56 protein-coding genes (2 of these 56 cut by a window edge) are annotated in these 57050 nt (G+C 56.6%); 21 read left to right on the top strand and 35 right to left on the bottom strand.

The genetic code is table 11. From position 1 onward, the window contains the following. Positions 1–213, bottom strand: the 5' portion of a protein-coding gene (gene clpS, locus ACERY3_RS03355) for an ATP-dependent Clp protease adapter ClpS (protein ID WP_006174393.1). It extends 108 nt beyond the left edge of the window; only the first 213 of its 321 coding nucleotides appear in the window; the start codon lies at positions 211–213; the stop codon falls past the left edge of the window. Positions 214–480: 267 nt separating this feature from the next. Here clpS and cspD point away from each other — a divergent pair, with 267 nt between their 5' ends. Further along, the gene (cspD, locus tag ACERY3_RS03350; RefSeq protein WP_006809408.1) at positions 481–702 is read left to right on the top strand and encodes a cold shock-like protein CspD; all 222 of its coding nucleotides are present in this window, start codon (positions 481–483) and stop codon (positions 700–702) included. 70 nt (positions 703–772) lie between these two features. On the opposite strand, the gene macB is transcribed toward cspD, so the two are convergent. Both macB and macA read right to left on the bottom strand, forming a co-directional pair. Beyond that, positions 773–2713, bottom strand: a complete 1941-nt coding sequence (gene macB, locus ACERY3_RS03345) for a macrolide ABC transporter ATP-binding protein/permease MacB (protein WP_373225041.1) — start codon at positions 2711–2713, stop codon at positions 773–775. Continuing rightward, a complete protein-coding gene (gene macA, locus ACERY3_RS03340; RefSeq protein ID WP_096150398.1) occupies positions 2710–3825 on the bottom strand; it encodes a macrolide transporter subunit MacA in 1116 nt (371 codons plus the stop codon). The genes macB and macA overlap by 4 nt, the downstream gene beginning before the upstream one ends. A 159-nt stretch (positions 3826–3984) precedes the next feature. Between macA and ACERY3_RS03335 the strand changes: the two genes are divergently transcribed. Further along, entirely contained in the window at positions 3985–4941 is a 957-nt protein-coding gene (locus ACERY3_RS03335) for a VirK/YbjX family protein (protein ID WP_058842117.1), read from the top strand. On the opposite strand, the gene ACERY3_RS03330 is transcribed toward ACERY3_RS03335, so the two are convergent. Next, positions 4938–6596: an ATP-dependent endonuclease gene (locus tag ACERY3_RS03330; protein WP_032658229.1), complete on the bottom strand. Its 1659-nt coding sequence runs from the start codon at positions 6594–6596 to the stop codon at positions 4938–4940. The genes ACERY3_RS03335 and ACERY3_RS03330 overlap by 4 nt on opposite strands. A 372-nt stretch (positions 6597–6968) precedes the next feature. On the opposite strand from ACERY3_RS03330, the gene aqpZ reads away from it, so the two are divergent. The 4 genes from aqpZ to hcr all read left to right on the top strand — a co-directional run bounded on the left by aqpZ (position 6969) and on the right by hcr (position 11510). After that, complete coding sequence (gene aqpZ, locus ACERY3_RS03325; RefSeq protein ID WP_033145073.1) at positions 6969–7664, top strand: aquaporin Z; 696 nt, start codon at positions 6969–6971, stop codon at positions 7662–7664. A 170-nt stretch (positions 7665–7834) separates the two neighbouring features. Beyond that, positions 7835–8734 (top strand): lysine exporter LysO family protein, encoded by a 900-nt coding sequence (locus ACERY3_RS03320; protein WP_033145072.1) that lies wholly within the window; start codon positions 7835–7837, stop codon positions 8732–8734. 144 nt (positions 8735–8878) lie between these two features. Then, the gene (gene hcp, locus ACERY3_RS03315) at positions 8879–10531 is read left to right on the top strand and encodes a hydroxylamine reductase (RefSeq protein ID WP_373225040.1); all 1653 of its coding nucleotides are present in this window, start codon (positions 8879–8881) and stop codon (positions 10529–10531) included. Between the two features lie 10 nt (positions 10532–10541). Beyond that, positions 10542–11510, top strand: coding sequence for an NADH oxidoreductase (hcr, locus tag ACERY3_RS03310; RefSeq protein WP_058842119.1), 969 nt, complete (start codon positions 10542–10544; stop codon positions 11508–11510). Between the two features lie 90 nt (positions 11511–11600). Here the strand turns inward: hcr and ACERY3_RS03305 are convergent, their stop codons facing one another. Then, positions 11601–12035, bottom strand: coding sequence for a DoxX family protein (locus ACERY3_RS03305; RefSeq protein ID WP_033145069.1), 435 nt, complete (start codon positions 12033–12035; stop codon positions 11601–11603). A gap of 151 nt (positions 12036–12186) precedes the next feature. On the opposite strand from ACERY3_RS03305, the gene poxB reads away from it, so the two are divergent. From poxB to ACERY3_RS03285, 4 genes are all read left to right on the top strand, one after another. Then, positions 12187–13905 carry a ubiquinone-dependent pyruvate dehydrogenase gene (gene poxB, locus ACERY3_RS03300; RefSeq protein WP_373225039.1) on the top strand — a complete coding sequence of 573 codons (1719 nt, stop codon included), beginning with the start codon at positions 12187–12189 and terminating at the stop codon, positions 13903–13905. Between the two features lie 38 nt (positions 13906–13943). After that, positions 13944–14945, top strand: coding sequence for a low-specificity L-threonine aldolase (ltaE, locus tag ACERY3_RS03295; RefSeq protein ID WP_045887628.1), 1002 nt, complete (start codon positions 13944–13946; stop codon positions 14943–14945). Between the two features lie 10 nt (positions 14946–14955). Next, positions 14956–16392, top strand: a complete 1437-nt coding sequence (locus ACERY3_RS03290) for a DUF2867 domain-containing protein (RefSeq protein ID WP_373225037.1) — start codon at positions 14956–14958, stop codon at positions 16390–16392. Between the two features lie 92 nt (positions 16393–16484). Beyond that, positions 16485–17498 carry an NAD(P)-dependent oxidoreductase gene (locus ACERY3_RS03285; RefSeq protein ID WP_048979761.1) on the top strand — a complete coding sequence of 338 codons (1014 nt, stop codon included), beginning with the start codon at positions 16485–16487 and terminating at the stop codon, positions 17496–17498. A gap of 78 nt (positions 17499–17576) precedes the next feature. Here the strand turns inward: ACERY3_RS03285 and ACERY3_RS03280 are convergent, their stop codons facing one another. From ACERY3_RS03280 to gspC, 15 genes are all read right to left on the bottom strand, one after another. Next, complete coding sequence (locus ACERY3_RS03280; protein ID WP_029739472.1) at positions 17577–19406, bottom strand: chitinase; 1830 nt, start codon at positions 19404–19406, stop codon at positions 17577–17579. A gap of 142 nt (positions 19407–19548) precedes the next feature. Continuing rightward, the gene (gene iagB / locus ACERY3_RS03275) at positions 19549–20001 is read right to left on the bottom strand and encodes a type III secretion system invasion protein IagB (protein ID WP_029739471.1); all 453 of its coding nucleotides are present in this window, start codon (positions 19999–20001) and stop codon (positions 19549–19551) included. A gap of 133 nt (positions 20002–20134) precedes the next feature. Beyond that, on the bottom strand, positions 20135–22903 hold the full coding sequence (locus ACERY3_RS03270) for a glycosyl hydrolase family 18 protein (protein WP_048976836.1): 2769 nt from the start codon (positions 22901–22903) through the stop codon (positions 20135–20137). Positions 22904–23162: 259 nt separating this feature from the next. Beyond that, positions 23163–23960, bottom strand: a complete 798-nt coding sequence (locus ACERY3_RS03265) for an A24 family peptidase (RefSeq protein ID WP_373225036.1) — start codon at positions 23958–23960, stop codon at positions 23163–23165. Next, on the bottom strand, positions 23957–24442 hold the full coding sequence (gene gspM, locus ACERY3_RS03260; protein WP_058842127.1) for a type II secretion system protein GspM: 486 nt from the start codon (positions 24440–24442) through the stop codon (positions 23957–23959). The genes ACERY3_RS03265 and gspM overlap by 4 nt, the downstream gene beginning before the upstream one ends. Continuing rightward, positions 24439–25584 carry a type II secretion system protein GspL gene (gspL, locus tag ACERY3_RS03255; RefSeq protein ID WP_373225035.1) on the bottom strand — a complete coding sequence of 382 codons (1146 nt, stop codon included), beginning with the start codon at positions 25582–25584 and terminating at the stop codon, positions 24439–24441. The genes gspM and gspL overlap by 4 nt, the downstream gene beginning before the upstream one ends. Positions 25585–25594: 10 nt before the next feature. After that, entirely contained in the window at positions 25595–26614 is a 1020-nt protein-coding gene (gene gspK / locus ACERY3_RS03250) for a type II secretion system minor pseudopilin GspK (protein ID WP_373225034.1), read from the bottom strand. After that, a complete protein-coding gene (gene gspJ, locus ACERY3_RS03245) occupies positions 26611–27291 on the bottom strand; it encodes a type II secretion system minor pseudopilin GspJ (RefSeq protein WP_373225033.1) in 681 nt (226 codons plus the stop codon). Before gspJ ends, gspK begins: the two co-directional genes overlap by 4 nt. Then, complete coding sequence (gene gspI, locus ACERY3_RS03240) at positions 27284–27667, bottom strand: type II secretion system minor pseudopilin GspI (protein ID WP_023310955.1); 384 nt, start codon at positions 27665–27667, stop codon at positions 27284–27286. Before gspI ends, gspJ begins: the two co-directional genes overlap by 8 nt. After that, on the bottom strand, positions 27660–28145 hold the full coding sequence (gspH, locus tag ACERY3_RS03235) for a type II secretion system minor pseudopilin GspH (protein ID WP_023310954.1): 486 nt from the start codon (positions 28143–28145) through the stop codon (positions 27660–27662). The genes gspI and gspH overlap by 8 nt, the downstream gene beginning before the upstream one ends. Next, positions 28145–28594, bottom strand: a complete 450-nt coding sequence (gspG, locus tag ACERY3_RS03230; RefSeq protein ID WP_072210895.1) for a type II secretion system major pseudopilin GspG — start codon at positions 28592–28594, stop codon at positions 28145–28147. The genes gspH and gspG overlap by 1 nt, the downstream gene beginning before the upstream one ends. 2 nt (positions 28595–28596) lie before the next feature. Continuing rightward, positions 28597–29805 carry a type II secretion system inner membrane protein GspF gene (gene gspF, locus ACERY3_RS03225; RefSeq protein ID WP_373225032.1) on the bottom strand — a complete coding sequence of 403 codons (1209 nt, stop codon included), beginning with the start codon at positions 29803–29805 and terminating at the stop codon, positions 28597–28599. Next, entirely contained in the window at positions 29805–31283 is a 1479-nt protein-coding gene (gspE, locus tag ACERY3_RS03220) for a type II secretion system ATPase GspE (protein ID WP_373225031.1), read from the bottom strand. The genes gspF and gspE overlap by 1 nt, the downstream gene beginning before the upstream one ends. Before the next feature lie 12 nt (positions 31284–31295). After that, positions 31296–33221, bottom strand: coding sequence for a type II secretion system secretin GspD (gspD, locus tag ACERY3_RS03215; RefSeq protein ID WP_319875592.1), 1926 nt, complete (start codon positions 33219–33221; stop codon positions 31296–31298). Positions 33222–33234: 13 nt separating this feature from the next. Beyond that, positions 33235–33966 carry a type II secretion system protein GspC gene (gene gspC, locus ACERY3_RS03210; RefSeq protein WP_101744458.1) on the bottom strand — a complete coding sequence of 244 codons (732 nt, stop codon included), beginning with the start codon at positions 33964–33966 and terminating at the stop codon, positions 33235–33237. A gap of 300 nt (positions 33967–34266) precedes the next feature. Here gspC and ACERY3_RS03205 point away from each other — a divergent pair, with 300 nt between their 5' ends. Both ACERY3_RS03205 and ACERY3_RS03200 read left to right on the top strand, forming a co-directional pair. Further along, positions 34267–35841: a peptidoglycan-binding protein gene (locus ACERY3_RS03205; protein WP_373225030.1), complete on the top strand. Its 1575-nt coding sequence runs from the start codon at positions 34267–34269 to the stop codon at positions 35839–35841. Further along, entirely contained in the window at positions 35841–36455 is a 615-nt protein-coding gene (locus ACERY3_RS03200; RefSeq protein WP_373225029.1) for a hypothetical protein, read from the top strand. Before ACERY3_RS03205 ends, ACERY3_RS03200 begins: the two co-directional genes overlap by 1 nt. An 18-nt stretch (positions 36456–36473) precedes the next feature. Here the strand turns inward: ACERY3_RS03200 and ACERY3_RS03195 are convergent, their stop codons facing one another. The 3 genes from ACERY3_RS03195 to ACERY3_RS03185 all read right to left on the bottom strand — a co-directional run bounded on the left by ACERY3_RS03195 (position 36474) and on the right by ACERY3_RS03185 (position 38508). Continuing rightward, positions 36474–37097: a helix-turn-helix domain-containing protein gene (locus ACERY3_RS03195; RefSeq protein WP_373225028.1), complete on the bottom strand. Its 624-nt coding sequence runs from the start codon at positions 37095–37097 to the stop codon at positions 36474–36476. Positions 37098–37357: 260 nt separating this feature from the next. Continuing rightward, positions 37358–38188, bottom strand: coding sequence for an N-acetylmuramoyl-L-alanine amidase (locus ACERY3_RS03190; protein WP_373225027.1), 831 nt, complete (start codon positions 38186–38188; stop codon positions 37358–37360). Next, positions 38185–38508, bottom strand: coding sequence for a heavy metal-binding domain-containing protein (locus ACERY3_RS03185; RefSeq protein WP_023310944.1), 324 nt, complete (start codon positions 38506–38508; stop codon positions 38185–38187). The genes ACERY3_RS03190 and ACERY3_RS03185 overlap by 4 nt, the downstream gene beginning before the upstream one ends. A 97-nt stretch (positions 38509–38605) precedes the next feature. Between ACERY3_RS03185 and ACERY3_RS03180 the strand changes: the two genes are divergently transcribed. The 6 genes from ACERY3_RS03180 to artJ all read left to right on the top strand — a co-directional run bounded on the left by ACERY3_RS03180 (position 38606) and on the right by artJ (position 43148). Then, the gene (locus tag ACERY3_RS03180; protein ID WP_045403666.1) at positions 38606–39124 is read left to right on the top strand and encodes a lipoprotein; all 519 of its coding nucleotides are present in this window, start codon (positions 38606–38608) and stop codon (positions 39122–39124) included. A 226-nt stretch (positions 39125–39350) separates the two neighbouring features. After that, positions 39351–40079, top strand: a complete 729-nt coding sequence (artP, locus tag ACERY3_RS03175; RefSeq protein WP_047061479.1) for an arginine ABC transporter ATP-binding protein ArtP — start codon at positions 39351–39353, stop codon at positions 40077–40079. Between the two features lie 19 nt (positions 40080–40098). Next, positions 40099–40830 (top strand): arginine ABC transporter substrate-binding protein ArtI, encoded by a 732-nt coding sequence (gene artI / locus ACERY3_RS03170; protein ID WP_058842135.1) that lies wholly within the window; start codon positions 40099–40101, stop codon positions 40828–40830. Positions 40831–40836: 6 nt separating this feature from the next. Further along, entirely contained in the window at positions 40837–41553 is a 717-nt protein-coding gene (gene artQ, locus ACERY3_RS03165; RefSeq protein ID WP_023310941.1) for an arginine ABC transporter permease ArtQ, read from the top strand. Beyond that, complete coding sequence (gene artM, locus ACERY3_RS03160; protein ID WP_033145048.1) at positions 41553–42221, top strand: arginine ABC transporter permease ArtM; 669 nt, start codon at positions 41553–41555, stop codon at positions 42219–42221. Before artQ ends, artM begins: the two co-directional genes overlap by 1 nt. Before the next feature lie 195 nt (positions 42222–42416). Next, positions 42417–43148 carry an arginine ABC transporter substrate-binding protein ArtJ gene (artJ, locus tag ACERY3_RS03155; RefSeq protein ID WP_021240923.1) on the top strand — a complete coding sequence of 244 codons (732 nt, stop codon included), beginning with the start codon at positions 42417–42419 and terminating at the stop codon, positions 43146–43148. 80 nt (positions 43149–43228) lie between these two features. Here artJ and ACERY3_RS03150 read toward each other — a convergent pair whose 3' ends face one another. The 11 genes from ACERY3_RS03150 to nfsA all read right to left on the bottom strand — a co-directional run bounded on the left by ACERY3_RS03150 (position 43229) and on the right by nfsA (position 53950). Further along, positions 43229–44698: an ATP-binding protein gene (locus ACERY3_RS03150; protein WP_069303868.1), complete on the bottom strand. Its 1470-nt coding sequence runs from the start codon at positions 44696–44698 to the stop codon at positions 43229–43231. Then, positions 44682–45389: a response regulator transcription factor gene (locus tag ACERY3_RS03145; RefSeq protein ID WP_373225024.1), complete on the bottom strand. Its 708-nt coding sequence runs from the start codon at positions 45387–45389 to the stop codon at positions 44682–44684. The genes ACERY3_RS03150 and ACERY3_RS03145 overlap by 17 nt, the downstream gene beginning before the upstream one ends. A gap of 72 nt (positions 45390–45461) precedes the next feature. Next, positions 45462–46589 carry a 23S rRNA (uracil(747)-C(5))-methyltransferase RlmC gene (gene rlmC, locus ACERY3_RS03140; RefSeq protein ID WP_373225023.1) on the bottom strand — a complete coding sequence of 376 codons (1128 nt, stop codon included), beginning with the start codon at positions 46587–46589 and terminating at the stop codon, positions 45462–45464. 40 nt (positions 46590–46629) lie between these two features. Beyond that, entirely contained in the window at positions 46630–47103 is a 474-nt protein-coding gene (locus tag ACERY3_RS03135) for a YbjO family protein (protein ID WP_023310935.1), read from the bottom strand. A 65-nt stretch (positions 47104–47168) separates the two neighbouring features. Continuing rightward, positions 47169–48014, bottom strand: a complete 846-nt coding sequence (gene potI, locus ACERY3_RS03130; RefSeq protein WP_029739447.1) for a putrescine ABC transporter permease PotI — start codon at positions 48012–48014, stop codon at positions 47169–47171. Next, entirely contained in the window at positions 48011–48964 is a 954-nt protein-coding gene (gene potH / locus ACERY3_RS03125; protein ID WP_373225022.1) for a putrescine ABC transporter permease PotH, read from the bottom strand. The genes potI and potH overlap by 4 nt, the downstream gene beginning before the upstream one ends. A 10-nt stretch (positions 48965–48974) precedes the next feature. Then, positions 48975–50108 (bottom strand): putrescine ABC transporter ATP-binding subunit PotG, encoded by a 1134-nt coding sequence (gene potG / locus ACERY3_RS03120; protein ID WP_024907855.1) that lies wholly within the window; start codon positions 50106–50108, stop codon positions 48975–48977. Positions 50109–50251: 143 nt separating this feature from the next. After that, positions 50252–51364, bottom strand: a complete 1113-nt coding sequence (gene potF / locus ACERY3_RS03115; protein WP_023335062.1) for a spermidine/putrescine ABC transporter substrate-binding protein PotF — start codon at positions 51362–51364, stop codon at positions 50252–50254. Between the two features lie 351 nt (positions 51365–51715). Then, entirely contained in the window at positions 51716–52192 is a 477-nt protein-coding gene (locus ACERY3_RS03110) for a YbjN domain-containing protein (RefSeq protein ID WP_014169308.1), read from the bottom strand. A 63-nt stretch (positions 52193–52255) separates the two neighbouring features. Beyond that, positions 52256–53158 carry a 30S ribosomal protein S6--L-glutamate ligase gene (rimK, locus tag ACERY3_RS03105; RefSeq protein ID WP_033145042.1) on the bottom strand — a complete coding sequence of 301 codons (903 nt, stop codon included), beginning with the start codon at positions 53156–53158 and terminating at the stop codon, positions 52256–52258. A 69-nt stretch (positions 53159–53227) separates the two neighbouring features. After that, positions 53228–53950, bottom strand: a complete 723-nt coding sequence (gene nfsA / locus ACERY3_RS03100; protein WP_063439194.1) for a nitroreductase NfsA — start codon at positions 53948–53950, stop codon at positions 53228–53230. Between the two features lie 184 nt (positions 53951–54134). On the opposite strand from nfsA, the gene ACERY3_RS03095 reads away from it, so the two are divergent. Next, positions 54135–54404 carry a GrxA family glutaredoxin gene (locus tag ACERY3_RS03095; protein ID WP_006809455.1) on the top strand — a complete coding sequence of 90 codons (270 nt, stop codon included), beginning with the start codon at positions 54135–54137 and terminating at the stop codon, positions 54402–54404. Positions 54405–54434: 30 nt separating this feature from the next. Here the strand turns inward: ACERY3_RS03095 and ACERY3_RS03090 are convergent, their stop codons facing one another. Next, on the bottom strand, positions 54435–54809 hold the full coding sequence (locus ACERY3_RS03090) for an inner membrane protein YbjM (RefSeq protein WP_033145040.1): 375 nt from the start codon (positions 54807–54809) through the stop codon (positions 54435–54437). Positions 54810–55082: 273 nt separating this feature from the next. Here ACERY3_RS03090 and ACERY3_RS03085 point away from each other — a divergent pair, with 273 nt between their 5' ends. Continuing rightward, the gene (locus ACERY3_RS03085) at positions 55083–56768 is read left to right on the top strand and encodes an aspartate:alanine antiporter (RefSeq protein WP_014169303.1); all 1686 of its coding nucleotides are present in this window, start codon (positions 55083–55085) and stop codon (positions 56766–56768) included. A 254-nt stretch (positions 56769–57022) separates the two neighbouring features. Further along, positions 57023–57050, top strand: the 5' end (the start) of a protein-coding gene (locus ACERY3_RS03080; protein WP_033145039.1) for a metalloregulator ArsR/SmtB family transcription factor. The gene runs 293 nt beyond the window's last position; the window shows 28 of its 321 coding nt (coding positions 1–28); it begins with the start codon at positions 57023–57025; the stop codon falls past the right edge of the window.

The raw sequence follows: 57050 nt of genomic DNA, 5'->3' as shown, positions 1-57050 counted from the left end.
AGCTTTGCCACGATAATGAACGGTAAGCATCAGTTGCGTTGCACGTTCTACATCATAAGAAAAGAACTTTTGTAGCACGTCAATAACAAATTCCATCGGCGTGTAATCATCGTTCATTAACATAACTTTATACATAGATGGCGGTTTTAGCGCGTCGCGCACTTTGTCTTCCGCCAGCTGGTCGAAATCCAGCCAATCGTTGGTCTTACCCATTATGCATAACCACTTTGAATCTACCTCAGATGTTAGATAACAATCATCTATTACTGTCATCCGCGATGTCTGTCACAAACTGTTGCAATAGCGTTAACTGCTTCAAACTTTGGTTGATTATTGTCCCATCTCCAGCGCCAAACGCTTGACGACTTCTTTCGTTTCTCTAAATTGTACAAGCGTGAGATGGCGAGGTTTTGAACAGCCCCCACTCCACCACCGGTTCATTCCATCTTAACTTATAAGATTTACGAAGGATGTCGAAGCATGGAAATGGGTACTGTTAAGTGGTTCAACAACGCCAAAGGGTTTGGCTTCATCTGCCCCGAAGGCGGCGGCGAGGATATCTTCGCTCACTATTCCACCATTCAGATGGATGGTTACAGAACGCTCAAAGCCGGGCAGTCCGTCCGGTTCGATGTACATCAGGGACCAAAAGGCAATCATGCCAGCCTAATCGTACCCGTTGAAGCAGAGACGGTTGCATAGCTCTCTGTTTTATTGTGTACATCCCGCAGTCAAAATGCCAGCCCGATCGGCTGGCATTTTTATTTTCGGGTTATTCCCGAGCCAGCGCGTCCACCGGATCCAGCCGCGCCGCGTTGCGGGCGGGCAACCAGCCAAACAAAATGCCGGTAAAGGTCGAACACAAAAATGCGGTAATAATGGCAACCGGCGAGAAGCCAATCTCCCAGCCGGGTAAAAAGAGCTGAAGCGCAAACGCGATCATCATCGAGAGCGCAATGCCCATCGCCCCGCCAACCAGACACACCAGCACCGCTTCAATCAAAAACTGCTGCAGCACGTCGCTGGCCCGGGCGCCGACCGCCATGCGAATGCCGATCTCCCGGGTACGTTCGGTGACCGACACCAGCATGATATTCATCACCCCGATACCGCCGACGACCAGCGAGATCACCGCCACCAGCGTGAGGAACAGCTGAAGAGTACGTGTGGTCTTTTCCGCCGTTTTCAAGAGGCCGTCCATATTCCAGGTGAAGAAATCTTTCTTCCCGTGGCGCAGGGTTAACAGCCGTTCAAGCTGCTGTTCGGCCAGCGCGCTGTCGTAGCCCTCCTTCACGCGTACGGTGATGGAGTTGAGCCATGACTGCCCCATAATCCGCCCTGAGATGGTGGTGTAGGGCAGCCAGACGCGCAGGATCTTACTGCTGCCAAACATCGACTGCTTCTCTTCCGCCACGCCGATGACCGTGGCAGGCATGTTGCCGACCAGAATCACTTCGCCCACCACGTTGGCTTTGTTTGGGAAAAGCTGCCTGCGCGAGTTCGCGTCCAGCACCACCACCTGCGCCCTGCCCGCCAGCTGCTCGGCGTTGAAGGTGGCACCTTCGCTGAAGGTCATGCCGTAGACGTTGAAGTAGTCTCCGCTCACGCCGTTAGCGCTGGCGGCCACATCAACATTGCCCACGCGCAGACGCAGGTTCTGCGAAACCGCAGGCGTGGCGGAGTTCACCCACGGCTGCTTCTGAATCGCCGCCAGATCGTCGTATTTCAGCGCCTGCTGATACTGCGGCTCGTCGTCGCCAAAGTCTTTGCCGGGATAGACGTCAATGGTATTGGTGCCAATGGCGCGAATATCGGCCAGCACCAGCTGCTTCGCCGCGTCGCCCACCACCACAATCGACACCACCGAGGCGATACCGATAATGATGCCGAGCATCGTCAACAGGGTACGCATTTTATTGGCCGCCATCGCCAGCCAGGCCATGGTCAGCGCTTCGCGAAAGCCGCTGGAGAAGTGCCCCCAGCCGGTTGATGCCGGCAGCGCTTCTTTCGGCGCCGCAGCCCTGGACTCACGCGGCGGCGGGTTGCTGACCAGCTCGCCGTCGTGGATCTCAATAATGCGTTCCGCCTGCGCCGCCACCTGCGGATCGTGGGTAACAATGATGACAGTGTGGCCCTGATCGCGAAGCTGGTGAAGGATCGCCATCACCTCTTCGCCGGAATGGCTGTCAAGTGCCCCGGTCGGTTCATCCGCGAGGATCACCTGCCCGCCGTTCATCAGCGCACGGGCAATACTCACGCGCTGCTGCTGGCCGCCGGACAGCTGCGAGGGCTGGTACTCCACCCGCTCCGCCAGCCCCAGACGCGTCAGCAGCATCTGCGCGCGCTCAAGTCGCTTTTTCCGCTCGACGCCCGCATACACCGCAGGCACTTCCACGTTCTGCGCCGCATTCAGGTGAGAAAGCAAATGGTAACGCTGGAAGATAAAGCCGAAATGTTCCCGGCGCAGCTTCGCCAGCGCATCGCCGCCCAGCGTGGAGACATCCGTCCCGGCCACGCGATAGGTACCGCTGGTCGGTTTATCCAGACAGCCGAGAATGTTCATCAGCGTCGATTTACCGGAACCCGATGCCCCGACAATCGCCACCATCTCGCCCGCCTCGACGCGCAGGGAGATGCCCTTCAGCACCTCCACCGGACCGTCGCCTGACGGATAGCTGCGACGAATGTTATTCAGCTCAAGCAGCGCCGTCATTTAGCGGCTCCGGGCAGGCTTTCGCTGACAACAACCTCCTCGCCCTCTTCCAGACCTTTCACCACCACCACGTCGGTGTCGTTGCGCGCGCCGATCACGACCTCACGCTCGCGCGTTTCGCCGTTGCGCAGCACTTTCACTTTATAACGGCTATCCCCGGCGGACTCGCCGAGCGCAGAGAGCGGAATGGTCAGCACGTTCTTCACGCCGGTCAGCTGGATATGCACCTGTGCGGTCATGTCCAGACGCAGCACGCCCTGCGGGTTTGGCACCTCAAAGCGGGCATAGTAGAAGATAGCGTCGTTAACTTTTTCCGGCGTCGGCAGAATGTCTTTCAGCACGCCTTCGTAGCGCGTCTGCGGGTCGCCAAGCACCGTAAACCAGGCGTTTTGTCCGGGCTTAAGATGGATAACATCCGCCTCTGAGACCTGGGCTTTGACCAGCATGGTGCTCATGTCAGCCAGCGTCAGAATGTTTGGCGCCTGCTGCGCGGCAATCACCGTCTGGCCCTGCAGCGTGGTGATCTGGGTGACTTCGCCCGCCATCGGCGCGACGATTTTGGTGTAGTCGAGGTTGGTTTTTGCCGTATCCAGCGAGGCCTGATTGCGTTTGATTTGCGCGTCAATCGTGCCAATCTGCGCCTGTTTCACCGCCAGTTCTGTGGTGGCAGTATCTAAATCCTGTTTCGAAATAGCCTGGGTTTTGGCCAGCGCCTGCTGACGGGTCAGCGTTACCTGAGCCAGGTTACGTTCTGCCAGCGCCTGCGCACGCTGCGCGCGCAGCTCCATCAGCGTGGCTTCCACCTCGCGGATCTGGTTCTCAGCCTGCTCAGGATCGATAACGCCGAGCAGCTGGCCTTTTTTCACCTTGTCGCCAATCTCAACCGACAGCGTTTTCAGCTGGCCGCTGACCTGAGCGCCGACGTCAACCTTGCGCAGCGCGTCAAGCTTGCCCGTCGCGAGGACGTTTTGCTGCAGTTCGCCCGGGCGAACAATCAGCGTCTGATACTGCGGCACCGGCGCATTCAGCACCTGCCATAGCCAGTACCCACCGGCTAAAACCGCGACCGCCAGCAGCAGAAACAGCGTTCTGCGTTTTCCCTTGAGGTTCATAAATATTCCAAATAAATGTTCTGGCAATTATAAATGTTGATTCTATCTAAACGACTCCTCAACGAAACCCCTGTTCTCCGAAATCGCCCTAATTTGTTTACGAGACGTTGACATTTCCCCTGTTGAAATAGCGATATTCCAAAAGGATCAGGATCTACCATGTCTTCTATCGTCGATACATCACTTTCAAACCTGCCGCAGCCAAAAACCGGCTGGCAGCTTTTCAAAAACCTGGCTTTTGGTGAGATCGCACCCGGGCTGGCATGGGAAAAAACCGCCTACCGACGTAAGTTCATGCTGCGTTCACTGGCGACACCGCTCAGCACCGCTCGCCTGCTGTCTGATCTTGCGAAACATCCGCACCTGATGCAAATGCTCCAGGTTCAGCCGGGGCTGCCGTGTCGCCTTCATCGTCCGTGGCTGACGGTCAATATGGATCGACAGCGTGCGCTGGAATCGCTGTCCTGGCACTATCAGATGATGTGTCGCCAGCTGCCGGCGACGCTGACAAAGGGTTACCTTTCAAAGCAGGGCGTGACTCTGCTGACCTTAACCGGAAAAGATGAACAGCAATTTACCGTCCGCCTGTGTGCCGACGCGTTTATGGATAAAGAGGGAGAAGCTACCCTCGTTTTCTGTGACAGTCAAAATACGGCGCTGGCGGAGATGACCTTTACGCTATGCCAGTTTGAGGGAAAATCAACGCTGTTCATTGGCGGTTTGCAGGGCGCAAAAGCGCATGTTCCCCACGAGCTGATCCAGGGTGCGACGAAAGCCTGCCACGGTCTGTTCCCGAAACGTCTGCTGGTCGAGGCCGCAATGACGCTCGGCGCCGCGTTCCCGGTAGAGCAAATAGTCGCCGTCAGTAACGCTACCCACATTTATCGCAGCTGGCGCTACCGCAAGAAAAAAGAGGGCAAACTGCTGGCCGATTACGACAGTTTCTGGAGCTCCATCGGCGGTGAAAAGCAGGACAACGGTAACTTTATGCTGCCGCTCGTCATGCCGCGTAAACCGATGGAAGAGATTGCCAGCAAAAAACGTTCCGAATATCGCCGCCGCTACGAACTGCTGGATAGCCTGATTCAGCAGGTGAAACAGGCGACCCAGCGCTAATCCGCTTTCCCGCGTGCCAGCCACAGCACGCGGGAGAACATTTTCCGCAGCAGGGTCGGTACCGCCTCCACGCCGCGCCTTCCCGCTTCCGTCGCCACTTCAATGGCTAAATCCGGTTTTGACGAACGGTGAATGGCTTTGGCGATCACCCGCCGCATGTTCATTGGGACATCGACCGGCACCATGGCAATTCGGTGAAAGACGTCGTCGAACCCCTGGCGATACATAAAGTGTTCCATGTCCATCGCGGGCAGCATGGTTAAATGGTCGCGCTCTTCCTCGCGCTCGTTATTCAGCAGGCTCCGCACGGTCGAGGCATATTTTTTACCCGCCTCATCACCGTCTACCAGCACGTGCCACTCGATCCCCATCCGACGGGCAAATTTTATCAACGGCTTTAATCCCGACTGGGCGAATTCGATCACCTTAATGCCTTCCGCATCAAAATGGTGACCGCACTGGCGCGCCAGTTCGTTGATGACCCAGGTTTCCGTCTCCCCCTCCACCAGCAGCCAGCAGCGGGCAAAGAGCGACGACGCCCGGTTAAAGCGAATATGAAACGCGATGCGCCGCCCGTCTTCCGCGTTCAAACCGCCCGGCCCAAGCCGGAAAGCGCAGACGCGGGAGGATTCACGCACCAGGCGACAGACGTGTTCTACCGGCGTCAGGGATAATAACTCCCCGGAATTGGTGGTCGTAATGCGCTGGAGCGGCAGCAGATTCAGCAGATGCCATGCCACGGAGAGCATGATGGGATGCAGGCGCGTTTCCGGGTCTTCCACCAGCAGCAGCGGCCGGGCGTCCCGGTCCAGACGAACGGTGCCTTTGGCCTGCAGAAGCGTTGAAAACAGCCCCAGCAGAATCACCCGATGGGTGCGACCGCCGGGCCGGTCGATCATCCGGTTAATGATGTCGAGGTAACGCCAGCTTCGCTGCTCATCATGAGAGCGGCGGCGCATCAGACGATGGCGCGACTCAGAGGTTCCCTGCTCGGAAAAATAGTGCTCCAGGAGTTGCACCATTGCGGACAACCCCTGACGAATTTGGCCATCGGTCAGATTCTGCGGACGCGACACCAGCTCTCTGGCCAGAAAATCCAGCTCGCGGGCGGTGACTTCCACTTCCGGCATATTGGGTACGGTTCCGTTACGAATACGCCGCATAAAGCGCGCATCGCGCAGGCGTAACACCGGCGTCAGGCGGATCAGGTGGCGGGCCAGATCGTCGATATTGTCCAGCGGGATCGGGTTGGCTTTCTCATCGAGAAAATCACGCAGGGTGAGTACCCCCTCGTTCTCCGCCATCTCGCCTTCCAGCCGATAGAAAATCCGGTGGAAACCGTCATCGCACGGCACCCAGCAGGGTGACAGCGGGCGGAAGCGACGCACGCGGTGACGTCCGGGTTCGGATTCGCGGAACGTCAGGATGATATGCAGGTGCTTCTCGCGCCCCGTCACGTCGCCGGGCGGGAACCAGAAATCGTCGCGGACGAAGTGATACAGATCGTCCTCGGGCGAAAGCAGTAGCGTCAATGCATCCAGCAGGCTGGACTTACCCCACGCGTTCTCGCCGATCAGGACGTTGTTTTGCTCCAGCTGCAGCGACAGGCGGTTAATACCGCGAAACCCGACAATTTCCACACGTTCGAGAAGCATAAATCCCCCGCGATATGATCACTTTTTCCTTCAAGTTATCAGCAGTATAGCGGGATGCAGATGGGCTTGACACTGCAATCCGCCTCCATAACCTGGCGGAAGCACGAAAAATTCAGAATTTATCCATCAGGTTTCATTTGAAATAACCCACATCTCGCAAGATACTACCGCCCGCAAATTGGACTATGCTCTATTTACCTCCAGTTTGAACAAGGATTGACATCACATTGCCTTAAATCAAATTAATCGAATTTATTTAAGTGGCGAAGGGGTGTTGTTGGTTTTTAAAATACGGGCTCTTTGAGTCGTCATCCCTTTATGGCGATATATCCCGCGCGCGGGAATGCGTGCGGATAATTATTTGAGGTGGTTATGTTTAGAAAATTGGCAGCAGAATGCTTTGGTACATTCTGGCTGGTATTTGGTGGCTGCGGTAGCGCCGTTCTGGCAGCAGCATTCCCGGAATTAGGTATCGGTTTTGTCGGCGTTGCGCTGGCATTTGGTTTAACCGTATTAACCATGGCGTTTGCCGTGGGACATATTTCCGGCGGTCATTTTAACCCGGCAGTAACGTTAGGTTTATGGGCGGGCGGCCGTTTCCCGGCGAAAGACGTGATTGGCTATATTGTGGCGCAGGTGGTTGGCGGTATTATCGCGGCGGGCGTTCTGTACGTGATTGCCAGCGGTAAAGCCGGCTTCGACGCGGCGGCCAGCGGCTTTGCCTCTAACGGCTTTGGCGAACACTCTCCGGGCGGCTACTCCATGCTGTCTGCCATCGTGATTGAAATCGTGCTGACCGCAGGCTTCTTGCTGGTGATCCACGGCGCAACGGACAAACACGCCCCAGCCGGTTTTGCCCCGATTGCCATTGGTCTGGCGCTGACGCTTATCCACCTGATTTCTATTCCGGTCACCAACACCTCCGTTAACCCGGCACGCAGTACCGCCGTCGCCATCTTCCAGGGCGGCTGGGCGCTTGAGCAGCTGTGGCTGTTCTGGGTGATGCCAGTTATCGGCGGTATCCTGGGTGGCGTGCTGTATCGCACCCTGCTGGAAAAACGCGATTAATCTTTCCCTCCCTCTCCCCGTGGGAGAGGGCCACAGGCCGCACACCCCACATAGACACAAGCCGGGTAAGGCGTAGCCGCCGCCCGGCTTTCTTTTGCCGCTTTACTGAACAGCCTTTATTGGGTAGTGTCACTGGCGCTTAACCGATACTCAAAAAGGACCGGCTGTTCATGTTTTCAGGACTCCTCATCATTTTGCTGCCCTTGATCGTGGGCTATCTTATTCCGCTGCATCGTGAATCCGCATTAAGGCTCATTAATCGATTCCTGAGCTGGATTGTCTACGTTATTCTTTTCTTTATGGGGATTAGCCTGGCATTTCTGGACAACTTATCGGCGAATTTACTCTCCATCCTCCATTATTCTGTCGTCACCGTGGTGGTTATTTTGCTGTGCAATATTGCCGCGCTGCTGTGGCTGGAACGCACTATTCCATGGAAAAATCACCATCATCAGGAAAAACTCCCTTCACGAATTGCAATGGCGCTTGAATCATTAAAATTATGCGGCGTCGTGGTGCTCGGTTTTCTTCTTGGGCTGACCGGTTGGGCATTTTTACAGCACGCGACTGAGGCCAGTGAATATACGCTGATCTTCCTGCTGTTCCTGATTGGTATTCAATTACGAAATAATGGCATGACGCTGAAACAAATTGTCCTCAACCGTCGGGGGATGATGGTTGCCGTTATGGTTGTCGCCAGTTCAATGGTGGCGGGCGTCATCAACGCCTTTATTCTCGATCTGCCGCTGAAAACCGGCCTGGCGATGGCGTCCGGTTTTGGCTGGTACTCCCTCTCCGGTATTCTGCTGACCGAATCATTCGGCCCGGTGATCGGCAGCGCCGCCTTCTTTAACGATCTGGCGCGAGAGCTGATTGCCATCATGCTGATCCCGAGCCTGGTTCGCCGCAGTCGTTCTACCGCGCTGGGCCTGTGTGGTGCAACGTCGATGGACTTTACCCTGCCGGTACTACAACGCTCCGGAGGTCTGGAGATGGTTCCCGCGGCTATCGTGCACGGCTTTATTTTAAGCCTGCTGGTTCCGGTCCTGATGGCCTTCTTCTCTGCCTGATACTTCTTTGGCGGTAGGTTTCCTGCCGCCAAAATTGCGCTAAATCAATCTCCCTCTATTTTGTAGCAGAAAGCCCTTTTCTCCGTTCTGGCACAGGCATAACCTTAAACATGTATATCAAATATAACTTTAACAGGTGTGATTATGTTTTGTGTGCAATGTGAACAAACCATCCGTACCCCGGCAGGCAATGGCTGCTCTTACGCACAGGGTATGTGCGGCAAAACCGCAGAAACATCTGACCTGCAGGACCTGCTGATTGCGGCTCTGCAAGGCCTTTCCGCATGGGCGTTCAAAGCCCGCGAATACGGCATTGTCGACCACTACGTCGACAGCTTCGCCCCACGCGCGTTTTTCTCCACGCTGACCAACGTTAACTTCGACTCTCCGCGCATTGTCGGCTACGCCCGCGAAGCGATTGCCCTGCGTGATGCGCTGAAAGCCCAGTGCCTGAAGGCGGATGCCTCCGCTCGCGTGGAAAACCCGATGTCAGAACTTCAGCTGGTCAGCGACGATTTGGGCGACCTCCAGCGTCAGGCGGCAGAATTCACCCCGAATAAAGACAAAGCGGCGATTGGCGAGAACATTCTCGGCCTGCGCCTGCTGTGCCTGTACGGCCTGAAAGGCGCTGCGGCCTATATGGAACACGCGCATGTGCTCGGTCAGTACGACAACGACATCTACGCCCAGTACCACAAAATCATGGCGTGGCTAGGCACCTGGCCTGCCGATATGAACGCCCTGCTTGAGTGCTCAATGGAAATCGGCCAGATGAACTTCCGCGTGATGAGCATTCTGGATGCCGGTGAAACCAGCACCTACGGCCACCCGACGCCGACGCAGGTCAACGTCAAGGCAACCGAAGGCAAGTGCATTCTGATTTCCGGTCACGACCTGAAAGATCTCTACAACCTGCTGAAGCAAACCGAAGGCACCGGCGTTAACGTGTATACCCACGGCGAAATGCTGCCGGCGCACGGCTACCCGGAGCTGCGTAAATTTAAGCATCTGATCGGTAACTACGGCAGCGGCTGGCAGAACCAGCAGGTGGAGTTCGCCCGCTTCCCTGGCCCTATCGTGATGACCTCTAACTGCATCATCGACCCGACCGTCGGCGCGTACGATGACCGCATCTGGACCCGCAGCATCGTCGGCTGGCCGGGCGTGAGCCATCTTGAAGGTGACGATTTCGGTCCGGTTATCGCCCAGGCGCAGCAGATGGCAGGCTTCCCGTACAGCGAGATCCCGCACCTCATTACCGTCGGCTTCGGTCGTGAAACCCTGCTGGGTGCCGCTGATTCGCTGATCGATCTCGTCAGCCGTGAAAATCTGCGCCACATCTTCCTCGTCGGCGGCTGCGACGGCGCGCGCGGCGAGCGTAACTACTTCACCGATTTCGCCACCAGCGTGCCGGAAGACTGCCTGATCCTGACCCTGGCGTGCGGCAAATACCGTTTCAACAAGCTGGACTTCGGCGACATCGAAGGTCTGCCGCGCCTGATCGATGCGGGCCAGTGTAACGATGCTTACTCGGCCATCATTCTGGCGGTCACCCTGGCGGAGAAACTGGGCTGCGGCGTGAACGACCTGCCGCTGTCGCTGGTGCTGTCATGGTTCGAGCAGAAAGCGATTGTCATCCTCCTGACCCTGCTCTCTCTCGGCGTCACCAACATCGTGACCGGCCCGACCGCGCCTGGCTTCATGACGCCAGACCTGCTGGCGGTGCTGAACGAGAAATTCGGCCTGCGTTCCGTGACCAACGTTGAAGATGATATGAAGCAGCTGCTGAGCGCGTAAGGAGTTATTCATGACCATGCCAACCTCACAATGTCCGTGGCGGATGCAGGTTCATCACATCCATCAGGAGACGCCGGATGTGTGGACGCTGTCGCTGCTGTGCCATGACTACTATCCGTACCGTGCAGGCCAGTACGCGCTGGTCAGCGTTCGCAATTCGGCGGATACGCTGCGCGCCTACACGATCTCCTCAACGCCGGGCGTGAGCGAGTACATTACGCTCACCGTCCGCCGCATTGACGACGGCGCGGGCTCGCAGTGGCTGACGCGGAACGTCAAGCGCGGGGATTACATCTGGCTGTCTGACGCGCAGGGCGATTTCACCTGTGACGACAAAGCAGACGATAAATTCCTGTTGCTGGCGGCGGGCTGTGGCGTAACGCCAATTATGTCGATGCGCCGCTGGCTGGCAAAAAATCGCCCGCAGGCCGATGTGCAGTCGATCTTCAGCGTCCGTTCCCCGGAAGATGTGATTTTTGCCGGGGAATGGCGTGATTATCCGGTGACGCTGGTGGCGGAGCACAACGCGACCCACGGCTTTGTGCCCGGTCGCCTGAGCCGCGAGCTGCTGCAAAGCGTACCGGATATCGCGAACCGCACCGTGATGACCTGCGGCCCGGCGCCGTACATGGATATCGTGGAAAAAGAGGTGAAAGCGCTTGGCGTGACCCGCTTCTTCAAAGAGCAGTTCTTCACGCCGGTGGCGGAAGCGGCAACCAGCGGCATTACCTTCACCAAACTGCAGCCTGCGCAGACCTTCTTTGGCCGCGTGGGGACCACGCTGCTGGAGGCGCTGGAAAGCAACAAGGTGCCGGTAGTGGCTGCCTGTCGTGCGGGCGTGTGCGGCTGCTGTAAGACGAAGGTGGTTTCCGGGGAGTACACCGTCACCAGCACCATGACGCTGTCCGACGCGGAAATTGCCGAGGGTTACGTGCTGGCATGCTCATGCCATCCACAGGGCGATCTCGTCCTCGCATAAACGGTAAACGTTCGATCGTAGGCCCGGTAAGCGTCAGCGCCACCGGGCTTTTTGTCGGGTGACACTGCGTTTACCCGACCTACAACAACCCTACCGCCACGCGGGTGCTTTACCCAGCGCAAACCGCCCCGCCCCTAAAAACGCGACCGCCAGCGAGCCGATAAAGAAGTACACCAGGCTTTCAATCGCCCATGCGCCTACCTTATCGAGGGCGAGCGTTTCCCCCATTCCCACCATCAGCCACGCCACAATCATCGTAAAGGCCAGCACCAGCGCGGCCGGACGCGTAAAGAGCCCGACAATAATCAGAATCGGTGCCACCACTTCGCCAACTAACACCCCGTAGGCGATAAATCCCGGCAGCCCTTTTTCCACCAGCATGCCGCTGATAAAGCCCACGCCGCCAAAAAGCTTGTGCAAACCGTGAAAGAGCATCAGCCCGCCGACGGCAAGTCGTAACAAGAGTTTGCCAAGATCGTCGCACGATAGCTTTTCATTAACAGCGATTAACAATGATTTAACCATTTGAAATAATTCCTGTTTTTACCGAGGTAACACCAGATTATGCCGAATAATTGCGCATGAAAAGCACCTTTTAATTGGGGGGATGCGACGGGCAATACGGAGACTTTCTTCTAAGCTTGTAAGCGATATCACAAAAAGGAGACGGACAACCATGAAACAAACCGTGGCTGCATATATAGCGAAAACGCTCGACCAGGCTGGCGTGAAACGTATCTGGGGCGTAACCGGCGATTCCCTGAACGGACTTAGCGACAGCCTCAACAAGATGAAGACCATCGAATGGATGCCCACGCGCCATGAAGAGGTTGCCGCCTTCGCCGCAGGCGCTGAAGCACAGCTTACGGGGGAACTGGCCGTGTGTGCGGGCTCGTGCGGTCCCGGCAACCTGCATCTGATCAACGGGCTGTTCGACTGTCACCGCAACCACGTGCCGGTGCTGGCGATTGCCGCCCATATCCCCTCTTCCGAAATCGGCAGCGGCTATTTTCAGGAGACGCATCCGCAGGAGCTGTTCCGTGAATGCAGCCACTATTGCGAGCTGGTTTCATCCCCGGAGCAGATCCCGCAGGTGCTGGCGATCGCCATGCGCAAGGCCGTCCTGAACCGCGGTGTTTCTGTGGTCGTTATCCCGGGCGATGTGGCCCTCAAGGCCGCGCCGGAAGGGGCCAGCACCCACTGGTATCACGCCCCACAGCCGGTGGTGACGCCTGCCGAAGAGGAGCTGAAAAAGCTGGCGCAGCTGCTGCGTTACTCCAGCAATATCGCCCTGATGTGCGGCAGCGGCTGCGCGGGCGCGCACAAGGAGCTGCTTGAATTTTCCGGTAAGCTGAAATCGCCGATTGTCCACGCCCTGCGCGGCAAAGAGCACGTCGAGTACGACAACCCCTTTGATGTGGGGATGACCGGTCTGATCGGTTTTTCCAGCGGCTTCCACACCATGATGAACGCCGACACGCTGATCCTGCTCGGCACCCAGTTCCCGTATCGTCCGTTCTATCCGGCGGATGCCAAAATCATTCAGATTGATATCAACCCGGCCAGCATCGGCGCGCACAGCAAGGTCGATATGGCGCTGGTGGGCGACATTAAATCTACCCTTGCCGCCCTGCTGCCGCTGCTGGAAGAAAAAACGGACCGCAAGTTCCTTGATAAAGCCCTGAGCGACTATCGCGACGCCCGCAAGGGGCTGGACGACCTCGCCAAACCGAGCGACAAAGCGATTCACCCGCAGTATCTGGCGCAGCAGATCAGCCATTTCGCGGACGACGACGCCATCTTTACCTGCGACGTGGGCACGCCAACCGTCTGGGCGGCACGCTATCTGAAAATGAACGGCAAGCGTCGTCTGCTCGGCTCGTTCAACCACGGCTCGATGGCCAACGCCATGCCGCAGGCGCTGGGCGCAAAAGCGACGGCCCCGGAGCGTCAGGTGGTGGCGATGTGTGGCGACGGCGGGTTCAGCATGCTGATGGGGGATTTCCTGTCGGTGGTGCAGATGAAGCTCCCGCTGAAAATCGTGGTCTTTAACAACAGCGTGCTGGGCTTCGTGGCGATGGAGATGAAGGCCGGAGGCTATCTCACGGACGGCACCGAGCTGCACGACACCAACTTCGCGCGCATCGCCGAGGCCTGCGGCATCACCGGTATTCGCGTGGAGAAAGCCTCAGAGGTGGACGAAGCCCTGCAGCGCGCGTTTTCCATCGACGGCCCGGTGCTGGTGGATGTCGTCGTCGCCAAAGAAGAGCTGGCGATCCCGCCGCAGATCAAGCTGGAACAGGCCAAAGGCTTTAGCCTGTATATGCTGCGCGCCATCATCAGCGGGCGCGGTGACGAAGTGATCGAACTGGCAAAAACCAACTGGCTCAGGTAAAACATCTGGCATCGCCTTTTTAATAATAAGGACATGCCATGATCGATTTACGCAGTGATACCGTAACCCGCCCGAGCCGCGCCATGCTCGAAGAGATGATGGCCGCCCCGGTCGGGGACGACGTCTACGGCGATGACCCGACGGTCAACGAGCTGCAACGCTACGCGGCAGAGCTGAGCGGCAAGGAAGCGGCCCTGTTTCTGCCAACCGGCACGCAGGCGAACCTGGTGGCGCTGCTCAGCCACTGCGAGCGCGGGGAAGAGTATATCGTCGGCCAGGGCGCGCATAACTATCTCTACGAAGCCGGCGGCGCGGCGGTGCTCGGCAGCATTCAGCCGCAGCCCATTGACGCCGCGCCGGACGGCTCCCTGCCGCTCGATAAAGTCGCGGCGAAAATCAAAGCTGACGATATTCACTTCGCCCGCACCAGGCTGCTCAGCCTCGAAAACACCCACAACGGCAAAGTCCTGCCGCGCGAATACCTGAAAGCAGCGTGGGAATTCACCCGCGAGCGCCGGCTCGGCCTGCACGTGGACGGCGCGCGTATCTTTAACGCCGTCGTGGAGTATGGCTGCGAGCTGAAAGAGATTGCGCAATACTGCGACTCGTTCACCATCTGCCTCTCAAAAGGGCTGGGCACGCCGGTGGGCTCTCTGCTGGTGGGCAACGCGGACTACATCAAGCGCGCCAACCGCTGGCGTAAAATGACCGGCGGCGGCATGCGTCAGGCGGGTATTCTGGCGGCTGCCGGGCTGTATGCCCTGAAAAATAACGTGGCGCGCCTGAAGGACGATCACGACAACGCCGCGTGGATGGCGGCGCAGCTGCGCGAGATTGGCGCCGACGTGATGCGCCACGACACCAACATGCTGTTCGTACGCGTGGGCGATGACCGCGCCGCCGCGTTGGGTGAGTTTATGAAATCACGTGGCGTGCTGATCAACGCCTCACCCGTTGTGCGTCTGGTCATGCATCTCGACGTGAGCCGCGAACAGCTGGCGGACGTGGTGAAACACTGGCAGGCGTTTTTACAGCGATAAGGAGCATCACGTGCCGCAACGAATTCTGGTGCTCGGCGCCAGCGGGTACATCGGTCAGCATCTCACCGCGGCGTTAAGCCAGCAGGGACACCAGGTGCTGGCAGCGGCACGCAACACCGAACGCCTGCAAAAGCTCAGTTTGCCTGGCGTCACCTGCCACAGCGTTGACCTCAACTGGCCGAAGGAACTTCCCGCCCTGCTGGAAGGGATCGACACGCTTTACTACCTGGTGCACAGCATGGGCGAAGGCGGGGATTTCATCGCCCACGAGCGGCAGGTGGCGATGAACGTTCGCGACGCCCTGCTGCAAACCCCGGTGAAGCAGGTCATTTTTTTAAGCTCGCTCCAGGCGCCCGAACACGAGCAGTCCGATCACCTGCGCGCCCGCCAGCTGACGGCTGACACCCTGCGCGGGGCGAATATCCCCGTCACCGAACTGCGCGCCGGGATCATCGTCGGCGCAGGCTCCGCCGCCTTCGAAGTGATGCGCGATATGGTCTACAACCTGCCCGTACTCACGCCGCCGCGCTGGGTACGCTCGCGCACCACGCCGATTGCGCTGGAGAATTTACTGCATTATCTGGTGGCCCTGCTGGATCGCCCGGCGGAGCAACACCGCGTGCTGGAGGCGGCAGGCCCTGAAGTGCTGAGCTATCAGGAGCAGTTCGAACATTTCATGCGCGTCAGCGGCCGCCGCCGCTGGCTGATCCCCATCCCCTTCCCGACCCGCTGGATTTCGGTGTGGTTTTTGAATGTGATCACCTCGGTGCCGCCGACGATCGCCAAAGCGCTGATCCAGGGGCTCAAACACGATTTACTGGCGGACGATCGCGAACTGCGGGCACTCATTCCCCAGGATCTGATCCGCTTTGATGATGCCGTGCGCAATACGCTGAAAGAGGAAGAGCAGCTGGTGAACTCCAGCGACTGGGGCTACGACGCCCAGGCGTTTGCCCGCTGGCGGCCGGAGTACGGCTATTACCCGAAACAGGCGGGCTGCACGGTGAAAACTTCCGCCAGCCTTGCAGATCTGTGGGAAGTCGTGAACCAGATTGGCGGCAAAGACGGTTATTTCTTCGGTAATATCCTGTGGCAAACGCGCGGAGCAATGGATCTGCTGGTGGGGCACAGGCTGGCAAAAGGCCGCCCGGCACGCCCGTATCTTGAGGTGGGCGACGCGGTCGACAGCTGGAAGGTCATCATCGTCGAGCCGGAAAAACAGCTGGCGCTGCTGTTCGGTATGAAAGCCCCGGGGCTGGGCCGACTCTGCTTTACCCTGAAAGACAAAGGCGATTGTCGTGAACTGGACGTCCGCGCCTGGTGGCATCCGCACGGAATGCCGGGTCTGTTCTACTGGCTGTTGATGATCCCCGCCCACCTGTTTATCTTCCGCGGGATGGCAAAGCGGATTGCGCAACGGGCAGAACAAAAGACGGAAAAGATCTAAATAAAACTCTCTTTCTTTCACCTTTCCCATTGCATAGCGCCGTAATTCACGAAAGAATGCGCACGAAATTCTTTTCAACACAGTGGATTGATATGAAGGTACTGGTTACCGGGGCGACCAGCGGCTTAGGCCGAAATGCGGTCGAATTTCTGCGCAACAAGGGCATCAGCGTCAGGGCTACCGGTCGCAACGAAGCGATGGGAAAACTGCTGCAAAAAATGGGCGCGGAGTTCGTCCATGCTGACCTGACGGAGCTGGTCTCCTCTCAGGCGAAAGTGATGCTCGCCGGTATCGACACGCTGTGGCACTGCTCCAGCTTCACCTCCCCGTGGGGTACCCAGGAAGCCTTCGATCTCGCCAACGTGCGGGCAACCCGCCGTCTGGGCGAATGGGCCGTTGCCTGGGGCGTGCGTAACTTTATTCATATCTCGTCACCTTCACTCTATTTCGACTATCACCACCATCGTGAGGTGCAGGAAGATTTCCGTCCCGCTCGCTTTGCCTGCGAGTTTGCCCGCAGCAAGGCGGCCAGCGAAGAGGTGATTGACCTGCTGGCACAGTCGAACCCGCACACCCGTTTTACGGTCTTACGTCCGCAGAGCCTGTTCGGGCCGCACGACAAAGTGTTTATTCCGCGCCTGGCGCAGATGATGCACCACTACGGCAGCGTGCTGCTGCCGCGCGGCGGCGATGCGCTGGTGGATATGACCTATTACGAAAACGCCGTTCACGCCATGTGGCTGGCAAGCCAGCCGGACTGCGATAAGCTGATCTCCGGTCGCGCCTACAACATCACGAACGGCGAACCCTGCACGCTGCGCAGCATCGTGCAGCGTTTAATTGACGAGCTGCAGATCGACTGCCGCATCCGTTCAGTCCCTTACCCAATGCTGGATATGATTGCCCGCAGCATGGAGCGTTTTGGCAGTAAATCGGCCAAAGAGCCTGCGCTGACGCATTACGGCGTATCGAAGCTGAACTTTGATTTCACGCTGGATATTTCGCGGGCGGAGAACGAGCTTGGGTACAAACCGATCGTGACGCTGGATGAAGGGATTACGCGTACGGCGGCGTGGCTGCGGGATCACGGGAAGCTTCATCGGTAGATCGGGTCCTGCATTTTTACGATAAGAAAAAAAACGGCAACCCGAAGGTTGCCGTTTGTCATTTTGCTGTTTTGCTGATTACAGCGCAGTCCACGCGTCCTGCCATGCAATCCCTTTACCTGGCTCGTAGTAGGACGGCGCGTTATTGCACCAGCCGCTGTACGGATAAGGTTTGCACTGGAACAGCTGGCCGCGGTTGTTAACGATATCGCCTGCTTTCCATTTGGTTTTGGAGGTCCAGGTCGGGTAAGTCCCGGTCTGGCCGCCGTTGGTCTGCTTAGCCTGTACGTTCAGCGTATAGGTGGTAGTGCTGCTCAGCTCGCCGTCACTGACGGTAAGGTTGATCGGGTACTGCGTCGCCGCAGCCACTTCCGGTGCATTGAACGTAATAATCGCTTTATCATCACCGCTTACGGTCTGGCCGTTCGGAGCCGTCCAGGTATAAGTCAGGTGGTTACCGTCTTCGTCGGTCGAGCCAGACGCGTTCAGAGAAACAGATTTACCCGCTTCAACCGCCCCCACCGGACCGGCGATTTTTGCTACCGGCGCATGGTTTACCGGCGCTGGCGTATTATCTTCCGGAGCCGGGGTGTTATCGTCCGGCACCGGCGTGGTGTTGCCTTCGTCCGTTGGGTCGACAGGGGTCGGCGTCGGAGCTGGCGTGACGCTACCGCCGTCGGAAGTCCCGTCTTCACCCACCACGTTGACGTTGAAGTAATGCTTCACGCATTTGGTGTAGTCACCCTCTTTAAAAGCGCTGAATGGCGTCTGGTAACCCACCAGCTGGCAAGAGTAGGTCTGGCCTGACGGGGTATCCGCGCTCCATCCCCAGTCCTGTTCCCAGTAGATCTTCAGCGCGCCGGCACCGCCTTCGTCGAACTGCTTCATGTTGGCGCAGCCCAGCACTTCGTTAGACGGAACAGGCACCTTCAGGTAGTTGGCGAACTCTTTGTAGTATTTGATACGGTTTTGAGACTGGGCGATCTCAGTCGGGCCACCGCACTCCACGCCGCCGTTGATGATCTGCGTGGTCACGCCGAAGCCCGGAACCAGACCATTCGCCTTATCGTGATCGTTCGGCTGCCAGGTGCCGTCGATAACCTGCAGCATGCTCGGTTTTGGCGGCTGCGGGTAGGCGAAGAAGAAGATCGCGGAAGCAAGGTTCAGCCAGGTGTCCGCCACCAGCTCAGGTTTGTCCAGCAGTACGCGGACGTCGCCGTACATCGCTTCAGAGAACGGGCCGTAGTTGTAGTTATAGGAGAGCTGTTTCGCGCCGCGACCAAAGTAGCTAACGAAATCGCCATCTTTGTCTTTACCGCACGGCCAGGTCTGACCCTGCCAGACATCCGGGTTACATTCGCCGTTATAGCCGCCCTTCTGACCTTCGCTCCAGCCCATCTCACGCACGTAAACCAGCGCCTGACGCCACTCGGCTTCCGGACGCCATGACTCGTGACCGCCAGTTTCCTGGGCGAAGTGCGCGAACATGGTTGCCAGAGACTTACGGCAGATGGCATCGCTGTTACGACCATCGGTATAGGTCTGGCACAGTGCCGGGAATTTACCGACCGCTTTCAGGAAGTTGCTGTAGGTATATTCCGGCGCACGCAGTGGGAAGAGGTATTCCCAGTCGCTGGCCTTGATAATCCCTTCCACGCGCTTGACGTTTTCCGGGTTCGTCGATTTACCCGGCTCAATTTGTTCCACCAGGCTGTTGTCCAGCGTGCGGATGGTTGACTTCACTGAAGCCATCAGCGGGAAGTTGGTCAACTCCTGCTCTTTCTTCTGCAGATCGCTGGCCTTAACGGTGTAAGGTTCGCTGCTGGCCTGCAGCTGGGTTGCCTGAGCCATAAACGGTGCAACACATGCGCCCGCGATAAGAACACTGAGTAATGTTCTTTTGTTCATGTCAATGGTCCTCTTAATTATATTAAGGGTTTATAAAAGTTAATTTGTTTCGCGGTTTATTTATTAATCATTTAATAAATAAACCCGGGAGCAGTTTTCGTTTTATGAAGAACACCAGTCGGTACTCTTCAAAAAACAAAAATCAATAATAATAACGGTTACGGGTGCTACGTTTTAATTTCTGATATTTATTCCAGACCTTACGGGCATAGACCATGCGCTGCGGGTAATTCTCTTTTTTCAGACCCGCGTTATAGGCGCCGACCGCCTCCCAGTTATAGCCATAAACTTTAATCATTCCGGATAATATCGATGCGCCAACCATAATCGAGGTGCAGGGCTCGGTAATTAACCGGTACTCATTAATGCCTTTTCGCTCCAGCTCGGAAAAATGTGAACTGTTAATCTGCATCAGTCCGACATCACGCGTGCCATCATTATTCTGTCCAATCGCGTTGGGATTCATTCCCGATTCAACATTAGCAATGGCATACAACAGATAAGGATCCACATGATAATAACTGGCGGCTTTATCCCAGCAGTTGGCAAAGACGCTATGACTTATTATCAGCAACAATAAAAATAACGTTTTCATTTTCAGTCCGGCTCTTTTTCATTGTCTCCTTACGCGCTTATCACTCTGTTTCCTGATTTACGGTCCACGTCCGTCGCGGGACGTGGACCGTGATGGCGGGCAAGTTACTTACCCGCATCGTTATGGCTGTGACTTACTGGCAGTCAGCCGCAGGGCCTTTTTTCACCCAGACATCGCTGCTACCGGGTTTATCACCCTTCGTCCACCATTTCGCGGTGTAGGAGTAACCGTTGTAGGTAGTGGTGTCGCCGCCGTTATAGACCACGTCGGAGCGCCAGTTGAATTTCACCTGACTTACCAGCTCCCATGCATCCACACCGAAGCCCGGCTGGTTGCCCTGAGTCCAGTATTTTGCTTTCCAGACCAGGTTGTCGAAGCTGACGGTATTGCCCGCGTTGTAAACCTTGCTGGCGCTCCAGGCAGCGTATTTGCTGGCATTGGCGTCAACAGGCTTATCGCAGCTATTGGTGGCAGAACCTTCGTCAGACGGCGTATTGCCTTCATCGGATGGGGTGTTACCTTCGTCAGACGGCGTGTTGCCTTCATCGGAAGGAGTGTTACCTTCGTCAGACGGCGTGTTGCCTTCATCGGAAGGGGTATTGCCTTCGTCAGACGGCGTTTCAGCCGCTTTAGGCGTTACCGTTACCTGTACGTTAGTCTGTACGCTGGACTTGCCATCGCTTACCACCACGGTCAGCGTGTAAGTTGATTCCGCGTCCACGTCCGGCGCGGTGATGTTCAGGTTCGCGGTGTCTGCGCCTGTCGCCTGCATATTCGCAGGAACGCTCCAGGAGTAGGTCAGCGCGTCGCCATCAGGATCGTTAGCCTGAGCGTGCAGAGAGTAGCTCTGGCCCGCTTCCAGCGTCACGGCTTCCATCTGGTTCACGACCGGCGCCTGGTTTGCTTTCGGCGCTTTGTTCACGACCTGGACGTCAGCGGTGCTGCTCAACCCTTTCGCGTCAGTGACCGTCAGGCGGAACGCCAGAGTCTGGTTACTGGTGACTGCGGCAACGTTGAAGGTCGCTTTCGCTTTGGTGCTGTTGGTGAGGGTCACCGACGGGCCAGAGATCTGCGTCCACTTGTAGGTAATGGCATCGCCATCCGGATCGGTAGAAGCCGAACCATCCAGGGTCACCGTCGCCGGACCGGTTACGCTCTGGTCAGCGGAAGTCGCTACCGGCGCATGGTTGGTCACCACCGGATCAACCGGCGCAGCGCCGCCGCCTGTCAGGCTTTCATTCATCGCATTCAGAATGTCTCCGGTATCGGAGTCGATAGACCAGGCAAACAGACCGCCCAGGTTTTTCGCCAGCACATACTGACCTTTCGCCGTTGCGGAACGCGCATCCTCATAGGTGATCAGATCGCCGGTGGTTTTGTTAAACAGATACGGCGCTTCAGCGGTAGCATCATAGTTGTATTCCCAGCCCGCTTTGCCTTTGTACTCGTTAACGATCTGACGATAGTCAACCACGCCCGGTTCCCAGGTCCCTTTCACCATGCCCGTTGCCGTGCCGGTGAACGGGTTGTTATTGCTGTAACCGTGAACGCCGGTCCAGCCGCGACCATACATGGCCGTCCCCACGACAATTTTGCCGGGCTGTACACCCTGCGCCAGCAGCGCATTGACGCCGTTTTCGGTGGTGTAATTGGTATCCGGTTTGTTCGCCGGCGCACGCAGTGCCGCCTGATGACCCAGCTCGGTGTTGCTCCAGCCGCCGTAGAAGTCGTAGCTCATCAGGAAGATGTGATCCATGTACTGCTGGGCTGTGGTGTAATCAACGTCTTCAATTTTGTCGCTGCCTGAGCCGATTGCTGAGGTCAGTTCAAAGGTACGGCCGGTTTCGGCTGACAGTTCATTCATCATGGCGCGCAGTTCACGCATCAGTGCGGTATACGTCTCTTTATCCTGCTGCGGGTTGCCCAGCGTTTCGTTCTGACCGCCGCCGCCCGGGAATTCCCAGTCGATGTCCACGCCGTCGAAGAATTTCCAGGTTTTCAGGAAATCTTTCACGGAAGCCACGAAGCGATCGCGGATCGCTTTGTCATGCATTTTGAAGAACGGATCGGAGAGGGTCCAGCCACCGATAGACGGCAGCACTTTCAGGCCTGGATTGGCTTTCTTCATTGCCATCAGCTGGCCGAAGTTGCCTTTGTAGGGCTCGTCCCAGCTGTCGAGGCCAGGCCGAGATTCCTGCAGTGCGGCCCACGGGTCATGAATCGCCACCTGGAAGTCCTGACGGCCCGCACAGGCGCGTTTCAGCGCTTCGAAGCTGTTACCCCCTTCGATGGTTTTCAGGCTGTCGTTGATGCCATCGCCGCCGCAGATTGGAATGAAGCCATACAGAATGTGGTTAAGGTTAGCTGCCGGGATTTTATTCACCGGGAATTTACGGTCATAGACGCCCCACTCAGGGAAATAGGCACCTACCACTTTATCGGTGTGCTTAGAGAGGGTTTTATTATTTTCCAGCATGGTGGTGTTAAGTGGCAGCAGATGGCTACCGTCGGTATCCGCGACGATAATCAGTTTGCTGGCGCTGGTGCTGCACCCGCTGGCGTTGCAGAGTTCAACCGTTTCCTGATAGCGACCGCCTTTGGTCACTTTAAATGTTGCCGTGCCGGACATGCTGCCTGCACCGGTCCAGACGGTTTTGCCGTCGAGCAACACTTTCGCTGAAGTCGGCGCCGCGCCGCTCCAGACATCCCACTGCACTTTAACATCGGCGCCATCATGGACTTTGACGAGGTTGTTGTATGCAGTAGCAGACTGATCAACTTCGACAATGGCAAATTTATCATTACCACTGGCGATAGTTGCTTTACCTGGCACGGCTGCGAACACCGGGCTTGCAGCCGCTGCAACGAAGAGTGCCAGATATTTAGGCTTCAGAAATTTCATTATTTGATCCTGATAATACGATTTGTGAAATTAAATACCCATGCTTTTCCATTAAACATGGACAAACGTTATTTACTGATAAATTAATCGTGAACGTTTCTGGTTCGCGAAAGACCTGCTTATTATTGCGTTGTACCTTCCTCCACTCATAAAACCTTCGACAAATGTTTTATTGCGTAGAGAAGAATACAGCGGGTAATTTATTTTCGCCTTTCATTCCCCCGATGAAAAAATTTCAAAAAAAACTTGACAGCATTATTTAAAAGACGAGATATGAAATTTGCGAGATAAATACAACCAGCCCGGAAAAAGCAATATATGGACCAAAGGAAATAAGGTTATTTTTATTCTCAAAGGGCTTTAACAGGCAATGCATGATAATGCCCCCCAGCGCCGCGATCAGCACGATAGAGGGTAACGCTTGCCAGCCGCACCAGGCGCCCAGCGCCGCCAGCAGCTTAAAATCACCATAGCCTAATCCTTCCCGGCCGGTCAGCAGGCGGAAGGCCCAGTAAACCAGCCAGAGCGACAGATATCCCGCCACCGCGCCATAGATAGCATCGGTCAGCGGTAGCGTACGGAACAGGGCATGGAACATCAGCCCCGTCCACAGCAGCGGCTGGGTCAGGCAGTCCGGCAGCAGCATATGGCGCGCGTCGATCACCACCAGCGGCAGCAGCAGACTCCACATCACCCACAGCGCGATCAGCGCCAAAAACGACGGCGCCAGCGCGGCGCTGGCGGCAAAGAAGAGAGCGCTACAGACTTCCACCAGCAGCAGTCGCAGCGGAATCGCGCTATGGCAGTGGCGGCAGCGGCCGCGCAGCGCACACCAGCTAATGATGGGAATATTTTCCCACGCGCTCAGGGCGTGGTGGCATTCCGGGCAGTGAGAGGCAGGAAACAGTAGATTGCCTGCCCCCTCTTCTTCCATTACCAGCGGCGGAATACGCTCCGCCACGACGCCGAGGAAACTGCCGAGGATCGCGCCCAGCGCTCCGCTCATGACGCACAGACCCGGCAGATTCGCCTGCTGCAACAGCATTAGTGAGTTCATGCGCTTTTCGCCCAGCTCAGCGTAATGTGCGCTTTCACGTCACTCTGACGATCCACCGGCGTCAACGCGAGTTTCTCCAGATGGATACCGGAAGAGACGTTCATCTCACGCAGCCAGTTTTGCAGGGCAGTGACGCTGACGCGCTCGACATCAAAGGTCAGCGACTGCTCTTCCTGACGCACGTTTGTCAACGCGACGTGCACGACTTTGGCACTTTCTTCCACCACGCTGCGCGGGTTCGGGGTATTGACGATTCTGGACTGGAGATGGTTTTTATCAATTTCCTGGCGCATCCAGTTCAGCGTCTGCTTCTGCTTAAATAACACGGCCTCGTTATTTTTGATGAGAGTATCGAGCGGCATCATCGCGCCGTAATAAACCATCGCGCAGCAGAGTGCCCCGCCGCAGAGTTTAAATAAATTACGCTCGCGTGGACTGTAATGTTGCCAGCGGTTTTTTAGCTGGGCTATTTGCATTTTCATTTATAGCTCCCGGTAATAATGGCGGTATAAGGCGCCTCGCCGGAAATCGGCTGCATCGTAAATTCAAAGGTTTCGGCGCTGCGGGCGACAAAATCCTGCAGGGTCTGTTTATCCATGGATTTCACATTCAGCGTCAGCTGATTTTGCGTTTCGTCATATTCCACGCTATTGATCTCCAGAGACGGCAATGACTGCCTGATTTGATTCAGCGCTTCGAGCTGCAGGAAGACCCCTTTCTTCGCCTTGCTGATATTTTGTCCGACGTAGTACTTCAGGTTGCTGGTCTGGCGCAGGGTCGGGAAGTAGTGCTGCGCTACGGTGGTCATCTCCCGGTGGATCTCGTTTTGCTGATGAGTGAGCATCCACGCCATACCAACGCGGGGGCCGATCAGCAGGCCAAAGCAAAGCAGCGCCGCCGCCGCGAGGGCCGTTTTCGCGTGGCGAAAACGCGGACCGCTGGCGCTGCGCCCGGAAAACTCCCCGTGCAGCATGTTGATACGACAGCCCTGCCACTGGGGCTGGATCAGCACCAGCGGATGCTGCCACGCCAGCCGTTCATCCACCTGTACCTCCTGCGGCGCATCACCGTAGCAGCACACCTCACCCGCCCGGCATTTACTCAACAGCAGCGGCAGCAGAACCGTATCGGCTTCGCCAGCGCTGCCGGGGGAAAAGCGCAGCCAGTAGCTCTCCTCCAGGCTCACCAGCGTCGTGCCCCCTTCGCTCACCGGCAGCAGCCAGGCATCCGGCAGCGCCTGGGCCACCGTGAGCCCCGCCTGAGCGAACAGCTCCAGCCAGTGGCGCAGACGTTCAGCGTCGATGGCCACGGCATCCACTTCCGCCCCCTTTTTGTTCAGCACCGTCCAGTGCAGCGTCTCCACCTCGCCGAGCAGCGTCTCTTCCGCCATCCACGAGAACTGCGCCGTCTGGGCGGAAAGCCCTTTTTTCGGCAGGGTAAAATGACGAAAGATCGTCTCGCTCGCCGGCAGCAGCAGGCACACCTGCTGAGAAAGCGGGTGGCAGGAAAGTTCGCTCAGTGCGCTCCAGCCCGTCAGATATTCCACCCGATCGTTACCGGATTCACACCACCAGATTTTGCCGTCCTCACGGGTGTCGGGACGAATAAAAAGCACCTTTTTCATTATCTTCATCTTATTCAACCATTCGGTAGCGGCGTTGCCAGGTCACGACCTTGCCAGCCTCACTGTCAACGTGAAGCTGGCTGACGACGCGCAGCGTTAAATCATCGGTATTGCCGGTGGTTTCCACCCGAAAATAGCGACTGTTGACCGCAATCCTGTCCTGAATCTGCGCCAGGATATCTTTGGTCTGCGGATAGTTGCTCTCCAGCATTTTGCTGAATGCCTCCAGCGACGCCCACCCCTCATCCGGGCGTGAATCGAGCAGGCGGGCAGCGTCGTCCGTGTTTAACACGCCGGTAAAAACCGCCGCCAGCAGCGGCGCCTGTTCGCGTGTTAAGGTATTCACATTTATGGTGCCATCCGTATCCGGCAAGGCGCACAGCAGCTTGCTGACCTTCGGCCACGCAGCCTGCGGAAAGGCGGGCAGCAGTCTGATTTCGTTGATGGTGCGCATCATTTGATTCGCCGGACCGCGGGCGGGCGTCACGCTCGCCCAGGCATCGGCCTCCTGGCCCTGTTTCGCCGTCACGTCGTCGGCGTCAAGATAATCCACCAGCTGCTGGTAAATCTCTTCTGCCGCCAGCGTACCGACACCACTTTCCATCAGCAGTTGTTCGATAATCTGCTCTTTGACCGGTTTTTCCGGCAGCGCAGTTGGATCGGCCGGGGCCGCTGGCGCCGCGTCACCGGCCAGCAGACTATTGACGTTAAAGCAGGTCCGGGCATCCTCCACCTGACTCACCACGGTGTAATTATCCCCGTGGGTTTCCAGCGGCTGTGTCCAGTCACCCTGCGGCGACAGCCCCGCCCCTTCTGAACTGGCCGCTTTCTGCAATACGTTTTCCAGTACCTTCTGTTGACGGGCAATGGCCCAGCGCAGCGTCTGCTGGCTGACCTGATAATGCGTTTTTTGCAGGTGGCGGCAGAACTGCTGACTGATTTTCGCCGCCAGGGCGGACATCATCACCAGCAGGATCAGCACCACCAGCAGCGCCACGCCACGCTCTTTTCGCGCTGTTTTGCGGCTCATGAACTCACTCCTGGATCGACTGCCGTATCGGGCTGCGGGGTTGTTACGGGCTGGGCCGCATTCTCCGCTGCCGGCTGCGCCGGGTCCGCATTCGTCTCTTTTGGCGCGGTCTGGATCTCAGGCATATCGCCGGGAGTGAGAAAAACCCAGCGCCAGGTTTCGCCGTTTTCCATGGTCAGATTCAGCTCAACGCCATCAGGCTGATGGGCGATGTCGGTCCATTTTTCCTGCCAGCCTTCGTGCCAGAAGCGCCATTTCATCTCTTTCACATCGCTCAGAATCGGCACTTCTTCCGGCTGCGCGCTGGCAGGACCGTCGATAGCAGCCCAGACGTTGCGCCACAGGCGCTTGTCCTTTAGCGTCCAGCTAACCCGCTCCAGCTGCACCTGGCCGCTGATGCCGTTCAGGGTTGTCATTTCCACACCATTCTGCTGCTGGACGAACACCTCGCCGCTGTTGCGCGGCGCGCGCGCCTGCTGCTGGTAAAAGTCACGCGAGAGGAGGTTGTACGTGCGCTGAAGCGCCGTCACTTTTGTCGCCGCCTCGTCGCTGGCCGTCGAGGTGCGCATCGCGCCGTCGAGAGTTTGCCAGGCGAGAATGCTGATCACCGCGAAGATGGCCAGCGCAATCATAATTTCCAGCAGGGTAAAGCCCTGCTGACGCTGCACCTTACTCACGATCCACCTCCGGTTCGGCGAGCTGAAGCGCCACCACCGGTTGCGCATCGCTTGCTTCGCTGTAAACCCGTACCTCATCGGCAAAGGTATTTTCGGCGGTTTTCACCCGCTGGATATGCCAGGTCCAGGTTTGTCCGCCCATGGTTTCGGTGCCCACCTGCTCGGCGTCCGGGAAATCGGTCTGAGCCAGCTGCGCTTGCGCCAGCTGATTTTCCGCCACCCAGCCGGCCTGCAGCGTTTCCGACAGGCTGTGGGTAAAGCGCACGTTCAGGGTGACGGAGTTCATCAGCGCCAGCGCCGCGGTGGAGAAAATCACCAGCGCCACCATCACTTCCAGCAGCGTCATCCCCTGCTCTTTGGTTTTGCGTTTAGTCATCGTTTTCCACCACCACGGGAACTGAGCCCTGTGACGTCACGTGAAAGCGCTGCTTTTTATCCAGGCTTTCGAGGCTGAGCGTGAAGCGGCTAAGCTCGCCGTCCGGCAAAAAAATGATTTGCGGTTCATCGTCCAGCGTGGCCGCCAGCGTTCGCGATGAGAGGGAGACATGCATCTCCTCAGGAAACTCGCCGCGGGTGGCGATCCGCCCCGACTTTAACGGTGCCCAGTGGCGCTCGCCGTTATTTACAACCTGCGTCACCAGTTCAAACTCTGACGAGGTCATCACCAGCCCGACAATATTTCCGTCCATTACCGCACGGTCAGAACCATATTCAACGAGGGATTTTAGCTGCTGACCAAATGTATCTGCGCCGCTGCGTGATGGAATGGTAGTGACCACCATCATGGCGCTCAGGGCGAATATCACCAGCGCCACGATAATTTCCAGCAGGGTAAATCCACGTTGCTTATTCATTACTTAGCTTTTTTATCAAAAGACCAGTTGCTGATATCGTCGGCAGTATTAGCCTCTGCATCCGGACCGGCTGAGAAAATATCGACAGCGCCATGCTCGCCCGGGCTGACCAGAATATAGTCATTGCCCCATGGATCCTGCGGCAGGCGACGAATATAGCCATCGTCACGGTAGCCTTTCGGAACAGGCGCAATTTCAGGTTTGGTCACCAGCGCCTGCAGCCCCTGCTCGGTGGTCGGATAGCGATGGTTGTCGAGTTTGTACATATCCAGCGAACCTTCCAGCGCCACAATATCGCTGGTCGCTTTCTGAATATCGGCCTTTTCTTTATTGCCCATTAAATTAGGCACAACCATACTGGCCAGCACGCCGAGAATAACGATAACTACCATTAATTCGAGCAGCGTGAACCCCGCCTGACGCTTCAGGCTATTTTTTTTCAAAGACATGATTAACCCACCATATTATTAAGTTGAAGAAGCGGTTGTAATATTGAAAGAACGATAAATAAAACAACGGTCGCCATAGTTACTACCAGTGCCGGTTCAAATACCGACAGCGTTAACGTAATTCGATGCTGCAATGCAGATTCCTGGTTTTCCGCCGCACGATCCATCAGCGAGCCCAGCTCGCCGCTCTCCTCCCCGGAGGCCACCATGTAGAGCATGGTGGGTGGAAAAATTCTCGCCTGTTCCAGCGCGTTGTAGAGGGATGCCCCCTGGCGCACGGTGTCCGCCGCCTGCTCAAGCACCTGCCGGGCATAGAGGTTTTCAATCCCGTCCATCGCGATGTACATCCCTTCCAGCAGCGGAACGCTGCTGGCCTGCAGAATACTCAGCGTACGGATGTAGCGCGCGCTGTTGATGGCGCAGACCAGTTTTTTCAGCGGTGACTTTAGCAACAGCCACCGATGATAAACAAACCGGTTCTTTTCTACTTTTATCCAAAATTTAAAGCTCGCCGACGCCCCGAACAGGCCGCTGGCGATAACGATGCCCCAGGCCTGTAAAAAGTCGCTCACCGCAATCAGCGTGCGGGTGGTCACCGGCAGCTCTTGTTTCATGTGGGTGAACTGGTCGATGACCTGCGGCACCACGGCGACCAGCAGAATGGAGATCACCGCGATCGCCACCACCGTCAGGGTAACGGGGTAGACCATCGCCTGGGTGAGCTTGCTTTTCATCTTCTGGCGCTGCTCGTTGTACTCGGCGAGCTTTTCCAGCACGCCACCGAGATGACCGGTCTTTTCACCGGCCATTACCAGAGTGCAGTAGAGCTTGTCGAAGCTGCGCGGAAACTGGCTGAAGGCGTCGAACAGCGTGTGACCTTCCACAATCTTGTCGCGGATCTCGGTCACCATCGCCGCCAGGGTTTTATCTTCCGTCTGCTTCGCAATCGCCTTCAGCGCACTCTCCAGCGGCAGCGCGGCGTTGACCAGCGTCGCGAGCTGTCGGGTAAACATCGACAGCACCGGAATCGACAGTTTTGCCCCTTTACGGGCGTTTTTTCCCGCCGCCGGATCGCTGGTCGGCGCAATGTTCACTGGCATCAGCTTCTGTTCGCGCAGCATCTGGCGCACCTGCTTTGGCCCTTCGGCCTGAAGGGTGCCGCGCTGGGTTTTCCCCGTGGCGTCCGTCGCGGACCACGCATACCAGGCCATTACGCATCCCCCCCGCGCTCGGCGGTGACACGCATCACCTCTTCCAGCGAAGTCACGCCGGCGATCACCTTCAGCAGACCGTTTTCACGCAGGCTGTAGGCATCTTTGAAAAGCTGCGTTTCGATGGACATCTCATCTTTATCTTCATGGATCGCACGGCGCATGGCGCTGTCGACCACCAGAAATTCATGGATGCCTGCGCGTCCCTGGTAGCCGCTCTGGCGACACTGTTCACAGCCCACGGCGCGATAAATCGCTTTCGGCGGCGTTTCCATAAAGGTGAACAGCGCTTTCTCATTGTCATCCAGCGGACTGGTCGTGCGACAGTGCGGACACAGCCGACGCACCAGACGCTGGGCAATGACGCCAAGCAGCGACGAACCGATTAAAAATGACTCCAGCCCCATATCACGCAGACGGGTAATGGCGCCCGCGGCGCTGTTGGTGTGCAGCGTGGACATCACCAGGTGACCGGTGAGCGAGGCCTGTACTGCGATTTGCGCGGTTTCCCCGTCGCGAATTTCCCCGATCATCACCACGTCCGGGTCCTGGCGCAGAATGGCGCGCAGTCCGCGCGCAAAGGTCATGTCCACGCGCGGGTTGACCTGGGTCTGCCCTACCCCTTCCAGTTCATACTCGATCGGGTCTTCCACGGTCAGAATGTTGCGTTCATGGCCGTTAAGCGCCGACAGCAGCGCGTACAGGGTGGTGCTTTTCCCCGAACCGGTCGGGCCGGTCACCAGGATGATGCCGTGCGGACGTTCAATCAGTCCCTTTAACTTCACCAGCTCTTCGTCAATCAGACCGAGCTTGTTGATATCCGGCTTAAGGTTGCTTTTGTCCAGCAGACGCATCACCACGCGTTCGCCGTACTGAGACGGGATAGTGGAGACGCGCACGTCAATCGCCTTACGACCAATGCGCAGCGAGATACGACCGTCCTGGGGAAGACGTTTTTCGGCGATGTCCAGTTTGGACATCACTTTGATACGCGACACCAGCAGCGGCGCGAGCTTGCGCGCCGGCTGCAGCACCGGACGCAGCACGCCGTCAACGCGAAAACGAATGCTCAGGGTGCGCTCGAAGGTCTCGATATGAATATCGGAGGCCCCTTCTTTCACCGCTTCGCCCATAATGGCGTTGATCAGGCGGATCACCGGCGAGTTCTCGTCGTTATCGAGCAGATCTTCGTTGTCAGGGATCTCCTCGGTTAACGCCATCAGGTCAATATCGGCGTCCATGTCGTCCACCAGCTGCTGCGAGACGCCGCTGTTCTGCTGCCAGATGTTGGTCAGCAGTTCGTCAAACGCTTCCGCCGTCAGGATCGTCGGGGCATAGGAGCGCCCCAGCACGCGGCGCATCTCCAGCAGGGCATACGCCTGCGCATCCTCGCGGATATAAACCTCGTCGTTATAGAACAGGACCCCGTTCTCTTTCGCCCAGGTGCTGGTACAGAGCGCATTACTCATCTCGGTCATGTCGCTTGCGCCTTATTCTTTAAACGGATTGCGGGACGACACCGGCGCACTGGCGCTCACCGGCGCGGCGTGGCTCTGGGACGGATAGACTGGCAGCATCGGTGAATCCGCATTCTCTACGATGCCCAGCTTGTGCTCTTCCATACGCTGCTGCTGACGCACCTGGATCTGCTCATATTTCTCTTTCGACACCGCGCCGTAGTTGTCGTCGTCGCGCAGTACGGTGGTGTGGATAAACACCATCAGGTTACGTTTGGCGCTGTCCTGGGAGGTATAGCGGAACAGCTGGCCCACCACCGGAATATCGCCCAGCAGCGGCACTTTCGAGACCGACTGTTTGGTGACGTTTTCCATCAAACCACCCAGCACCACCGTCTGCCCGCTGTGGACCATCACTTCGTTGTTGATGGTGCGGGTGTTGAACGTTGGGCCCAGGCTGGCATCGGCCGTCGAGGTGTTATCCACGCTGGAAACTTCCTGCTCGATCTTCAGATGGATCATGTCGCCATCGTTGATCTGCGGTACGATTTTCAGCTTCGTACCGACGGTTTTACGTTCCACCGAGTTAAAGACGTTATCGCCGCTGGTGGTCTGCGAACCGGAGAGGACCGGAACGTCCTGACCGACGTTGAACGACGCCTCTTTGTTATCCAGCGTCACCACGCTCGGCGTCGACAGAATGTCGTTTTTGCCGTTAGTGGACAGCGCCGTCATCAGCGCGCCAAAGTCGCCGTTAAAGAAACCGGTCGCCAGGCCCGTATAGCTGCCAATGACTTTTGACTTCTTGATTTGGCTGATCGGCAGGCCGGTCGAACCAAACTGAACCCCACCGTGCTTACTGGTCCACTGCACGCCCAGATCCAGACCGTTACCGTCCTGAACTTCGGCGATGATCGCCTCCACCAGCACCTGCGGACGGCGGATATCCAGCTTGTCGATCACTTTTTCCAGCGAATTCATAACGTTTGGCTGAGCGGTGATCACCAGCGAATTGGTCGACTCGTCGGCGGAAATATTCAGATCGCCTGCCATCGGTGCGGCTTTGCTCTTGCCACCGCCCACTTTATCCTTTAATTGCTCGCCGATCCCCGTCAGCACCGGCACCACTTTGCTGGCGTTGGCGTATTTCAGGTAGAAGACGCGGGTGTTGCCCTCGTTGTTCTGCTCGCGATCGAGCTGGGAGATCAGCGTCCGGGTGCGCTGACGCGCCTCCGGGCTGCCGCTGATCACCAGGCTGTTGGTTTCATCGTCGGCAACTACTTTGGTCGCCAGCTGCGGGGCGTTTTGCCCTTTCTGCTCTTCGTTGTTGAGGTTGTTCAACATGTCAGACAGCTCTTTGGCCGAGGCAAAACGCAGCGGCACGATTTCACGGCGCTGGACGCCGCTTTGATCCACACGCTGCACCAGATCCACCAGGCGGTTAACCACCGAGGCTTTGCCGGTTAACAGCAGCACGTTTGACGGTTCAAAATGGACCACGTTGCCGATGCCGGAAGCGTCGTTCAGCTGACGCAACAGGGGGGCCAGCTCACGTACCGGGACGTTCTCCATCCGCACCACGCGGGTGATGACCTCGTCGCCTTTGCCAGGGTTTTTGCTGTCGGCAATCGGTGCGCCCGACATGCGGGCCACCGACGAGCGCACAACTTTCACCATCCCGTTATCCATCGGAATCACCGACAGACCATAGAGATCCAGCACGCTCAGGAAGAACTGGTAATATTCATCTTCCGTCAGTACGTTGTAGGTGCGAACCGACACCGTTCCCTGAACGGAAGGATCGACCAGAATGGTTTTATTGAGGTTACGCCCGACGGTATCGATAAATTCGCGGACATCGGTATTTTTAAAACTGGCGCTAAAGTTCGCCGCGAACAGCGAACCTGAATATAACGACAATGCGGTCAGCGCTACGCACGCCCATGGAAATTTCTTCATGTCTGTACACTTATTAATTGTTAAGAACATTGACCCGAATATTTTCAAGGTGAGCGTGACGCCGGATAACGACATCCGCTTCTTTCATTTTTGACCAGCGGGCAACGAGCTCTTTTGCCTGCGCCTCTTTAGTCATATCCACATCGTCAACTTTTACCACCACATCACCTTTTTCCAGGCCAGCATGGCTGTAGAAAGGCGACGCATTGCGTGGATTAATGTTGTAGCCTTCCAGCTGGCCTTTTTCGATTAATGGTTTTAACACCAGATAATCATCCAGATGCAGATTATCTAACCCTGCATCTTTCTTCGATTTGGTTACCGGGGCGCTGTCAACGCCGCCTTTGAAATAGTCTGGTTTTTTAAGTGAAATAACCTGCGGCGCGCCTTCATAATTCACCACCACATTATCAGGATGAATTTCGGCAATATAGGCATTGTCAAAACCGGCGAGCATTTCGCCCTCGCGATAGCTCTTTTGTCCTGCGGGAGTTTTTATCACCGCAAAGGACAGCCAGGCTTCATCGCTGCTGAGAATACCTTCGATTTCCGCACTGAGCGGCTTTTTCACCGCCGCTGGCTGTTTCGCTGGCATCACCGCCGGCGTAAAAAGTACAAACTGGGTTTCATCGTGACTTTTTTTTTGCATAGTCTTTTTTGAATCAGACAACCTGTTCGTCACTTTTTTATAATCTTTATAAACCATATACCCTTGCTGGCCGCAGAAAATAAGCAGCACAAACATGACGCAGGGCATAATCAATTGAGTAACAAATGACATCCGCATTTTTTAACGAGCCTTTCTGCCAGTCAGTAATTCACAGCACAGGGCTGTATGAGTAAGTGGCGTAAATACTAATGTGTTTCCTCGCCCCCGCCCATTCACACTGCCGCTAACAATAATTTAGAAAAAGATTGATCGTTAAATAAACCTATGATAGAGGTCCAGACAGAATATTTTTATCCTGTATTCAAATTGCTCCTTCCGCCTATATCCTTTACTTTTCCGGCTCCTTGCTATGAATCAAAGAGACGGTAATACGCTATGTATATGCGCCATTTTAATTTCACTACCCAGCCTTTCCGGGCTATCACCCGGATGTCAGGTGATTTTTTTGTTCCGTATCATCAGGATGTGTTCGGTTTGCTGAAAGAGAAGTGCCAGACAACAGGCGTCACTGCGCTCTTAAGCGACGACAGCTATCTCACCTCGCAGTTTTGCGAAGCGCTGAAAAAGCATGACGGCACGCTGCTTGCCATTAACGCCTTCCCAAAACTCAGCGCCAGCGGCCTGCTCTATAAACTCAACACCACCACTAAAGAGAGCAAAACCCGGATCCAGGCTATTGATGCCGTGCTGCGTCAGTGGCAGGACGAGATGTTGTCCCGCAAAACCACGCGTAAAGTGCTGGTCATTTCGCATATTCAGTCGATGAAAGCGAATTGCCACGACGCACTGTCCATGTTGTTAACCCGCGCGCAGGAGCTGGATGTGCCTCTGTCGGTTGTGCTGATGGGATCGGCCGACCAGGAAGCCGCCCTCCAGCAGTCCGGGTTGCGTGAATCTCTTCATACGCACCACACGCTCCGGCCCCTCACCTGCCGCGAGTCCCTGAGCTATGTTCAGGCCCAGTGTGAAGCGCATGGCAGCGACGCGACGCCGTTCACCCGGGCCCGCATGCGCAGGATGCATGTTCTGACCAAAGGACAGACAGGCAAACTCAACGAGCTGGCGCACCTTGCGATGCTAGCCGCCTGGACCGAGCGTTCAGCGCAGGTATCGCCGCGCCATCTGCGCCTCGCCGCAGGAGAAGTTCTGCCGGCGAAACCAAAGGGCAAACGCCTTGCCGTTATGGGCCTTTTTGCCTCCGTACTGTTTGCCGCCTGCGGCTGGACATTGATGCCCACCATTACCGCCAGACTGCCGGTACAGTTGCCCGTGATGGCCAGCTGGAAACCGCAGGCGCCAAAAACCGACGCCCCAGCGGTGCCGGTTATCGATAATGAAGTGGTGAATAAGCCCGATGCGATGCATCAGCTCTATACCATGTGGGGTTATGACGCCACGATGGAAGAGGCGCTCTGCCAGAACGCCGGGCAGGTCAACCTGATGTGTAAGGAGGGCAGCGCTCCGGTCGAAGAGCTGGCAAAAGAGGGTTACCCGTGGATCGGCGAGATCAAAACAGGCGATCACCTGAACTATGCCGTGGTGGCCAGAGTAGATGATAACTCGCTGGATCTGCTGATGAATAATCGCACCTGGCAGGTGAGCCGCAGCTGGTTTAACCAGCATGCAACCGGCAATTACACCCAATTGCACCGCCTTACGCCGCAGGGGAAAGATGCCGTGAGCGCCGAAAGCAGCGCCAAAGATCTGGGCTGGATGGATCAGCAGCTTAGCCAGGCGCTGAATCTACCCGAAACCCATACAAAGGCGTGGACGGCCGAACTGATGCAACGTACCCGCGAGTTTCAGCAGAAAATGCATCTGCATGTGGACGGGATTGCGGGTGAAGATACATTGATGCAGTTAATGCGTGAAACCCGGACTACGCCAAGCGTACTTATTCAGTCCGCAAATATATCTGCGACCCCCACCGCGCAGGAGAAACATTCATAATGTCGACGATTACTCTGGCTGCCCAGCGCAGCTATACCCTGAACGCACCGGTCTGGTTTTCTTACCGGCGCCCCTCGCTGAAAAAAGCGGTCTGTGCCACCCTGCTCTGGGTGGTGGGAATAGTGATGACGATCGCTGCGGGACTCTACGCTCATCTCTACTGGGATCTGCGCCATCCGGCACCTGAGCCAATAAAAGCGAGCGCCGTTAAGCCAGAAACGACGCTATCGGATATGCATTATGTCTATGTCAGTAAACCGTTCCCGCAGCCTGAACCAAAGCCAGAACCGGTAACAAAAGAGATGCCGCCGCTGCAGGAAATGCCCATTAATAGCGGCGATGCCGACTGGCAGCAGGCGCCCGACGGTGAAATGCCACATGATATTTCCCGGGATACATTGCCAGGGACAGAAGTGAACCATTCTGCTGTCCCCGAACGGGATAATACCGGTCAGACAGTAGATGACGGGGCGATCAAGGCATTATTGATGAAGGCGTTAAAAGAGCAGGAAAAAGATTATTCGCAAGGGAAAATGCCCGCGCCTCCTGTAGATGAATCCACGGCAGGAACGCAGGCAAATAATTTAATGAAACATAGCCCTCCTTTCAGTTAAAAAGGAGATAAATAGCGATTAATATTTCTCCGGCAATGCTGATAAATACATAAGGCGGCCTTTCTCAACCTGAATATAATTACCTTTCTTCAGGTCGGCGAGGATTTTAATAATGGTACTGCGGGCCAGGCTGGTATATTCCTGAATATAGTCATAAATATTGATATCGCGCTGATGGTGCACAATCAGTTCGTTAATTTCCAGCAAGAACTCGCGAACAATCGCGTACGCGCTGCGGGCCACCAGCACTTCGTCACGCTTGCTGAGCAGGCAAACGTACCAGGAGAGGACTTTACTCAAGGCTTCCCAAAGATTTTTTTCGCTTATCAGACGGACAAAATCATCTTTTTTAATGGTGCGCACCACGGTATTGGCACGAACCAGGCCGTACATATGCGTTGAGTTGTAATAAATAGAGGAGAGACCAAAAATACATTTATTCTGTAAGGTGAACATACACAGTTCATCCGACTCGCGGCGGAATTCAACTTCACCGCTCACGATAAAATGAATATCTTCGTTGTTATCGGTACTGATACGCTGCCATTTGCGTAAGGTTCTTTCTTCAAAACCTTCAGTTGCCGCGATAAGGGCGTCAAGTTCTGCTTGTGGACGGCTATTTTTACTGTAGATACTTAACATTGTTATACCTATTAATATTAAATTGAAAAAGGTGAACGTGTGCAATCACAGCGCTTAAATGCGTAGTCCATTTAACAAATGTAAAGTAAAGCTAAGACTTTAGAACATCCGTATTTCTTATTTGTCGTGCTGATATATTGTCAACCACGTTTGCGAGTAATTTCGACTGAGGAAACTATAAAACATTTACGACGTGAATGTGATTAAAAAATCAGTCCAAAAGAAGACCCTATAAAGGTGAAGTCGGGTAACCCGAAGGATTACCCCTGCCCGTAGCGCTCCAGCAGCGCCTCCGCGATAGCCAGCGTTTCGCGATCGGCCACGCCGTCCCAGCGCGCCGGGCGAAAATGCATCTGAAACGCGACGATAACGCGCTTCTGCTGCGCGTTCGTCATGTTATCGGTCACCTCATAGCCGTAGCGCGCCAGCAGATCGAGCAACACCTTCGGCTCCACGAGCTCGTCGCGCGGCTTGCCGTTCAGGTAAAACGCCACCCGCGCCGGGTCGGGCCATGCACCAATCCCCTGCTGCGCCAGATCACGCCACGGGAACAGCGGGCCGGGATCGTCTTTGCGCTGCGGGGCGATGTCCGAATGGGCCACCACATTTTCAGGTCTGATGTTGTAGCGGGCAATAATGTCTTTGGCGAGCGGCACCAGTGCCGCAATTTGCGCAGGCTCAAACGGCGTAAAATGCTTAACGCCCGACGTTTTTTGCCAGCCGCGGTTCTCCAGCTCAATGCCGACAGACGTATCGTTGATGCGGTTGGTGCCGCGCCAGAAGCTGATGCCCGCATGCCAGGCCAGTTCGCTCTCGGGCACCAGCTGCCAGATGCGCGGCTTACCGTCCGGTGCCGGGGGTTTAGCCGGGATCAAATAGTGAGAACTGACGTTCTTATCCGTCAGCGTGGCCAGCGAGCTGTCAAAGTCATCGGCGGTGTAGTGGATCACCAGCACCTTTATACGCGGGTAAGCCGCCTGCGCCTGATGACGCGTGTCCAGCTCGTAGGCGCCTTTGTCGATAATCCCTTTTTCCGTGACGCATCCTGCCAGCAGCAGCGCCAGCAGGAGCGTGGCAAACGAACGCGTCATCGAAGGGTTTTCACCGCCGTACCGCTTACGCTCACCATCAGCATGCTGGCATCTTTCCCGACCGTTTCGTAGTCGATATCAATCCCCACAACCGCATCAGCGCCGAGGGCTTCCGCCTGCTCGCCAAGCTCTTTAAAGGCGATTTCACGCGCTTTGCGCAGCTCTTTTTCGTATGCGCCCGAGCGGCCGCCAACGATATCGCGGATACCGGCAAAAAAGTCGCGGAAGATATTGGCGCCGAGAATCGCTTCGCCGGTAACCACACCGCAATACTCGGTTATTGTCTGCCCTTCCAGGGTTGGCGTTGTTGAAAACTGCATGGTTTCTCTCCTTCTTTAGCGTTCAATGCCTTAGGCACAGCATTATCGGTTCGTTACGCTATGATTGAAAGGATAGTTAATAAATAAGGAAATCAACATGCGCTATTCTGCTTTAACACTTTTGGTGCCCTGCGCGCTGGTGCTCAGCGCCTGTACCACCACGGTCACGCCAGCCTTTAAGGATATCGGTACCCGCAGCGGCCCCTGCATTGAGGGTGGCCCGGACGCCGTGGCGCAGCAGTTCTATGATTATCGCATTCAGCACCGCAGCAACGATCTCACCGGCCTGCGCCCGTATCTGAGCGACGGTCTGGCAAAACTGCTTAACGACGCCACCCGCGATCCGCAGCACAACACATTGCTGAAATCCGATCCGTTCTCCAGCCGCACCACGCTGCCGGACAGCGCCGAAGTGGCCAGCGCGTCAACCATCCCGAACACGGATGCCCGTAATATTCCGCTGCGCGTGAAGCTGACGCAGGGAACCCAAACCTGGCAGGATGAAGTGCTGATGATCCGTGAAGGACAGTGCTGGGCGGTAGACGACGTGCGCTACGTTGGCGGCAGCGTTCATGCCCCGGCAGGCACGCTGCGCCAGTCGATTGAGAATCGCTAAACCCGCCGATACAACCCGGTAACCCCCGTAAAATGTGCGGCATTTCATGCGGAATGCCGACATTTATTCTCGCCGACCTTACCGTTCGCTATTTTGTGCTATGTTTAAGAGGAAACACGGGTTATATTTAACTTTTAACGCATAAATATTGCATAACTATTCTGTCAACGGTACTATCTGCGGCCTCAATTGCTATAGATTGCCTGGATGAGTAAAGACTGCCCCGATGAGTATTAAACTAAACGGCATTAACTGCTTCTACGGCGCACACCAGGCGCTGTTTGACATCACGCTGAACTGCCCGGAAGGCGAAACGCTGGTTTTGCTTGGCCCAAGCGGTGCAGGCAAAAGCTCCCTTCTGCGCGTACTTAATCTGCTTGAAATGCCCCGTTCAGGTACGCTGGCGATTGCCGGTAACCATTTTGACTTCGCGAAAACGCCGTCTGATAAAGCGATTCGCGAACTGCGTCAAAACGTCGGCATGGTCTTCCAGCAATACAATCTCTGGCCGCATCTGACCGTCCTGCAAAACCTGATTGAAGCGCCGTGCCGCGTACTGGGGTTAAGCAAGGATCAGGCGATCGCCCGTGCCGAAAAGCTGCTGGATCGTCTGCGTCTTAAGCCTTACAGCGACCGCTTTCCGCTGCACCTTTCCGGTGGTCAGCAGCAGCGCGTAGCCATTGCCCGCGCGCTGATGATGGAGCCTGCGGTACTGCTGTTTGATGAACCGACCGCGGCGCTGGACCCGGAAATCACCGCCCAGATCGTCAGCATCATTCGCGAGCTGGCGGAAACCAATATTACTCAGGTTATCGTCACCCACGAAGTGGAAGTGGCGCGTAAAACCGCCAGCCGTGTGGTCTACATGGAAAACGGGTATATCGTTGAGCAAGGTGATGCGAGCTGCTTCGCGAACCCGCAAACCGATGCCTTCAAAAACTATTTATCTCATTGATTGTGTCAGGGGAAATATAATGAAAAAAGTATTACTTGCCGTGCTGCTTGCTGGCGTTACCCTTTCCGCTACCGCAGCTCAGACCCTTCGTTTCGCCACGGAAGCCTCTTACCCTCCGTTTGAGTCCATTGATGCGAACAACAAAATTGTTGGCTTCGACGTGGACCTGGCTAACGCCCTGTGTAAAGAGATCGACGCGACCTGTACCTTCAGCAACCAGGCGTTCGACAGCCTGATCCCAAGCCTGAAGTTCCGCCGTATCGACGCCGTGATGGCCGGTATGGACATCACCCCGGAGCGTGAAAAGCAGGTGCTGTTCACCACCCCTTACTACGACAACTCCGCCCTGTTCATTGGTCAGAAAGGTAAATTCACCTCTGTCGATCAGCTGAAAGGCAAAAAAGTTGGCGTGCAGAACGGCACCACGCACCAGAAATTCATCATGGATAAACATCCGGAAATCACCACCGTTCCGTATGACAGCTACCAGAACGCGAAGCTGGATCTGCAAAATGGCCGTATCGACGGCGTATTTGGTGATACCGCGGTTGTGACCGAGTGGCTGAAAGCCAACGATAAACTGGCGCCAGTGGGCGACAAAGTGACCGATAAGGATTACTTCGGTACCGGTCTGGGGATTGCCGTTCGTCAGGGCAACACTGAGCTGCAGCAGAAATTCAACGCTGCGCTGGAAAAAGTGAAGAAAGACGGCACCTACGAAACCATCTACAAAAAATGGTTCCAGAAGTAATTCCTGATGAATGAAATTTTTCCTTTAGCAAGCGCCGCCGGGATGACCGTCGGCCTTGCCGTTTGCGCACTGATTATCGGCCTCGTGCTGGCGATGTTCTTTGCGGTGTGGGAATCCGCGAAATGGTTCCCCGTCGCCTGGACAGGCTCCGCGCTGGTCACCGTGCTGCGTGGGCTTCCGGAAATTCTGGTGGTCCTGTTTATCTATTTCGGCTCCTCACAGCTGCTGCTGACGCTGTCGGACGGTTTTACGATCAATCTTGGCTTTGCGCAGATCCCGGTGCAGATGCAGATTGAAAACTTCGACGTCAGCCCGTTCCTGTGCGGCGTGATTGCCCTCTCCCTGCTCTACTCCGCGTACGCGTCGCAAACCCTGCGCGGTGCGCTGAAAGCCGTGCCGCAGGGTCAATGGGAGTCGGGTCAGGCGTTAGGTCTGTCGAAGTCAGCCATCTTCTTCCGTCTGGTCATGCCGCAGATGTGGCGCCATGCCCTGCCGGGCCTCGGCAACCAGTGGCTGGTGCTGCTGAAAGATACCGCGCTGGTGAGCCTGATCAGCGTTAACGATTTGATGCTGCAAACCAAAAGCATCGCCACCCGCACCCAGGAGCCTTTTACCTGGTACATTGTGGCGGCGGCTATCTACCTGGTGATCACGTTGCTCAGTCAGTACATCCTCAAGCGTATTGACCTGCGTGCGACGCGCTTTGAACGGAGACCAGGCTGATGCTTGAATATTTCCCCGAGCTGATGAAAGGGCTGCACACCAGCCTGACGCTGACCGTGGCGTCCATTATCGTGGCGCTGATCCTGGCCCTCATCTTCACCATCATCCTGACGCTGAAAACGCCGGTGCTGGTGTGGATTGTGCGCGGCTACATCACCCTGTTTACCGGTACGCCGCTGCTGGTGCAGATCTTCCTGATTTACTACGGCCCGGGCCAGTTCCCGTCGCTGCAGGAATATCCGGTTATCTGGCATCTACTCTCTGAACCGTGGCTGTGTGCCCTGATTGCCCTTTCGCTCAACAGTGCGGCCTATACCACCCAGCTGTTCTACGGCGCGATCCGCGCCATTCCGGAAGGACAATGGCAGTCCTGCGGAGCGCTGGGCATGAGCAAGAAGGACACGCTGGCGATCCTGCTGCCATACGCCTTTAAGCGCGCGCTCTCCTCCTACTCCAACGAAGTGGTGCTGGTGTTCAAGAGTACCTCTCTGGCCTACACCATCACGCTGATGGAGGTAATGGGTCACGGACAGCTGCTATACGGGCGCACCTACGACGTGATGGTGTTCGGTGCGGCAGGCGTGGTCTATCTGGTGGTTAACGGCCTGTTGACGCTGATGATGCGCCTGATCGAGCGTAAAGCGCTGGCGTTTGAGCGCAGATCGTAGGCCGGGTAAGCGCAGCGCCACCCGGCAAGAAGTGCATAAATGTGATTAATCAATGCGGGTAACTTTCTGGTTATCCGCTTTTTTTTGCCATAAAAATAATACTTAATCATTTTTATTGCATATAAATTCATTAAATGGCATTGTACATCCATGCCGCAGACACGGCGCATAAATAAGACAGACGGGAGTATTACAATGAAAAAGTTAGTTCTGGCCGCATTGCTCGCCACCTTCGCCGCTGGCGCATCCGCAGCTGATAAAATCAATTTTGGCGTGTCCGCCACCTATCCGCCGTTTGAATCGCTGGATGCCAGCAACCAGATCGTGGGTTTCGACATTGACCTGGCGAAAGCGCTTTGCAAACAAATGCAGGCCGACTGCACCTTTACCAACCATGCCTTCGACAGCCTGATCCCGTCGCTGAAATTCAAAAAATACGATGCGGTGATCTCCGGGATGGACATCACGCCTGAGCGCAGCAAGCAGGTCGCGTTTACCGACCCGTACTACGCCAACTCGGCGGTCGTGATTGCGAAGAAAGGCGCTTATACCTCTTTCGATCAGCTGAAAGGCAAACGCATCGGAATGGAAAACGGCACCACGCACCAGAAATACCTCCAGGACAAACATCCTGAAGTGAAAACCGTGGCTTATGACAGCTACCAGAACGCGATTATCGACCTGAAAAATGGCCGTATCGACGGCGTGTTCGGCGATACCGCCGTGGTGAACGAATGGCTGAAAACCAATCCGCAGCTGGGCACCGCAACCGAGAAAGTGACCGATCCGCAGTACTTCGGCACGGGTCTGGGCATCGCGGTACGTCCGGATAACAAGGCCCTGCTGGAAAAACTGAACGGCGCGCTGAAAGCGATTAAAGCTGACGGTACGTATCAGAAAATCAGCGAGCAGTGGTTCCCGCAGTAAGATTTTTTTGCCGGGTGGCCCGGCCTACGGGGGTGGTAGTCTGTAGGCCGGGTAAGGCGAAGCCGCCACCCGGCACTCTCTCACAGCGGCACAAAGAACCTGAACCGCGCCCCGCTCACCGACTCCATCAGCCTGATCCCACCGCCGTGCAGCTCCAGCATACGTTTCACGATTAACAGCCCCAGCCCGCCGCGATTCTCCCGCGATGCCTGGGTATTCAATGCCGACGGCCGCTGGAACAGATCGTCGCGCAGCGAGGCATCCACGCCCGTTCCGCTGTCAGCCACTTCGACCTGAAGCCGTTCATTCTCCTGCCAGACCGCCAGACGAATTTCCCCGCCAGATGGCGTATGGCGCATCGCGTTATCGAGCAGGTTGGTCACCACGCGTTCGATCATCGACACGTCGGCGTTAATCAGCGGCAGCGGTCCCGGCACGTCAATATGCAGATTCACCTCGCGCGTGCGGGCGGTGAGCTCAAACTTCTGCGCCACGTCGGAAATCAGCTCCCCCATCGCGAAACGCTCGCGCTGCGGCTTAATGCCGCCGTGCTCAAGGCGCGCCAGCTCGAACAGCTGCTGCGAAAGATGACGGACTTTTTGCCCCTGACGCAGCGCGGTGGCGAGATACTGCTGGTGCTCCTGCGGCGTCAGCGTGGCGGATTTTAGCGACAGGGTTTCCAGATAGCCCAGCAGCGAGGTCAGCGGCGTACGGAGATCGTGCGAAATGTTGGCGATAAACTCCCGGCGCTGGCGATCGCTGTCGGCCAGCTGGTCCCACTGGCGGGTGATTTTGCGTGCCAGCTCGATAAAGCTGTTGCGCAGGATCGCCACTTCATCTCTGGCCGCCGCGTCCGACGGCTGCGCCGCCAGCTGTCTGATAGCGCTGATGCTGTCCTGCTCCAGCCCGGCGACCTCCACCGTCAGCTGTTTTACCGGGCGCGTGACCCAGTACCAGACCAGTAAACCTGCCAGCAGGCCAAACAGCGCGACCCACAGCAATGACCACAGCACCGTGCTCCACAGCGCCTTATGCCAGGCCATTTCCGCCAGCGCGTTTGACTCTTCGCCCTGCAAAATAATGTACAGGTAGCCCTTAAGCTCGCCGTCCTGCCGCAGCGGCGTGGCGCTAAAGACCTTTTTATTTTGACTGCGAGGATCGTCGCCCAGGACCGGTATGGCGGTACCGCTCAGGAAGGTCTGAACCGGGGCCAGATCGATTTTTTGCCGCTGAATGTGGCCCGGCGGTGCGGCATCGGCCAGGATATCGCCGTCCGGGGAGACAACGTACAGCTCAACGCTCGGATTAAAGGTCATCAGCCGGTCGAACAGCGGCTTGAGCGCCGTTCGGTCGACCCTGCCCTGCGCGTCCAGAATCGGTTCACGCTGAACGATCTGCTGCGCCAGCCCGCCCGACAGCCGCTGCACCATCGCGTTGCCGTACTGCGTACTGGTGTAGAGCTGTACCGCACAGGCGACGGTGGCGCAGAGCATCATCAGCAGGATAAACAGCAGCGTCAGGCGCTGGCCCAGGCTAAAGCGGCGCATCATGATTTGGCTCCGCAAATTTATAGCCCTTGCCCCAGACGGTGCGAATAATCTCCGGCTCGCCGGCGTCCTTCTCAATCTTGATGCGCAGGCGGTTGATATGGGTGTTAACAGTGTGCTCATAGCCTTCGTGCTGATAGCCCCAGACCTGCTCCAGCAGCGCCAGACGCGAAAAGACCTCGTCAGGATGACGGGCAAAGAAGTACAGCAGCTCGAATTCACGCGGGGTGAGATCCACCACCTGGCCGTGAAGCAGCACGCTGCGCGCCAGCGGATCGATGGTCAGACCGTGGGCCTGAATTTGACCGTCGGTTTGCGCCTGCCCCATCGCCTGCTGGCGGCGGAACAGCGCTTTGATGCGCGCAATGAGTTCCTGCACCGAGAATGGCTTCGCCAGATAATCATCGGCGCCGGTTTCCAGCCCGGTAATGCGGTCGGTCTCGCTGCTGCGGGCGCTGATGATGATCACCGGCAGGTAGCGCGTCATCTGACGGATGCGGCGGCAAATCTCCAGACCGTCAACGCTGGGCAGCATCAGGTCGAGGATCACCGCATCCCACGGCTGTTTTTCAAGACGCAGTAAGGCCTTGCCCCCGTCGGGCTCGTGGGTAATGGCGTAGCCTTCGTCTTCTAAATTGAGTCGCAGAAGCGCCGCGATATCGTGGTCGTCTTCCACCAGCAGGATCTGCTTCATGGGTAAGCCTTTATTCATCTCTTATGACGTAAGCTTACCTGATTTCGAGCGGGGGAAGAGTTCACATTTTGTTTAAGATTTCACGAGCAACGTCAGCACTTCGTAATGCGCGGTATGCGGGAACATATCGAAAAGCTGAACGCGTTCAATGCGGTAGCCCGACAGGCTGGCGATGTCTTTCGCCATGGTCTGGGCGTTACAGCTGGAATAGACGATGTACTCGGGTGCCATCTGGCTCAGGTAGTCGCACAGCGCCTTGCCGATGCCGCGGCGCGGCGGGTTGACCAGCACCAGCTCCGGCACGTTGCCCTGGCCGGTCGCAAACTGCGTGGAGTCGAGCGCCTGGAAGTGCTGATTCGTTAACCCCAGCCCGGCGGCGGACTGCTTCGCGCAGGCAATCGCTTCGGCAGAGATCTCAATGCCGGTGAGCTGCATTTCTGGCGTGGCGCAGTGCAGACCAAAGCCGCCCACGCCGCAGAAGAGATCCCACATATGATGGACGTTTAACGCACGTACCCAGTCGCGGGCGGTGGCGTACAGGCTGCTTGCCACGGTCGGGTTGGTCTGGAAGAAGCTTTGCGGGCGGATCCACAGCGGCACGCCGTTGAAGCTTTCGGCCAGCGCGTGCTGGTCGGTGAAGAAAATCTCTTTCTCCCCTTCCATGATCGCCATATGCACCGGCTGAACGTTTGCCGTAATGACCTTCAGCTGCGGCAGCTGTTCCTGCAGCCACGGCAGCGCCGCGCGCAGCTGCTCCAGCTTGGTTTCGGAGCGCAACACGAAGCGCAGCATCATGCCGCCGTCGAGTTGGCTTTCCGTCAGCAGAAGGTATTTCAGCTCGCCGCGCCTGCGGGCGACGCTGTAAGGCGTTAATCCTGCACGCGCGATAAACGGTTTCAGCGCGGCAAAGACGGGTTCGAACGAGGCGGGATACAGCGGGCAGCCGGTCAGGTCTTCCGGCGTGCCGTCGCGGTGCAGCATTCCCAGCAGCGGTTTTTCAACGCTGCCGCTGACCACCATTTTGGCTTTATTACGAAAGCCCTGCTCCGGGCCACTGACGGGTGCGCACCACTCGCCCACCGCTTGTGCTGCCAGCAGCTGTTGCAGGTCGGCCATTTTGGCGGTGAGTTGTTGAGAGACCGGCTGTTCTATCCACTGACAGGAGCGGCAGCGTCCGGCGTCATAGAGTGCGCACTGCATATGAAAACCTTAAGAATCACGAGGGCTGCGATTATACACATTATTGCAGGCGGAAGAACCGCCGGCTTGAGGCCGGAACGAAGAGTAGACAGAGCACCAGCATATCCGGCAATTTTTGCATAAACAGCGCGCGCAGGATCTCGCGTTTGGATTCACCAGCAATGCTGAACAGCTCCGGGTAGCCGTATCCCAGCGAGGCGGCCCACAGATAGCTGGCGGCGGTAATTTGCGTCAGCAGATAGACCCAGCGCGCCCAGTTGCGCCCTTTGACCAGCGAAAACGCGCAGTAGATCTCGATAAACACCAGCACCAGGCTGCTCAAAAAGACCAGCGTCAGATTCCACGTCTGCACGCTGCGGTGAATGAATTCACCGATGCCGCGCACGCCCAGGGTGTTCAGAATCATCAGCACGTCCAGGCAGCGGATCATAATAATGGCGAGCGCCGCCACCTGAACCAGTGCAGGTACGTTAGGACGCGCGTGCGTAGTACGTGATTTTTTTAATAATCCCAATGTTTTACTTCCCTGAAAAACAGTGCCGCGTCATGCGCGGCACATCACTGGAAATTTTAAATCCTTCAGCCGCGTCTTGCACGCTGGATATCGCGCACGCGCTGTTTTTCCGCGCGCGCCATCAAATACCAGGCGATAAATCCGACAATTCCGACCACGCCGAGGATGATGGAAGCCAGGGCGTTAATCTCCGGGTTGACCCCCATGCGCACGCTGGAGAAGACCAGCATCGGCAGCGTCGTCGCGCCCGGTCCGGAGACAAAGCTGGCGATAACCAGATCGTCCAGCGACAGCGTAAACGCCAGCAGCCAGCCGGAGATCACCGCCGGCATAATCATCGGCAGGGTAATAATGAAAAAGACCTTCAGCGGCGTCGCGCCAAGATCCATCGCCGCCTCCTCAATGGAGCGATCCAGCTCGCGCATGCGCGAGGAAATCACAACCGCCACGTAGGCCGTACAGAAGGTGACGTGCGCCAGCCAGATGGTGAGCATGCCGCGATCCGCCGGCCAGCCGATGGCGTGCGCCAGGGCCACGAACAGCAGCAGCAGCGCGAGTCCGGTGATCACGTCCGGCATAACCAGCGGCGCGGTGATCATAAAGGCGAACCCGTTTGAGCCGCGAAAACGCCCGAAGCGCACCATCACCAGCGCGGCGATCGTGCCCAGCACCGACGCCATTGTCGCCGCAAGGGCTGCAATGGTCAGGCTCAGCCCCACCGCGCTCATCATCGCATCGTCGTGAAACAGCTCGCTGTACCAGCGCGTCGACCAGCCTGCCCAGACCGTCACCAGCTTAGAGCTGTTGAACGAGTAGATCACCAGCATCAGCATCGGCGCATACAGGAAGGTAAAGCCGATAACGAGAATCGCAATTCGCCACGGGGAGCGCACTACCGGTAAGTTGTTCATCCGTGATCTCCCATCTGTTTCTGCTGATGCTTGTGGAACCACATGATCGGCACGATCAGCAGCAGTAACATCACGATCGCTACCGCAGAGGCCACCGGCCAGTCGCGGTTATTGAAGAACTCCTGCCACAGCACGCGGCCAATCATGATGCTGTCCGGGCCGCCGAGCAGTTCCGGGATCACAAACTCCCCTACCGCCGGGATAAAGACCAGCATTGACCCGGCGATAATGCCGCCTTTGGTCAGCGGGACAATGACGCTGAAGAAGGTTTTTAACGGGCGGGCGCCGAGATCGAGCGACGCTTCCACCAGCGAGTAATCAATGCGCGTCAGCGCAGTGTAAATCGGCAGCACCATAAACGGCAGATAGGCGTACACAATGCCGATATAGACTGCGAGGTTGGTGTGCAGGATCGTCAGCGGCTGATCGATAACCCCGAGCCACATCAGGAAGTTATTCAGCACGCCGTTGTTTTTCAGGATCCCCATCCAGGCGTAAACGCGGATCAGGAACGAGGTCCACGACGGCAGGATCACCAGCAGCAGCAGGATGTTACGCGTCGACGGCTTGCTGTGCGCCACCGCCCACGCCAGCGGGTAGCCCATCACCAGACAGCAGAGCGTCGAAATCGCCGCCACCTGCAGCGACTGCAGATACGCTTCGAAATAGAGCGGATCGTCGGTGAGCTGCAGGAAGTTGCCTAGATTAAGCGTCAGCGTCAGCTGCCCGCCGGCCCAGTCCAGCAGGTTGGTATAGGGCGGGATCGCCCGCGCCATTTCCGCCAGGCTTATCTTGAAAACAATCAGGAACGGCAGCAGGAACAGCAGGATCAGCCACACATACGGCATGGCAATCACCAGCTTGCGGCCGTGGTTCATCTGCATGCGCGTTAGCCACTGGGCAAAACCGCCCGGCTTTTCTGCGCGAGCTGGAGGTTCAAGTGCACTCATTTGCAGCTCCTTATACCGTCAGCACGACGCAACTGTCAGCATCCCAGCACAGGCGCACTTCGTCACCCCATGTTGGCTGCCCCTTGCGGTAGCGATGTTCGTTCTGTAGCTGCGCGCTGAGCATCTGCCCGCTTTTCAGCCGCACGTGGTAGATAGACAGATCGCCCAGGTAGGCAATGTGCACCACTTCGCCCACGGCAAAGTTATAGCCATCGGCAGGCGGATCCTCACAGAGCATGATCTTCTCCGGACGCAGCGCGACGTAGACCGGCACGTTATCCACCACGGAGTTATCCGGATCGACCTTAAGCGGATGCTGCAGCCCCGGCGATTCGATGACCAGGCCATCCTCCTGACGATCTTTCAGCAGCCCTTCGAAGACGTTGACCGAGCCGATAAACTCCGCGCTGTAGCGGGTGGTCGGGTGCTCATAAATCTCTTCCGGCTCGCCAATCTGCACGAACTTCCCGCGGTTCATGATCGCGATGCGTCCGGCCATGGTCATCGCTTCTTCCTGGTCGTGGGTCACCATCACGCAGGTCACCCCCACGCGCTCGAGGATATCCACCACTTCGAGCTGCATACGGTCGCGCAGTTTTTTATCCAGCGCGCCCATCGGCTCATCGAGCAACAATAATTTCGGCCGTTTTGCCAGACTGCGGGCCAGGGCCACGCGCTGGCGCTGGCCGCCGGAGAGCTGGTGCGGCTTACGCTTCGCGAACTCCTGCATGTGCACCAGGCTCAGCATCTCGGCCACGCGCGCGGTAATTTCGGCCTTCGGCAGCTTGTCCTGCTTCAGGCCAAAGGCGATGTTCTGCTCCACCGTCATGTGCGGGAACAGCGCGTAGGACTGGAACATCATGTTAATCGGGCGCTGATACGGCGGCACGCTGGAGAGATCCACACCATCCAGCATGATTTGCCCGGCGGTGGGCTGTTCAAACCCGGCCAGCATACGCAGCAGGGTCGATTTACCGCAGCCAGAAGCCCCCAGAAGGGCAAAAATCTCGCCTTTATAGATAGTCAGGCTGACGTCGTCCACGGCATGCTGGCCATCGAAAGATTTGGTGAGGTTACGAATTTCAAGAAGCGGGGTCAGCGCTTTACGGACTTTCGCCTGCGGGCGGGGGATCGCGTCATTCACGGGGTGTTCTCCGGCATAGATCAGTACTGGTGCAAACGCACCGTCAGGGTGCGCATCGCCGGGCGGCGCTAACGCTTGCCCGGCCTACGGGTTGTACAGGCCCGGTAGGCGACAGCGCCACCGGGCAACAATACCCAACGCCGTTATTTACCGCTTTTCACCTTGGTCCACGCGCGGGTACGCACGCGGTCAATTTTTGGATCCTGAACTTTCAGGGTGAAGAGCTTGGCGAACACATCCGCTGGCGGATAGATAGCCGGGTTGTTACGGATTTCTTCGCTTACCAGCGGCACGGAGGCCTTGTTACCGTTCGCGTAGTAAACGTGGTCGCTGATGTGGGCGATCACCTCAGGACGCATCAGGTAGTTGAGGAACTGATAGGCTTCGTCTTTGTTTTTCGCATCAGCCGGCATCGCGAAGACGTCAAAGAAGGCCAGCGCCCCCTCTTTCGGAATGAAGTAAGAGACGTTCACGCCGTTTTTCGCCTCTTTCGCGCGGTTAGCCGCCTGCCACACGTCCCCTGCCCAGCCGATCGCGACGCAGATGTCGCCGTTCGCCAGGTCGTTAATGTACTGAGACGAGTGGAAGTAACGAATGTTTGGACGCAGCTTCAGCAGCAGATCGGTCGCCGGGCCGGTGTAATCATCGGCTTTACTGCTGTTCGGGTCTTTGCCCAGGTAGTTCAGCACGGTGGCGAAAATCTCTTCCGGCGCATCGAGGAAGGAGACGCCGCAGCTTTTCAGCTTCTCAAGGTTTTCCGGCTTCAGCACCACGTCCCAGCTGTCCAGCTTGACGTCCGGGCCCAGCACCGCTTTGACTTTATCCACGTTGTAGCCGATACCGGTGGTCGCCCACAGGTAAGGCATGGCGTATTTGTTGTCCGGGTCATGCTTCGCCACTAGCTTCAGCACTTCCGGATCGAGGTTTTTCCAGTTCGGTAACTTGCTCTTGTCCAGAGGCTGGAAGACGCCTGCCGTCAGCTGACGCTCGAGGAAGCTTGCGGAAGGCACCACGAGATCAAACCCGGTGCTGCCCGCCATCAGTTTTCCTTCCAGCACTTCGTTGGAATCGAATACGTCGTAGACCACTTTAATGCCGGTCTCTTTTTCAAAATTCGCCACCGTGTCCGGCGCGATATAGTCAGACCAGTTGTAAACGTGCAGCGTTTTTTGTTCCGCAGCGAGCGTGCCGGCAGAGACGGCCATCAGAGCACCCGCAACCAGACCCGATAACCATTTTTTATTCAAGGCGATCATATCTTTATTCCTTCTGAAAGCTCGTTAACAAACGAACTAAAACTGTGCAATCTGAAGATATGCAATAATCATGCATAGTTTGTCGCTCTGCCCAAAATAAAAAGAAACCTCTTTACCCGGCAGCTTCCGCTCGCTTTTTTAAGCATCGCAAGAATAACTGTAGCCCGTGTCTCCGGCTATAGCCCAGACGAAAAAACGCCTTTTATCAATTTTTTATGCAGGTTACGTCTACGTGATAAGCCGAAACGGCCTTCAGGGAGGTGAAAAACTCTTTAAAGAAAGGTTAAAAGCAGCAGAAAAAATGGCCTTCTGCAGCCGCTATGGCAGCGACTGCGCAAAAGTCAGACAGGCTTAGTGAAGAAAATTGGGAGATGCATCATTATTCTCTGCATCATCTTCCGCGCTATACAGCAGATGGTGTGCATTGGCTTCCATCATGACCATGGAAATTTGCTCTTCGCTCAAACGCATAAACCAGGAGAACTGCTTGAACGACAGCCCGGCACCGGAGAATAAAGACTGGCAAACGACCAGTTTTGGCAGATTATCATCCTGTATGTCGAGAAATGCTTTCACCGTCAAAGAACTGGCGTTGATCGCTGACAGGTCGGAGGCCAGCGCCAGCAGCGCGGAGGGCTTCACTTCGGCCAGCGCGGAGAAAAGGATCACGTCGTTAATGAGATCGATTTTGGCATCGAAAATGCCGTCGAAATTCTGCATATGAGGCAGATGCAGCGCCTGGCAGGAATCGCATTCGAAGAACGTAATTCCGGCATCATCAAGCCATTGACGTAACGTATCCAGTGTAGGTACGACCTGTAAATCCATCGCTGTGCAGCCTCTTCAATATAATCTGTGCATAGGGTACGCAAAAAGTGCGTTCAATACCATTTAACCGCCCGTTTTCAGACAGTAGCCCGGCGTGGCATGACGCTCGATCCATGCGATCATTTTACCTGCAATATCGACACCTGTGGTTTTTTCTACGCCTTCCAGCCCCGGCGAAGCGTTCACCTCCATGACCAGCGGCCCGCGCGTCGCCCGCAGAAGGTCTACGCCCGCCACGTCCAGCCCCAGGGTTTGCGCCGCTTTGACGGCAATTTCCCGTTCGCGATCGCTAATATCGGCTACCCGCGCCACGCCGCCGCGGTGAAGGTTAGAGCGGAAATCGCCCTCTTTCGCCTGGCGCTCAATAGCTGCCACCACCTCATTGCCGACCACGAAGCAGCGGATGTCGCGCCCTTTCGCCTCTTCGATGTACTCCTGCACCAGGATGTGGGCATTGAGGCCCCTAAAGGCGTCAATCACGCTCTCCGCCGCCTGACGCGTTTCCGCCAGCACCACGCCAATGCCCTGCGTGCCTTCCACCAGTTTGATGACCAAAGGCGCGCCGCCCACCATGTCGATGAGATCGCTGGTGTCGTCAGGTGAATGGGCAATCCCCGTAACCGGAAGATCGATCCCCTGACGGGCGAGGAGCTGCAGCGAGCGCAGCTTGTCGCGGGCGCGCGAAATGGCGACGGATTCGTTGAGCGGATAGCTGCCCAGCATCTCGAACTGGCGCAACGCGGCGGTGCCGTAATAGGTGATCTGGGAGCCGATGCGCGGGATCACGGCATCAAAGTGCGGCAGCTTGCGGCCTTTGTAGTGAATCGACGAGGCGGCCGGGTCAATGTTCATATAGCAGGACATCGGGTCGAGGATCTCAACCTGATGCCCGCGTTTCGCCGCCGCGTCTCGCAGGCGCTTACATGAATAGAGCGTTCCATCCCGGGACAATATGGCAATTTTCACCCTGCACCTCTCTGAAGACATGGAAAAAGCCTGCATATCATATACGCAGGCAGGCGCAGGCGGAATGGACTATCGCGTCGCCCAGCCCTGTTTGTGCAGGTAATCAAGAATAAACGGGCGGTTTTCTTTAATGATGGTGCGACGAATATGGTCAGTCCAGGTATCGCGACGGTTATTGCTGCCGCGCGTCAGGTAGTAGTTCGCCAGCTCTTCATCATATTGATTCAGGACGTCCTGATCGACCGGCTGGTAGTGGTTTTCGTGCACCAGCATGGCGGCAGGAATACGCGGCTTCAGATCCGGGTTATCCGCAGGCCAGCCGAGGCACAGGCCGAACAGCGGCAGGACATGTTTTGGCAGCTTCAGCAGCTCGGTCACGCTTTCAATGTTGTTACGCAGGCCGCCGATGTAGACGCCACCTAATCCCAGCGACTCCGCCGCCGTAAAGGCGTTTTGCGCCATCAGCGCGGTATCCACCACGCCCAGCAGCAGCTGTTCGGCCAGCCCCAGCTCGGCCTCAGGGCAGATCTGCAGGTGGCGGTTAAAGTCGGCGCAGAACACCCAGAACTCCGCGGCCTGGGCCACATGCTTCTGTCCGCCGGTCAGCGTGACCAGCTGTTCACGCATGGCCGGGTCGGTAATGCGGATAATCGAGCTGCACTGCAGAAAGCTGGAGCTGGAGGTCGCCCTGGCGCTGTTAATAATCGCTTCGCGCTGCGCCTCGGTAATCGGCTCATTGGTGAAGTGGCGAATGGAACGGTGGGATGTGAGCAGGTCTATGGTTGGCGTCATCTTGTCTCTCTTTGTCTTGCTTAAACCTTATGGCAGCCAGTATAGGCAATGATTTGCGCGGTGTAATTGGCGAAACATAGCCTTACTGTATCAAAGCGACAGGCGAAACCTTCTTTAATGGCGGCAGGTTATCGGGCACTATATGTCCTATTCGCCGTCAGGCTTGTTTTTTGAGGAGAGAGAAATGTTTGCAGTAATTTTTGGTCGTCCAGGGTGCCCTTACTGTGTGCGCGCGAAAGAGCTGGCTGAGAAACTGACCGAAGAGCGCGATGACTTCAACTTCCGCTACGTGGACATCCACGCGGAAGGCATCACCAAAGCGGATCTCGAAAAAACCGTCGGCAAGCCGGTTGAAACCGTACCGCAGATCTTCCTCGATCAGAAACACATCGGCGGTTGCACTGACTTTGAAGCTTACGCCAAAGAGCATCTGGGCCTGTTTGCCGCCCAGTAATGCGAAGACGCCCTCACCCGGAGGGCGTTTTTATTTGTGGTGCCGTCGATGCTTAATCAGGCTGCACACAAACAAATAGCACAGCGCGCCGAGGGCGCACCAGAAGACGCCGCTCAGCAACCACGCCATCTCCTGCCAGAAACTTCGCGTTGACACATACAGCATGCGCATCAGCAGCAGACACAGCGGTGCCGCCAGCATTGCGCCAATAAGCGGCTTGACCACTTCTCCTTTACGGGAAAGAAAACTGGCTGCCGCTCCCGGCAGGGTAAAAAAGAGCAGCCCCAGCTCCGGGTGTCCGGCAGCCCTGAATGCCCCCTTCACATTAAAAGCGAGCGACATGCACACGACGGTAAACAGCAAAAAGCAGCTGATCACCCCCGCCCAGTTTCGTTTAATGTTCAAACTATCCTCCTGACTTATCTCTATCAAATACACCTTCGTCGGGTAGACGCCCAGTCAGATAAAGCAATGCGGCAATCCTTGCCAAAGTACGCACAGGGTGATGCGATAATAGGTAGCTGTCAGTAGCTAATACGATTAAACTATCGGCCAGCTAATGTTTTAGGGAATAAATTAGGTAACAGGGAGGGTTGAACACGTTCCCTGGCTCAGAAAACAGTAGCCCAAATAGTCCTTTCATTCAACAACTTACTGGTAAACAAGAAGTTAGCCTCCGTGAATATAAACGTCGCAGACTTGTTAAATGGGAATTACATCCTGTTATTATTTGTGGTACTGGCGCTGGGCCTCTGCCTGGGTAAATTGCGCCTGGGTTCAGTTCAACTTGGTAATTCCATTGGCGTTTTAGTCGTCTCCTTATTATTAGGCCAGCAGCACTTCAGCATTAACACGGACGCGCTCAACTTAGGCTTTATGCTGTTTATTTTTTGTGTTGGCGTGGAAGCGGGACCGAACTTTTTTTCAATTTTCTTCCGCGACGGCAAAAATTATCTGATGCTGGCGCTGGTGATGGTTGGCAGCGCGCTGCTGATCGCGTTAGGGCTGGGTAAACTGTTTGGCTGGGATATCGGGTTAACGGCCGGTATGCTGGCAGGCTCCATGACCTCCACCCCCGTGCTCGTGGGTGCCGGTGATACCCTGCGCCATTCCGGCATGGCCGGCGCGCAGCTCTCAACCGCGCTCGACCACCTGAGCCTGGGCTATGCCCTGACCTATCTGATTGGTCTGGTGAGCCTGATCGTCGGCGCGCGCTACCTGCCAAAACTTCAGCACCAGGATCTGCAGACCAGCGCCCAGCAAATCGCGCGCGAGCGCGGTCTCGATACCGATTCCAAACGTAAAGTTTATCTCCCGGTGATCCGCGCCTATCGCGTCGGGCCAGAGCTGGTGGCATGGGCTGACGGCAAAAACCTGCGCGAGCTGGGGATTTACCGCCAGACGGGCTGCTATATCGAACGTATCCGCCGCAACGGCATTCTGGCGAACCCGGACGGCGACGCGGTGCTGCAGATGGGCGACGACATCGCGCTGGTGGGTTACCCGGATGCCCACGCCCGTCTCGACCCGAGCTTCCGTAACGGCAAAGAGGTGTTCGACCGCGACCTGCTCGACATGCGTATCGTCACCGAAGAGATCGTGGTGAAAAACCATAACGCCGTGGGCCGCCGTCTGGCGCAGCTGAAGCTGACCGACCACGGCTGCTTCCTCAACCGCGTGATCCGTAGCCAGATTGAGATGCCTATCGACGATAACGTCGTGCTCAACAAAGGCGATGTTTTGCAGGTCAGCGGCGACGCGCGACGCGTGAAAACCGTTGCCGACCGCATCGGCTTTATCTCCATTCACAGCCAGGTCACCGACCTGCTGGCCTTCTGCGCCTTCTTTATCGTTGGCCTGATGATCGGGATGATTACCTTCCAGTTCAGCAACTTTAGCTTCGGCATCGGTAACGCCGCCGGGCTGCTGTTCGCCGGGATCATGCTAGGCTTCCTGCGAGCCAACCACCCAACCTTCGGCTACATTCCGCAGGGCGCGCTGAACATGGTGAAAGAGTTCGGTCTGATGGTGTTTATGGCGGGCGTCGGCTTAAGCGCGGGCAGCGGGATTGGCCACAGCCTGGGCGCCGTCGGCTGGCAGATGCTGGTTTCCGGACTTATCGTCAGCCTGGTGCCGGTGGTGATCTGCTTCCTGTTCGGCGCCTACGTGCTGCGCATGAACCGCGCCCTGCTGTTCGGGGCGATGATGGGCGCACGTACCTGTGCGCCGGCCATGGAAATCATCAGCGACACCGCGCGCAGCAACATCCCGGCGCTGGGGTATGCGGGCACGTACGCTATCGCTAACGTGCTGCTGACCCTGGCGGGTACGCTGATCATCATCATCTGGCCCGGACTCGGATAACTCCTAAGTTTGCGCGCGGGGAAAATTATTTTCGTCACGCGCAGAACTTTTTTATCAGGGGGCAGTCATAACTATTGCCACTGCTTTTCTTTGATGTCCCCAATTTGTGGAGCCCATCAACCCCGCCGTTTTGGTTCAAGGTTGATGGGTTTTTTGTTGCCTGAAATTCCCGTACCTCTCATCTCCGCTTCTATCCTGCAATCAAAACATATATGATTAAACATATATAAAACATTCCACCTGCAGGAACGCCCATGCTCCACCCGCTCCAGCTCTTCAAAA

Origin of the sequence: Enterobacter cloacae complex sp. ESBL7, from assembly GCF_041679625.1 — a bacterium.
GTDB lineage: Bacteria > Pseudomonadota > Gammaproteobacteria > Enterobacterales > Enterobacteriaceae > Enterobacter > Enterobacter asburiae_B.
The sequence above is the reverse complement of the archived record's forward strand: the minus strand, read 5'-3'. Positions and strand labels throughout refer to the sequence as shown.

Coding starts and splice junctions, on each gene's coding strand:
- cspD (WP_006809408.1), top strand. CDS start 481: ATGGAAATGGGTACTGTTAAGTGGTTCAACAACGCCAAAGGGTTTGGC.
- macB (WP_373225041.1), bottom strand. CDS start 2,713: ATGACGGCGCTGCTTGAGCTGAATAACATTCGTCGCAGCTATCCGTCA.
- macA (WP_096150398.1), bottom strand. CDS start 3,825: ATGAACCTCAAGGGAAAACGCAGAACGCTGTTTCTGCTGCTGGCGGTC.
- ACERY3_RS03335 (WP_058842117.1), top strand. CDS start 3,985: ATGTCTTCTATCGTCGATACATCACTTTCAAACCTGCCGCAGCCAAAA.
- ACERY3_RS03330 (WP_032658229.1), bottom strand. CDS start 6,596: ATGCTTCTCGAACGTGTGGAAATTGTCGGGTTTCGCGGTATTAACCGC.
- aqpZ (WP_033145073.1), top strand. CDS start 6,969: ATGTTTAGAAAATTGGCAGCAGAATGCTTTGGTACATTCTGGCTGGTA.
- ACERY3_RS03320 (WP_033145072.1), top strand. CDS start 7,835: ATGTTTTCAGGACTCCTCATCATTTTGCTGCCCTTGATCGTGGGCTAT.
- hcp (WP_373225040.1), top strand. CDS start 8,879: ATGTTTTGTGTGCAATGTGAACAAACCATCCGTACCCCGGCAGGCAAT.
- hcr (WP_058842119.1), top strand. CDS start 10,542: ATGACCATGCCAACCTCACAATGTCCGTGGCGGATGCAGGTTCATCAC.
- ACERY3_RS03305 (WP_033145069.1), bottom strand. CDS start 12,035: ATGGTTAAATCATTGTTAATCGCTGTTAATGAAAAGCTATCGTGCGAC.
- poxB (WP_373225039.1), top strand. CDS start 12,187: ATGAAACAAACCGTGGCTGCATATATAGCGAAAACGCTCGACCAGGCT.
- ltaE (WP_045887628.1), top strand. CDS start 13,944: ATGATCGATTTACGCAGTGATACCGTAACCCGCCCGAGCCGCGCCATG.
- ACERY3_RS03285 (WP_048979761.1), top strand. CDS start 16,485: ATGAAGGTACTGGTTACCGGGGCGACCAGCGGCTTAGGCCGAAATGCG.
- ACERY3_RS03280 (WP_029739472.1), bottom strand. CDS start 19,406: ATGAACAAAAGAACATTACTCAGTGTTCTTATCGCGGGCGCATGTGTT.
- iagB (WP_029739471.1), bottom strand. CDS start 20,001: ATGAAAACGTTATTTTTATTGTTGCTGATAATAAGTCATAGCGTCTTT.
- ACERY3_RS03270 (WP_048976836.1), bottom strand. CDS start 22,903: ATGAAATTTCTGAAGCCTAAATATCTGGCACTCTTCGTTGCAGCGGCT.
- ACERY3_RS03265 (WP_373225036.1), bottom strand. CDS start 23,960: ATGAACTCACTAATGCTGTTGCAGCAGGCGAATCTGCCGGGTCTGTGC.
- gspM (WP_058842127.1), bottom strand. CDS start 24,442: ATGAAAATGCAAATAGCCCAGCTAAAAAACCGCTGGCAACATTACAGT.
- gspL (WP_373225035.1), bottom strand. CDS start 25,584: ATGAAAAAGGTGCTTTTTATTCGTCCCGACACCCGTGAGGACGGCAAA.
- gspK (WP_373225034.1), bottom strand. CDS start 26,614: ATGAGCCGCAAAACAGCGCGAAAAGAGCGTGGCGTGGCGCTGCTGGTG.
- gspI (WP_023310955.1), bottom strand. CDS start 27,667: ATGACTAAACGCAAAACCAAAGAGCAGGGGATGACGCTGCTGGAAGTG.
- gspH (WP_023310954.1), bottom strand. CDS start 28,145: ATGAATAAGCAACGTGGATTTACCCTGCTGGAAATTATCGTGGCGCTG.
- gspG (WP_072210895.1), bottom strand. CDS start 28,594: ATGTCTTTGAAAAAAAATAGCCTGAAGCGTCAGGCGGGGTTCACGCTG.
- gspF (WP_373225032.1), bottom strand. CDS start 29,805: ATGGCCTGGTATGCGTGGTCCGCGACGGACGCCACGGGGAAAACCCAG.
- gspE (WP_373225031.1), bottom strand. CDS start 31,283: ATGACCGAGATGAGTAATGCGCTCTGTACCAGCACCTGGGCGAAAGAG.
- gspD (WP_319875592.1), bottom strand. CDS start 33,221: ATGAAGAAATTTCCATGGGCGTGCGTAGCGCTGACCGCATTGTCGTTA.
- gspC (WP_101744458.1), bottom strand. CDS start 33,966: ATGTTTGTGCTGCTTATTTTCTGCGGCCAGCAAGGGTATATGGTTTAT.
- ACERY3_RS03205 (WP_373225030.1), top strand. CDS start 34,267: ATGTATATGCGCCATTTTAATTTCACTACCCAGCCTTTCCGGGCTATC.
- ACERY3_RS03200 (WP_373225029.1), top strand. CDS start 35,841: ATGTCGACGATTACTCTGGCTGCCCAGCGCAGCTATACCCTGAACGCA.
- ACERY3_RS03195 (WP_373225028.1), bottom strand. CDS start 37,097: ATGTTAAGTATCTACAGTAAAAATAGCCGTCCACAAGCAGAACTTGAC.
- ACERY3_RS03190 (WP_373225027.1), bottom strand. CDS start 38,188: ATGACGCGTTCGTTTGCCACGCTCCTGCTGGCGCTGCTGCTGGCAGGA.
- ACERY3_RS03185 (WP_023310944.1), bottom strand. CDS start 38,508: ATGCAGTTTTCAACAACGCCAACCCTGGAAGGGCAGACAATAACCGAG.
- ACERY3_RS03180 (WP_045403666.1), top strand. CDS start 38,606: ATGCGCTATTCTGCTTTAACACTTTTGGTGCCCTGCGCGCTGGTGCTC.
- artP (WP_047061479.1), top strand. CDS start 39,351: ATGAGTATTAAACTAAACGGCATTAACTGCTTCTACGGCGCACACCAG.
- artI (WP_058842135.1), top strand. CDS start 40,099: ATGAAAAAAGTATTACTTGCCGTGCTGCTTGCTGGCGTTACCCTTTCC.
- artQ (WP_023310941.1), top strand. CDS start 40,837: ATGAATGAAATTTTTCCTTTAGCAAGCGCCGCCGGGATGACCGTCGGC.
- artM (WP_033145048.1), top strand. CDS start 41,553: ATGCTTGAATATTTCCCCGAGCTGATGAAAGGGCTGCACACCAGCCTG.
- artJ (WP_021240923.1), top strand. CDS start 42,417: ATGAAAAAGTTAGTTCTGGCCGCATTGCTCGCCACCTTCGCCGCTGGC.
- ACERY3_RS03150 (WP_069303868.1), bottom strand. CDS start 44,698: ATGATGCGCCGCTTTAGCCTGGGCCAGCGCCTGACGCTGCTGTTTATC.
- ACERY3_RS03145 (WP_373225024.1), bottom strand. CDS start 45,389: ATGAAGCAGATCCTGCTGGTGGAAGACGACCACGATATCGCGGCGCTT.
- rlmC (WP_373225023.1), bottom strand. CDS start 46,589: ATGCAGTGCGCACTCTATGACGCCGGACGCTGCCGCTCCTGTCAGTGG.
- potI (WP_029739447.1), bottom strand. CDS start 48,014: ATGAACAACTTACCGGTAGTGCGCTCCCCGTGGCGAATTGCGATTCTC.
- potH (WP_373225022.1), bottom strand. CDS start 48,964: ATGAGTGCACTTGAACCTCCAGCTCGCGCAGAAAAGCCGGGCGGTTTT.
- potF (WP_023335062.1), bottom strand. CDS start 51,364: ATGATCGCCTTGAATAAAAAATGGTTATCGGGTCTGGTTGCGGGTGCT.
- ACERY3_RS03110 (WP_014169308.1), bottom strand. CDS start 52,192: ATGGATTTACAGGTCGTACCTACACTGGATACGTTACGTCAATGGCTT.
- nfsA (WP_063439194.1), bottom strand. CDS start 53,950: ATGACGCCAACCATAGACCTGCTCACATCCCACCGTTCCATTCGCCAC.
- ACERY3_RS03095 (WP_006809455.1), top strand. CDS start 54,135: ATGTTTGCAGTAATTTTTGGTCGTCCAGGGTGCCCTTACTGTGTGCGC.